We start from the raw sequence: 55,873 nt of genomic DNA, 5'->3' as shown, positions 1-55,873 counted from the left end.
CCGTACCGGGGTCGCAATGGACCGTCGGCGAGGCGGCGGCCCATCTGGCGCTGGCCAACGAGCTGATGGCCGACCTCGCCCTCGGCACCGAACGCCCTTACGGGGACGGCACACCGCAGAGCCTCGCGGCGGCCAACGCGGAGTCCCTGGCCAGGTTCGGGGAACGCCGGGCCGAACCGCTCGCCGCCATGATCACCGAACAGGCCGCACGCGCCGTCGACGCGCTGGCCGCGACGGCGGACGGGCCTGCGCCGGTCACGCCGCTCGGCCGGATGGACCGGTCCGTGCTCGCCTCCTACCTGCTCACGCACATGCTGGGCCACGGCTACGATCTCGCCCGCGCGCTGCGGCGCCCGCACATGATCGACGCCGAACGGGTGGCGCTGTGCATGCCGTTCATGCTGTCGGTGATGCCGGCCGTGGCGAACGCCCCGGCCGTCGCCGGACTCACCGCCCGCTACACGATCCGGCTGCGCGGTGACGGCGGCGCCTTCGGGGTGACCGTTGCCGGTGATGCCGTCCGGGTGGCCCCGGAACCGCAGGACCGTCCGGACTGCACGATCCTCATCGATCCGGTCGCCTTCCTCCTCATCGCCCTCGGCCGCCGCAGCCCGTGGTCGGCCATGGCCCGCGGCCAGATACTCGCCACCGGCCGCAAGCCCTGGCTGGCCCCCCGCTTCCCCTCCTTGTTCACCGCCCCCTGACCGCCGCCTCCCCCGGCCGGTCCGGCGCACGCCCAGGCACACCCCGTTCGGCCCAACCCCGCTCGCCCAGAAGAGGCGAGCGGGCGTGACCGATGTGACCGTGGTGGAAGGTATGGGCGCGCGTACGGATCCGAGGAGGCTGCATGGCCGAGCCACTGGTCGACGGCAGGGCACCCCGCACTGCCCCGGCGGACGGATCGCAGCGGCCCTGTGACCGGTCCGGGCACGTCTTCGGACAGCTGAGCGCCGTCGCCGACGCCGTGCTCTACGAGGGCTACCTCCTGTACCCCTATCGGCGGTCCTCGCCGAAGAATCGTGCCCGCTGGCAGTTCGGGGTCCTCTTCCCGAAGGACTGGGTGGAGGCCGACGGTCCGGTCAGCCCGGGTGTGTCGGGTTCGGCGGACTCCTGGTACCAGCAGACGGAGTGTCTGGTGAGGGTGCACCGGCCGGACGCGGTGCTGCGGGTGCGGGTGCGGTACCTGCAGATGCAGCACAAGCAGGTCGAGGACGCCGAGGGCCGGCCGGTGGAGTCGCTGACGTGCGACGACGGGACCGTGCAGCTGACCTTCGAGGAGGCGGTGCCGCGCGCGGCCGACCTCACGGTCAGCGCGGTCGAGGGTGAGCACCGCTTTCCGGTGGGCTCCCCCGCCGGTACGGACCGGGAGGCGCTGTCCGCAGGTGCCGGGCGGATCGTCAGGCACCGGGAGGAGATCCGGGCGAGCACCACGCTGGTGGTCGAGCGGCTCGGCGAGGACCTCCTGCGGCTCCGGGTGCGCACCGCGCACGAGGGGCGCCCGGCCGATCCGCACGCCCCCCGCGACCGGGCGTTGCGTCACGCCCTCATCGCCACCCACACCCTGCTCGGCGCCGAGGGCGCGGAGTTCGTCTCCCTCATCGACCCCGGCGCGGCCCGTCAGGAGGCCGCCCGGAGCTGCCGCAACGACTTCACGTTCCCGGTGCTCGGCGGCGCACCCCCCGCCGACGCCCCCTCGGACGGCTCGGTCTCCGCCCTGCTGCTGTCCTCGCCGATCATCCTGCCCGACCATCCGCAGGTGGCACCGGAGAGCCCCGGGGATCTGCACGACGCCGGGGAGATCGACGAGATCCTCACCCTGCGCACCATGCTGCTGACGGACGAGGAGAAGCGGGAGGCCCGCGCCACCGACCCGCGGGCCGCCGAGATCCTCGACCGGGTCGACACCATGCCGCCCGAGGTCCTCGGGCGGCTGCACGGCGCCATCCGTTCGCTGAAGCCGGCCGCCGGCCGTCCCGCCTGGTGGCAGGAGGGCGCCGACGAGGGGCTCTGTCCGGCCACCGACACCGTTCTGGTCGCCGGCGTGCGGGTCGGCGGCGGCAGTGCGGTGCGGCTGCGGCCGCGCGGCCGGGGCGCCGACGCCCAGGACATGTTCCTGGCCGGACGGACCGCGACCGTGGCCGCCGTCTTCCACGACGTGGACGGCAGTACCCACCTGGCCGTCACCGTCGACGACGATCCGGCGGCCGAACTGCACGGCTGGTACGGCCGTTTCCACTACTTCCGGCCCGACGAACTCGAGCCGCTCGGGGGCACCGACGTCCCGGATCCAGCGGTGGCGCAAGGGCCGCCCACGGGACCCACTCCACCGGAGGCCTAGCGCATGAGCACCAAGAACGGCACCACCGCCGTCGGCGGCGAACCGGGCGAAGCCGGCGAACACCAGGGCTTCGACGAGATCACCATCCTGTGGATCTCCGAGGGCATGAGCTGTGACGGCGACACCGTCTCCGTGACCGCGGCCGACCAGCCGTCCATCGAGGACCTGGTCCTCGGCCTGATCCCGGGCATTCCCAAGGTCAACCTGGTCAACAAGGTGCTGTCGCCGAGCCTGGGCGGCGAGGACTTCCTCGCGCCGTACCGGAAGGCCGCGCGGGGCGAGCTGGAGCCGTTCATCCTCGTCATCGAGGGCTCGGTCCCGAACCAGAACATCATCGAGGGCGAGGGCTACTGGACGTCCTTCGGCAACGACCCGGAGACCGGCCAGCCGCAGACCCTCAACGACTGGATCGACCAACTGGCGCCCAAGGCCTGGGCGGTGGTGGCCGTCGGCACCTGTGCCACCTTCGGCGGAATCCACGCGATGGCCGGCAACCCGACCGGTTCGATGGGCCTCGCGGACTACCTGGGCTGGGACTACAAGTCGCAGGGCGGCCTGCCCGTGGTGAACATCCCGGGCTGCCCGGTGCAGCCGGAGAACTTCATGGAGACCCTGGTCTGGGTTCTCTACCACGCCGCCGGCACCGCTCCCCCGCCTCCGCTGGACCACATGCTGCGCCCGCAGTGGCTGTTCGGGCGCACGGTCCACGAGGGCTGCGACCGGGGGTCGTACTACGAGCAGGCGTCCTTCGCGATGGACTACAACTCCCCCAAGTGCCTGGTCAAGACCGGCTGCTGGGGTCCGGTCGTGAACTGCAACGTGCCCAAGCGGGGCTGGATGGCCGGCATCGGCGGCTGCCCCAACGTCGGCGGCATCTGCATCGGCTGCACCATGCCCGGCTTCCCGGACGCGTTCATGCCGTTCATGGACGAACCGCCCGGCGGCACCCTCTCCTCGCTGGCCATCAAGCCGTACGGGGCGGTCATCCGCCGGCTGCGCGGCTTCACCAACGACCTGGTCAACCACGAGCCCAAGTGGCGCCACAACAAGCGCAAGCTCACCAGCGGGTACGCCCCGCGCTGGCGGCCCTGACGCCCCAGAGTCCTCCCGCCCCACGTCCCCCCACAGCAAAGGTCAGCGACGCCGATGACAACCGAGGCCCGGAAGACAGGGCGCAAGCCCGAGCAGATCGTGGACATGTCCTGGGATCCGATCACCCGGATCATCGGAAACCTGGGCATCTACACGAAGATCGACTTTGCCAACCGGGAGGTGGTGGAGTGTCACAGCACCTCCTCCCTCTTCCGCGGCTACTCCGTCTTCATGAAGGGGAAGGACCCGCGCGACGCGGGCTTCATCACCTCGCGGATCTGCGGGATCTGCGGCGACAACCACACCACGTGCTCCGACTACGCCCAGCAGATGGCGTACGGGGTGAAGCCGCCGCCGCTGGCCGAGCACATCGTCAACCTCGGCGAGGCGGCCGAGTACATGTTCGACCACACGATCTTCCAGGACAACCTGGTCTTCGTGGACTTCTGCGAGCAGATGGTCAAGGCCACCAACCCCAGCGTGCTGGCGCGGGCGCAGAAGACCGCCGCCCCGCGCGGGGACATCCACGGGTACCGGACCATCGCGGACATCATGAAGGCCTTCAACCCCTTCGAGGGCGAGGTCTACAAGGAGGCCCTGAAGGTCTCCCGGACCACCCGCGAGATGTTCTGTCTGATGGAGGGCCGGCACGTCCATCCCTCCACGCTGTATCCGGGCGGTGTCGGCACCATGCCGTCGCCGACCGCGTTCACCGACTACCTCAGCCGGCTGATGCACGTCATCGACTTCGTGAAGAAGGCCGTCGCCATGAACGACGACGTCTTCGACTTCTTCTACGAGGCGCTGCCCGGCTACGAGGAGGTCGGCAAGCGCCGTATCCTGCTCGGCTGCTGGGGCGCCTGGCAGGACCCGAAGGTGGTCGACTACAAGTACGAGAACATGGACCGCTGGGGCAAGGCGATGTACGTCACCCCGGGCATCGTGGTCGACGGCGAGCTGGTCACCAACAACCTCGTCGACATCAACCTGGGCCTGAGGATCATGCTCGGCAGCTCCTTCTACGAGGACTGGGTGAACGAGGACCCCTTCGTCACCCACGACCCGCTGGGCAACCCGGTCGACATGCGCCACCCGTGGAACCAGACCACCCTCCCGGTGCCGCAGAAGCGGGACTTCGACGCCAACTACAGCTGGGTGATGAGCCCGCGCTGGTTCGACCAGCGCACCGGCGACCACCTGGCGCTGGACACCGGTGGCGGCCCGCTCGCCCGGCTCTGGTCGACCGCGCTCAGCGGCATCGTCGACACGCCGTACATCAAGGCCACCGGCACCAGTGTGCGGATCTCGCTGCCCAAGGGCGAGTCCCTGCCGGAGACCACCCTGGAGTGGAAGATCCCGAAGTGGTCCAACACCCTCGAACGTGACCGCGCCAGGCCGTACTTCGTCGCCTACGCCGCGGCCATGGCCCTGCAGTTCCTGGACGAGGCGATGGGGCTGGTGCGGTCCGGCGACACCAAGGTGTTCGAGGACTTCGAGGTGCCGGACGAGGCGATCGGCTGCGGCTTCCACGAGGCGGTGCGCGGGGTCCTCTCCCACCACCTGGTGATCAAGGACAAGAAGATCGCCAACTACCACCCGTACCCGCCGACCCCGTGGAACGCCAGCCCCCGGGACAAGTTCGGCACCCCCGGTCCCTACGAGGACGCCGTCCAGGGCCAGCCGATCTTCGAGGAGAACGGGCCGGACGACTTCAAGGGCGTCGACATCATGCGTACGGTCCGCAGCTTCGACCCGTGTCTGCCGTGCGGTGTCCACATGTACACGGGCAAGGGCAAGACGCTGAGCGTCACGCACTCGCCCACCTACGGGGCGAACCATGGCTGACCCGGGGCGGCTCGACGGCCGGGCGGTCGAGGCCCGGCTGGCCCGCCTCGACACGCTGCTGGAGGGGCTGGAGTCCGCCCCCGGCCCGACCGGCGGTCCGGCCGTCGAGGCGGTACGCCTGCTGACCGAGGTCTACGGCGAGGCGCTCGCCCGCGTCCTGGACCGCGCGGACGCGGCCCTGGCCGGGCAGCTCTTCGACGACGAGCTCCTCGACCATCTCCTGGTCCTGCACGACATCCACCCCGACTCGCCCGAGCGCCGGGCGGCCCGCGCGGTCGAGCGGCTGCGCCCCGCCGTGCGCGAACGCGGCGGCGACGTCGAGTGGGCCGGAGTGGAGGGCCAGGTGGGCCGGGTGCGGCTGACCACGGGCGGCGGTTGCGGCTCCGGGTGCGGCGGAGGTACCACGGAGGTGGCCGACGCGGTCCGCGAGGCGGTGCTCGCCGCGGCCCCCGAGCTGGTGGACGTGCAGCCCCTGCCCGAGGCCCCGGCCCCCGCCTTCGTCCCCCTGGACTCCCTGCGCCGGCCGCAGGAGGCCCGGTGAGCACCGACGGAGCCCTGGCCCGCCTCATCCGCTCCGCCGCCGACCACCGGCCGGCGGCGGAGGCGGAGGTGTGCGACCTGTGCGCCGCCCCGGTTCCCGAGCACCATCCGCACCTGTACGACACCGGCCAGGGCGAGGTCCGCTGCGCCTGCCGCCCCTGTGCGCTGCTGTTCCCGGGAGACCCGGGACGGCCGGGACACCGCTCCGGCGACGTGCAGTTCCGGCTGATCCCGACCCGCCGGGTCCGCCTTCCGAAGGTGGACACCGCGACCCTCGGGGTCCCGGTCGGTCTGGTCTTCTTCGTACCGCGCGCCGACGGCTCGGTCACCGCCGAGGGACCGAGCCCGGCGGGTGCCATGCGCTGGGAGGTGGACGCGGCGGCCTGGCAGCGGGCGGTCGCCGGCTGCCCGCCCCTGGCCGGTCTGGTCCCCGACGTCGAGGCGCTGCTGGTCAACACCGTCCACGGCCTGGACCACCACTGGATCGCACCGGTCGACGACTGCTTCCGCATGCTCGCGGTGGTCCGCCGGGAGTGGCGCGGCCTGTCCGGCGGCGGACGGATGTGGCCGGCCGTGGAGCGTTTCTTCGAGGAGCTCACCGAGCGGCCTTGAGGAACGGCAGCACAGGAAGGAGAAACCCCATGGGAAGCATCCGAGTCGGCCGAGCCCAGGCGAGGCCCGACACACCGTCCCACGTGCCCGGTATGCACCAGGGCAACCGGGGGCCGCACACCACCCAGACCGGGCACCACCCGGACGGCACCGCCGACGCGCGGCGCTCCACCGGCATCCACTGGAAGCGGCACGACACCCTGCTGGACGTCATGCCGAACATCCCTCCCGGATGACACAGAACAGGGAGTTCCCCACATGAAGGTCCAGCGAAAGAGAACCGGAACGGCGGCCCACCGCGTGCTGACGGCCGAGATCGCCGTCGTGGGCGCCCTCGCCCTGGCGGTGTTCGTCATGGAGCTGCCCTCGATCATGCGCGAGATGAAGATCTGGCGGATCGCGGGTGGTCTGCGCGCCGGCCACCGGTATCCGTGAGCCGGTCGTGCATGAACTGTCGATCGCGACCGCGATCGTGGAACAGGCCGGTGCATGGGCCCGGGCCGACGGGGCGGACACCGTCTCGGCGGTGTCCGTCCGGGTCGGCGAGTTGTCCGGGGTCGTCCCCGACGCTCTGACCTTCGCCTTCGAGGTGGCCCGTGACGGCACCGCGCTGGCGGGGGCCGACCTCGTGGTCGAGCAGGTGCCCGCCCGGGCCTGGTGCGACCCGTGCGCGCAGGAGTTCGCGGTGGGAATGCCGCCGTTCTTCTGGTGCCCGCGCTGCGACCGGCCCTGTCCCGAGCTGCGCAGCGGCCGGGAACTGGAGATCACCGCGGTGCAATGACCCCGCCCGGTGCCCCGGAACGAACCGGGGCACCGGGCGGGTCATCGGGCCGTCCTCAGCAGATGCGGGGCAGCTGTTCGCCGAGCGGCAGGTCGACGACCCGGGTGCCGCCCAGTCCGGTGGCCACCACGACCATCCCGGGATGGTCGGCCACGCACTCACCGATCCGGGTCGCGCCCGCCCCCTGCGGATGGGCGCGCATCGCCTCCAGGACGGCCTCGGCCTCCCCCGGCGGCACGAAGGCGACGAGCCGGCCCTCGTTGGCGACGTAGAGCGGGTCGAGCCCGAGGAACCCGCAGGCGTTGGCGACCGCCTCCGGTACCGGGATGGCCCGCTCGGCCAGCCGCACCCCCGTGCCCGAGGCGCGGGCGATCTCGTTGAGCGAGGCGGCCAGGCCACCGCGGGTGGGGTCGCGCAGCACGTGGATGTCCGGGGTGACGTCCAGCATGGTGGCGACCAGGTCGGCCAGCGGCGCGGTGTCGCTGGCGATCTCGACGCCGAACTCCAGCCCCTCGCGCACGCTCAGCACGGCCACCCCGTGCAGCCCGATCGGACCGCTGACGATGACGGCGTCACCGGGACGGGCCCGCTGCGGCCGGATGTCGACGCGTTCGGGGACGAGCCCGACGCCCGCGGTGGTGACGTACACGCCGTCCCCGTGCCCGGCCTCGACCACCTTGGTGTCACCGGTGGCGATGGTGACCCCGGCCGTCTCGGCCGCCGCGCCGATCGCCCGCGCGACGCGCTCGACGACGGCCAGCTCCACGCCCTCCTCCAGGACGAACGCGGCGGACAGGTAGGCGGGCCGGGCGCCGCTCATCGCCAGGTCGTTGACCGTGCCGTTGACGGCGAGGTCGCCGAGACAGCCGCCGGGGAAGAACAGCGGCCGTACGACGTAGGAATCGGTGGAGAGCGCCAGCCGGGCACCGCCGAGCTGCAGGACGGCCGAGTCGGTCATGCCGGCGAGCACGGCGTTGCCGTAGGCGGGGACGAAGACCTGCTCGATCAGTTCGGCGGAGAGGGCGCCGCCGCCGCCGTGGCCCATCACCACGACCGGCTGGTCGCGGATCGGTGCCGGACAGCTCCAGTTCGCCGGGTCGGCGACGGTCTGCTCAGCCAACGGGGTTCATCTCCTCGCGCGCGGCCGGTTCGGACATCCGGCGGTACAGGTAGTAGGCGGCGCAGGCACCCTCGCTGGAGACCATGGTGGCGCCGAGCGGGGTGCGCGGGGTGCAGCTGGTGCCGAAGGCCGCGCACTCGGTGGGTTTGATGAGCCCTTGCAGGACCTCGCCGGCCCGGCACTCGGCCGGTTCCTCGGTGCGGATGCCGGTGACGTCGAAGCGGTGCTCGGCGTCGAAGTCCCGGTAGGCCGGGCTGAGCCGCCAGCCGCTGGCCGGAATGGGGCCGATGCCGCGCCAGGAACGGTCCGTGACCTCGAAGACCTCCTCGATCATGCGGACGGCCGCCGGGTTGCCGTCCTCGCGTACAGCGCGGGGGTAGGCGTTCTCCACCCGGTGCTCGCCGCGCTCCAGTTGGAGGACCGTGCGGCGGATGCCCTCCAGGATGTCGAGCGGTTCGAAGCCGGTGACGACGACGGGGACCCGGTGGCGCGCGGCCAGTTCCGGGTACTCGGCCATGCCCATCACGCTGCACACGTGTCCGGCGGCCAGGAAGCCCTGCACCCGGCAGCTGGGGGCGGTCATGATGGCCTCGATGGCCGGGGGGACCCGGACGTGGGAGACCAGCAGGCTGAAGTTGCCCAGGCCCAGCCGCCTGGCCTGGTGGACGGCCATGGCGTTGGCGGGCGCGGTGGTCTCGAAGCCGATGGCGAAGAACACCACCTGGCGGTCGGGGTGCCGCTGGGCGAGCTTGACCGCGTCGAGCGGCGAGTACACCACGCGGACGTCGCCGCCCTCGCCCTTGACCCGGAACAGGTCGCGGTCGGTGCCGGGAACCCGGAGCATGTCGCCGAAGGAGCAGAAGATCACCCCGGGGCGGGCGGCGATCTCCAGTGCCTTGTCGATGCACTCCAGTGGGGTCACGCAGACCGGGCAGCCCGGGCCGTGGATCAACTCCACCTCCTCCGGCAGGAGTTGGTCGATGCCGTGTCGGATGATCGAGTGGGTCTGGCCCCCGCACACCTCCATCAGGGCCCAGGGCCGGGTGACGATGGACCGGATGCCTTCCAGCAGACGGCGGGCCAGCTGGGGGTCATTGAATTCGTCGAGATACTTCACCGGACCTCGTCCCCCTCGGCCTGCCGGGCCGCCTGCTGCCAGGCGTCGCCGAACTCCTCTTCCATCAGCCCCAGTTCCTCGAAGAGCTTGAGGGAGGCCAGGGCCGACTCCTCGTCGAGCCGCTGGAGGGCGAAGCCGACGTGGACGATGACGTACTCACCGACGCGGACGTCGGACACGTACTCCAGACAGGCCTGCTTCTGCACACCGCCGAAGTCGATCAGGCCGGTGAGCGGATCGGACGTGCCGTCGATGCTCACGACTCTGCCGGGCACTGCCAAACACATGGGTCACTCCGTCTCGTCGCAGACTGCCGTACGCCGGCCGTCCTCGGGTCGTTGTCCGTGGGCCGCGACCATCAGCTGCCCGAGGGCCAGCCCGCCGTCGTTCGGCGGGACTTCGCGGTGCAGCAGGACCGTGAACCCGTCGCCGCGCAGCAGGTCGGAACCGGCCTGCTCCAACAGGGCGTTGGCGAAGACGCCACCGGTGAGGGCGACGGTGCTCAGGCCGGTGGCCCGGCGTGCGGCGCGGCACAGGTCCAGGACCACCCGGGCGACACCGCGGTGGAAGCGGGCCGCCATCACCGGTACCGGGGTACCGCGCCGCAGGTCGGTGACGAGCGCGCTGAGGGCCGGGGCCGGGTCGAAGCGATCGCCGAAGGCGTAGGCGGCCGCCTCCTCGTGCCAGGCCAGGCAGGCCTGCGCCTCCAGTTCCAGGGCGGCCTGGGCCTCGTAACCGGCGCGGTGGCACACACCGGTGAGGGAGGACACCGTGTCGAAGAGCCGGCCCATGCTGGAGGTGGCCACGCAGCCGGCCTGGCTGGGCAACTGCCGGGCCAGCAGGTGGAGTTCCTCGTTCGAGCAGGCGGCGACACTGGGCAGGTCCGGGTCCCAGGGCAGGCCGGCCGCCCACAGCCGGGCCAGCGCCGTCCGGCACGGGTTGGCGACCCCCGCGTCACCGCCGGGGAGCGGGGCGGGGGCGAGGTGGGCGAGGCGCCGGTAGCCGGTGTAGTCGGCGACGAGCACCTCGCCGCCCCACACGGTGCCGTCGTCGCCGTAGCCGGTGCCGTCGAAGGCGACACCGATGACCGGCGTGGTGCCGTCGAGGCCGGACTCCGCCATGGCGGCGGCGACATGGGCGTGGTGGTGCTGGACGAACACCGGTTTCTTCAGCGGGAGCCGGGCGGCGCGGCGGCGGGCCCAGGCGGACGCGTGGTAGCCGGGGTGGCGGTCGGCGGCGACGAGTTCGGGGCTGACTCCGGTGAGCCGGTGCAGATGCCGTTCCGCGCGGACGGCGGCCTCCAGCGTGGCCAGGTCGCCCATGTCGCCGATGTGCGGCCCGAACCAGGCCAGTTCGCCCTCGCCGACGCACAGCGCGTTCTTGAGGTCGCCGCCGACCGCGAGCGCGGGCCGTACCGGGACCGGCAGGCTCAGCGGGCCGGGCACGTATCCGCGGGAGCGGCGCAGGACCTGTGCGGTGCCGTCGGCGCGCACCCGCAACAGGGAGTCGTCGCAGGGCGAGGCGATGGGCCGGTCGTGGGCGAGCCAGGCGTCGGCCAGTCCGAACAGCCGGGTCAGCGCCTCGTCGTCGTCCGTGACGATCGGTTCGCCCGAGCGGTTGCCGCTGGTCATGACCAGGACGCGAGGGCCGGGCGGGTCGCCGGGAAGTCCGAACAGGAGGGTGTGGACGGGGGTGTAGGGCAGCATGACGCCGAGGTGGGGGCTGCCGGGGCAGACCCCGGGTGCCAGCCGTACGCCGTCGCGGGGCCGGAGCAGGACGACGGGGCGGCGGGGGCCGGTGAGCACGGCCCGTTCGGCGGCGCCGACCACGGCGATCCGCTCCGCCTCCGCCAGGTCCGCGCACATCACGGCGAACGGCTTGTCCCCGCGCGCCTTGCGGGTGCGCAGGGTCTCGACGGCCCGGGCGTCGGTGGCGTCGCAGGCCAGGTGGTAGCCGCCGATGCCCTTGACGGCGACGATCCGACCGGCGGCGAGCAGCTCTCGCGCGCGCGAGAGGGCGTCACCGTCGCGAGCGGCCCGCACTCCGCCGCCCGCGGCGGGCACCAGCCGCAGCCGGGGCCCGCAGTCCGGGCAGGCCACGGGCTGGGCGTGGAAGCGGCGGTCGGCCGGGGCGTCGTACTCCCGGGCGCAGGCGGCGCACAGCGGGAAGCCGGACATGGTGGTGACCGCACGGTCGTAGGGCAGGGCGGTGGCGATGGTGAAGCGGGGGCCGCAGTGGGTGCAGGTGATGAAGGGGTGGCGGTGTCTGCGGTCGGCCGGATCGGCCAGCTCCCGCAGGCAGTCGGCGCAGGTCGCGGTGTCCGGCGGGAGCAGGGTGCGGCCCGGGGCGGACTGCTCGGTGGCGCGGATGGTGAACCCGGGGTCCGCCCCTGTGACGGGTACGTCCTCGACGCCGACGGCGCTCACGGTGGCCAGCGGCGGCGGCTCGGCGGCGAGCAGCTCACCGAACCGTTCGACGTCGGCGGCCGGTCCCTCGACCTCGATGATCACACCGTTCGCCGTGTTGCCGACGAACCCGGTGAGCGCGAGAGCGGTGGCGAGGCGGTGGACGTGGGGACGGAAGCCGACGCCCTGCACGGTTCCGCGAACGGTGATGCGCCGGCGCACGGCCGTCGCCGTGGTGGGAGAGGTCACGGGGCGCTGGGCGCGTGGACGTGACCGTGCGGGTGCGGGGCGAGCGGCGGCCGGTGCGCGGGCGCGCCGTCCCGTACGGCGAGCACCCGGTCCAGGACCGTGTCGACGCCCTCGCCGGTACGGGCGCAGGAACGGACGATCTCCACCCCGGGATTGACCCGCCGCACCTGGTCGGCGAAGGCCCTCTCGTCGAAGCCGGCCGGCGCGGCGAGGTCGGTCTTGGTGAGCACGACGAGGTGCGCCGAGCCGAAGGCGGTGGGGTACTTGGCGGGCTTGTCCTCGCCCTCGGTCACCGCCATCAGCACGATCCGCAGCTGTTCACCGAGGTCGTAGGAGGCCGGGCAGACGAGGTTGCCGACGTTCTCCACGAACAAGAGCGCGGTGTCCGGCGGCAGCCAGCCCTCCAGATGGCCGCGCACCTGCCGGGCCTCCAGATGGCAGAGCCCGTCGGTGAGCAGCTGTTTCACCGGTGCCCCGGACCGGGCCAGCCGCCTGGCGTCGTTCTCGGTGGCGAGGTCGGCGGTGAAGGCGGCGACGGGTACGTCCCGCTCCAGTGCCCGGGCCAGCACCCGGCCCAGCAGTTCGGTCTTGCCGCTGCCGGGGCTGGAGAGCAGGTTCACCACGCTCACCCCGCGTGCGGCCAGGTCGTCGCGCAGGCTTGCGGCCAAGCCGTCGTTGCGGGCCAGGACGGCCCGGGTGACGTCCTCGGACTGACACATGGGTGCTCCTCGATCGCTGCGTTCCGGTGGAACCCTCGGATCGGGCGGGGCTCGTCCCGGTCCGCTAGCGATCCTCCGCGCCGGTGGCCGCCGGGTGCGGGAGCCCGGCCGCGGAGGGGCCCGTGGATTCCTCCGGGCGGGCCAACGAGGGCGTGACCTGGGGATCCGCCAGCAGTGCCGGGACCAGGACGTGCAGGGCTTCGACGGCCTGTCCGACCGCGCCGCGCACCGGCTCGCTCAGGCCGGGGGCGATGTCCTCGTCGCCGCGTGGCAGCTGTCCGGGTTCGCAGGCGAGCACCAGGACCCGCGGCAGGGGTTCGTCGCCGAGGTGGGCGGCCAGGGCGAGCACCTTCGCCGGGTCCATGCCGTGTGCCTCGGGCGGGGCCGCCGGGGCACGGCCCGGGAGTTCGGGCTCGATCAGGGAGAGCGTGCCGGGGGGCCTGCCGCCCGCGGCGGCGTCGACGAGGACGGCGACCGTCCAGCCGTCGAGCAGGGCGTAGGCGAGGTCCATGCCCCGGATGCCGAAGTCCCGGACCGCCGCCCCGGCGGGCAGCGGGCGCCGGGTCAGAGCGCGGATCACCTCGGGCCCGAAGGAGTCGTCGCCGAGGAAGATGTTGCCGACACCCGCCACCAGCAGCCGCGTCACCGGGCACCGCCCGGGACCTTGCGGACGAAGTCCGAGCGCAGCGCGTGGTAGGCGGCGGCCGGGTCGAAGAACAGGGCGTGCATCCGGTCGAGTTCGTCCTTGCGGTACTCGGCGAGCGGTCTGCGTGCCTCGTCGGCCTCGCGCGCCGCGGCCTTGGCGGCGACGCGCCGGCCGAGTTCCGGGGTGCCGGCGAGCGCGGTCGCCAGCTCCTCGACCTCGGCGGCGAAGCCCTGTGCGGGGACCGGCAGCACCCGGTCGACGAGCCCGGTCCTGAGGGCGGTCGCGGCGCTCACCGGCCGCGCCTCCTCGGTCAGCCGGCGCGCGGTCCGCGCCCCGGCGCGGCGGGGCAGCGAGTACGTCCAGAACTCCGAGCCGTACAGTCCCATCCGCCGGTAGTGCGGGTTGAGGACGGTGCCGGCCCGGCACCAGACCTCGTCGGCGGCGAGGGCGAGCATGGCGCCGCCGGCCGCCGCGTTCCCGCCGAGCGCCGCCACGACCAGCCGGTCGGTGGTCCGCAGCACGGCCTCCACCAGGTCGTCCATGGCGTCGAGGTTGGCCCGGGACTCCTCGGCGGGGTCCGGGGCGGCCTCGATGACATTCAGATGGATGCCGTTGGAGAAGAAGTCCCGCCGGCCGCCCAGCACCAGTACCCGGGTGGGACGGGCGAGCGCGTACGTGTAGGCGGCGAGCAGGCGCCGGCAGTGGTCGGTGCTCATCGCGCCGCCGGGGAAGGAGAAGGAGACGAACCCGACGTCGCCGCGCTGCCGGTAGCCGATGTCGGTCCAGGTGCGGGGGCCGGGGGGCGGTTCGAGCGGGGCGGGGCTGTCGGGGAGGCCGTGGGCCGCGAGGACGTCGGCCGCGGGGCGGCGGAAGGGTGCCGGGTCGCCGGAGTTCTTGCGGGGGCGCAGCTCGGGGATCCACACGGCGCCGTCCCGGGTGGCCCGGCAGACCGCACCCGCGCGGGTCGCGAGCAGCTCACCGGGGCTGCCGCTCAGCAGGTCCTCGGGGTGGCCGCCGTGCAGGAACAGCTCCCGGCCGAGGAGTTCGTCGAGCACTCCGGGCTGGGAGTCGGCGCCGCGCAGCTTGCAAAGGACCGTCTCGGTGTCGTCGGCCGCCCAGTCGATCCGCCGCCGCGACTGGCGGAAGACGTCCCGCCAGACGATCCGGCCGCGGATCGCGGGATCGCTCTGCGGCACCGGCTTGTACGAGCCCTCCGCATACCGGCGTACGGCCTCGTGGACGGCGGTGAGGGCGGCGTCGGCGACCTCGCCCCGGTAGAGGTCGCTCTTGCCGACCGGCTCCACCGGGAAGGATTCGCTCGCCCAGACCGCGCCGGCGTCCACGGCCGCCTCGGCCTGGAGCACGGTCACTCCCCAGCGGGGCTCCCGCCCGGCGACGGCCCAGTCGAGCGAGGAGGGGCCGCGGTCGCCGGGCGGTCCCGGGTGCACGACCAGACAGGTGTGGTCGCGCCAGACGTCACCGGGGAGCGCGGTCTTCAGCATCGGCGCGATGATCAGTTCCGGACGGCGGCCCCGCACCGCGGAGCGGACGGCGTCCGGGCCGCGGTCGGCGAGGACGATGTCCACCCGGTGGCCGAGGTCGGACAGTTCGGCGTACACCCGTTGGGACAGGCTGTTGAAGGCGCTGGCGACGAGCAGAATGTCCATGGTGCGGCATATTTGCCGCTTCAGCGCTCTGCGGGAAGCACCCCGGCGGCGTTTCGCCGGCCGTCCTGGACGGGGCGCTCCTCCCCCCGTCCCTCCTGTCGCCCTTCCCGGTGTCCCGTCTGCGCCCGGAACGCCCACTCCATCCCGGGCTCCAGTACGAACCGGAAGACCCGGCGCACCGGCGGTGTGCACAGCAGGGTCACCACCGCGGCGGCGACGAGGGTGGCCGTCACGGCGCCCAGTGGGCCGTGCATCCAGGACGGGCCGTACCAGTGGGCGGGCTTGGCGCTCTGTGCGACGAAGCCGTGCAGCAGGTAGCCGTAGAGCGTGCCGGCGCCGAGGGCGGTGAACCAGGTGCGGCGGCCCGGCACCCAGGCGAGGAAGCAGGCGGCCAGCACCAGGGAGCAGCCGAAGACGGCGAGGGTCATGACGGGCCCGTACCAGGCGGGCAGGCCGAGCTGCTGGGCGCTGTCCCTGTGGAAGAACCAGCGGTAGCCCAGGTGCGGCGCCGACCAGTACGCGACGGCGAGGGCGCACAGGGCGACGGGGACGGCCCACAGGCGCACGCTCCACCGGCGCAGCAGGCGGAAGTGCTCCGGCCGCAGGCACAGGCCGAGCACGAAGTACGGCAGGAACTGCAGGGCCCGCTGCAGGTCGAAGTCGCTGCCGATGGACGGCGTGAGGCTCGCCAGCGCGGCGACGGCGAGCGCGAGGGGCAGCGGCCACCGCACGAGCCGCCAGATCGGCGTCGTCAGCCGCCAGATGAACAGGGCCGCCAGGAACCAGGTCAGGTACAGCGGATCCAGCAGGCTGATCTCACGGTCGGGGGCGTGGTCGCTCCACCGGGTGAAGAGGGTGTAGGCGACCTCGAACACCACGTAGGGCACCGCGACCCCGGTGACCAGCCGCTTGATGCGGGCGGGGCCGGCGTCGAAGCGGCGGGAGAAGTAGCCGGAGATGATGACGAACGCCGGCATGTGGAAGGCGTAGACGAACGTGTAGAACGCGGTGACGGTACGGCTGTCCGAGCGCAGCGGCTCCCAGGCGTGCCCCACGGCCACGAGGACGATCGCCAGGTACTTGGCGTTGTCGAAGTAGGCGTCGCGCCGGGCGGGGGGCGGTCCGTTCCGGGCGGCCGGGCCGTGCCGCGGGGCCGGGCGGGGTGGCGGGACCCGGGTCCGGGCCGCGTCCGCCGCGCCGGCGGGCGGCGCGTCGACTGTGGCTGCTGTCTCGCGGGAGCCGGACAGACCAGAACACCTCTCACACAACATGCGCTCACGGGAGCGAGGGGGGGCCGTGCACGGGGCTCCGCACGGGGGCGGTGCACGGCGGCGGTACCCGGGCGGTACTCCGGTCACGCTGCTCTCCGGAATCCCGCGAAGTAAACCTGCCATGACGCCCCGGCGTCCATGCGGGAAACCTCACACGTCCGCCGGACCGCCGGCCCGAAGATGGTTCCGCCCGTGCCGACCGATGCCTTCTGGGAGCGTGCCGCGTGACGTCGCCGGACCGAATCTCCGCGCAAGCCGGGAAGTCGCTCGACACCCGCCCGGAAGTCCTCCGGGCGGCGGCCGACGATTTCGGTCACCTGGTGTGCCTGCCGCCCCTGGGCGTGCTGCGGCCCCGGTCCGCGGCCGAGATCGCGGACGCGCTGCGGTACGCGGGGCCGCGCGGGATCCCGGTGGCCGCGCGGGCCGGCGGTCACTCCCTGCACGGCCAGGGGCAGGCACCGGGCGGGATCGTCCTGGACCTGTCCGCGCTGGGCGCGGTCGGCCCGGTCACCGGCGACCGGGTGTCGGTGGAGGCCGGGGCGCTGTGGCGGGACGTGCTGGCGGCGACCCTGCCGTACGGGCTGGCGCCTCCCGTCCTCACCGACTACCTCGGCGCCGGCGTGGGCGGTGTGCTCAGCGTGGGCGGCCTGGGCGGCGCGAGTCACCGCCACGGTCTGGTCGCGGACTCGGTCCTGGAGCTGGAGGTGGTGACCGGAGCCGGTGAGCACCTGGTCTGCTCGCCGGACCGGCAGGGCGCCCTCTTCGACGCGGTCCTCGGCGGCCTGGCACAGGTCGCCGTGATCGTCCGGGCCACGCTCCGGCTCTCCCCCGCCCCCGCGACGGTGCGCCGCTACTGCCTGCACTACCCCGGTCTCGACGCCTACCTGGCCGACCAGCACCTGCTCGCGACCGACCGGCGTTTCGACTACCTCGAAGGCCAGGCCCGCCCGGTCGAGGACACCACGGGCGGCTGGCACTACCTGGTCGAGGCCGTCGCCGCCCACCAGGGCCCGACCCCGCCCGAGGACCGGAGCCTGCTCGCCGGCCTCGCCTTCGACTCGGCCGAGATCACCGACCTCGGATACGCCGAGTTCGCCCACCGGGTCGCCGCCGACGAGGAGTTGCTGCGCGCGACCGGCGAGTGGCTGTACCCGCACCCCTGGCTGAACCTGCTGCTCCCCGAGGACACCGCCGCGTCCGTCGTGTCCGGCGTCCTCGCCGACCCCGGCTTCCGTGATCTGCGGGAGAACGGCGTGGTCCTGCTGTATCCCCTGCTCACCCGCGCCCTGCGGGCCCCGCTGTTCCGCCGCCCGCGTGGCGAGGTCGTCCTCCTGTTCGCCCTGCTGCGCACGGCCGCCACCCCGGGCGCGGCCGGCCCGATGGTGGCCGCCAACCGCACCGCGTACGAGTACGCGCGGGCGAGGGGCGCCGTCGCCTATCCGGTCAACGCGCTGGCGATGACCCCGGCCGACTGGCGGGAGCACTACGGCGGCCAGTGGGACGCCCTGGTCCGGGCCAAGGCCGTCCACGACCCGCACGGCATCCTCGGCCGGGGCCACGGGATGGTGCCCTGAGCATCTCGGTCCGCCGGGGTGTCGATTCCGCGCGGCGCCGTTCGTCGGTGGGGTGTAAGAAGCTCTTGAGGACCGGGAGGAACGATGAAGTACATGCTGCTGGTCTGCGGCGACGACACCGCCGACGCCACCGGGATGGCGCCGGTCGAGCCCTGGGTGGAGGAGCACGGTGTCCGGCGCGGGGCCCGGCTCTACGGCCACCGGCTGCAACTGCCCGACACGGCGGTCACCGTACGCGTCCGCGACGGTGAGGTGCTGCGGACCGACGGTCCGTTCGCGGAGACGAAGGAGTACGTCGCCGGATTCGACGTCGTCGACTGCGACAGCCTGGAGGAGGCCGTACGGATCGCGGCCGGGCACCCCGTGGCCACCATCGGGGCCTTGGAGGTGCGGCCGTTCTGGGACGAGGGGTTCGCCGAGGACGCCGAGACGGCGATCCGCGCTCTCGACACCGAGCTGACCGAGGCCTTCCGCGAGCGGGACGTCGAGCGGCTCACGGCCTGCTACGCGCCCGATCTGGAGGCCTTCGCGCCCGGTGACGTGCAGGGGCGGTCGGGGATCGCCGCGTTCCGCAAGGCGGCCGAGGGGTGGTTCGCGGCGCTCGACGGGCCGGTCCACCGCGAGGTGCTGGACCTGCGGGTGCGGCCCGGGGAGGGCAGCGCGTTCAGCCACGCCCTCGTCCGGATCCGCGGCACCCGCCCGACCGGGGAGCGCCTGGACCGGACGGTGCGCGTCACCACCGGCTACCGGGACACCGGTTTCAGCTGGCTGATCGCCCACGAGCACGTATCGGTGCCGCCGGCGGAGACGGCCGGGAAGGAGTGGTCATGAGGTACGTCCTGTTCATCTGCACGCCCGTAGGCGGCGAGGAGCTCAGCCCCGCCGAGATCGCCGAGGACCCGCGCTTCACCTCGTACATCCACGAGGTCCGCAGCCGTGACGTCGTCAAGGGCGGCGCCCGGCTGCGGCCCGCCGCCGACGCGACCACCGTGCGCGTGCGGGGTGACGACGTGCTGCTGAGCGACGGCCCGTTCGCCGAGACCAAGGAGTACGTGGCGGGCCTCGACATCATCGAGGTCGCCGACCTCGACGAGGCCATCGCGCTCGCCTCCCGGCACCCGGCGGCACTCGCCGGCGGCTCGGTCGAGGTGCGGCCGGTCTGGGAGTGAGTGTCACGGACGACGTCGAGAAGGCCGTCGCCGCCGCCTTCAGCGAGGAGTGGTCCCAGGTCGTCGCCACCCTGATCCGGGTGACCGGCGACTGGGACCTCGCCGAGGAATGCGCGCAGGACGCCTTCGCCCAGGCGCTCGTGCGGTGGCGGCACGACGGAGTGCCGCGCCGCCCGGGCGCCTGGCTGACCACGACCGCCCGCAACCGCGCCCTGGACGTGCTGCGCAGGGAGGCGGTGGGGGCGGCGAAGCTGCGGGAGGCGGCCGTGCTGGCGCGGGACGAGGGACCCTGCGATCCGGATCACGAGGGCGACGACAGCGGTGTGGCCGACGACCGGCTGCGGCTGATCTTCACCTGCTGCCATCCGGCGCTGCCCATCGAGGCCCGGGTCGCCCTGACCCTGCGCACCCTCGCCGGGCTGACCACGCCGGAGATCGCCCGCGCGTTCCTCGTCCCCGAGGCGACGATGGCGCAGCGGCTGGTGCGCGCCAAGCGGAAGATCCGCAACGCCGGCATCCCGTACCGGGTGCCGCCGGCGCATCTGCTGCCCGACCGCACGACGGGCGTCCTCGCCGTGCTCTACCTGCTGTTCAACGAGGGGTACGCGGCGACGGCCGGCGACGGCCTGACGCGGGCCGGGCTGTGCGCCGAGGCCGTCCGGCTGGCCCGGCTGCTGGCCCGGCTGATGCCCGACGAGCCGGAGGTCGTCGGGCTGCTCGCGCTCCTGCTGCTGCACGACGCCCGCCGGGACACCCGGGTGGACGCGGCAGGCGACCTGCTGACCCTGGAGGACCAGGACCGCACGGCGTGGGACCGCGCCGAGATCGACGAGGGCACCGCGCTCCTGGAGGGCGCGCTGCGTCGCGGCCGCCCCGGCCCGTACCAGATCCAGGCGGCGATCGCGGCCTGCCACGCCACCGCGGCGACCGCCGCCGACACCGACTGGGCGGACGTCGCCGGTCTGTACGGCGAACTCGAGCGGTACGTCCCCTCGGCCGTGGTCCGGCTCAACCGCGCGGTCGCCGTGGGCATGGCCGAGGGCGGTGAGGCGGGCCTCGCCCTGGTGGCGGAGCTGGAGGCGACGGACGACCTGGCCGGTTACCACCTGCTGCCGGCGACCCGCGCCGACCTGCTGCGCCGCATGGGGCGCGGCGGCGAGGCGGCCGCGTCCTACGAACGGGCCCTGGAACTGGTGGAGAACACGGCCGAGCGGAGGTTCCTGGAGAAAAGGCTCATGGAGTGCCGGGCCGGGTAGGCACCACCGGGCGCCACGACCGCGCCGGCCGCGCCGCTTCGCGTCCTGCGGCAGTTCCCTGAACTCCTGCCATCGCACCCGAGGCCGGGGCGGACCGCGCCGGCGCGGACGGCGGTCGGTGGCCCGTCCCCGCGGATGCTGAGCGCCTTCTGAGCGAACGCCAGGGACGTGCTCGACAGCAGGGTTCCGTCCGGGCGGCGCCGCACGGCCGCCGGCCACGCCAGGGGGTGCCGTCCCGGCCCAGGGTGACGAACTCGCAGGTGCGGTGGGCGTCCAGGACCGCGAGCGCGGCGGAGTCGAGTACGGTCACCGGGCTACTCCCCGTCCAGCGGCGCGCGCATGGCGCGGCGGCGGGCCGCGTACTGGCGGCGGCCGACGGTCCGCCACAGCACCCGGCCGATCCACGGCGGGTAACGGAGGCGACGGCGCGGCCGGTCCGGCCCTCCGTCGCCTCCGCAGCCGGGCGTCAGCCGCCGAGCGCGGCCATCACGACCGCCTTGGCCTCCTCCTGTACCCGGGCCAGGTGGTCGGGGCCCTGGAAGGACTCGGCGTAGATCTTGTACACGTCCTCCGTGCCGGACGGGCGGGCCGCGAACCAGGCGTTCTCCGTGGTCACCTTGATGCCGCCGATGGCCGCGCCGTTGCCCGGCGCCTCGGTGAGGACCCCGGTGACCGGTTCACCGGCCAGCGTCTCGGCCGTGACCTGGGCCGGGGAGAGCTTGGCGAGCAGGGCCTTCTCCTCGCGGGTCGCCGGAGCGTCGATACGGGCGTAGGCGGGCTCGCCGAACCGGGCCGTCAGGTCCGCGTAGTGCTCGGACGGGGTCTTGTCCGTCACGGCCGTGATCTCGGAGGCGAGCAGGGCGAGCAGGATGCCGTCCTTGTCGGTGGTCCACACCGAGCCGTCCCGGCGCAGGAAGGAGGCGCCGGCCGACTCCTCGCCGCCGAACCCGATCTCACCGCTGATCAGCCCGTCCACGAACCACTTGAACCCGACGGGCACTTCGGCCAGCCGCCGGCCGAGGTCGGCGGCGACCCGGTCGATCATCGAGGAGGAGACGAGGGTCTTGCCGATGCCCGCGCCCGGAGCCCACTGCTCGCGGTGGCGGTAGAGGTAGGAGATGGCGACGGCCAGGTAGTGGTTGGGATTCATCAGACCGGCGTCGCGGGTGACGATGCCGTGCCGGTCGGCGTCCGCGTCGTTACCGGTGGCGACCCGGAACTCGTCCCGCTTCTCGATCAGCGAGGCCATCGCGTACGGCGAGGAGCAGTCCATGCGGATCTTGCCGTCCCAGTCCAGCGTCATGAACCGCCAGGTCGGGTCGGTGTACGGGTTGACCACGGTGAGGTCGAGACTGTGCCGTTCGGCGATGCGGCCCCAGTAGTCGACGGAGGCACCGCCGAGCGGGTCGGCGCCGATGCGCAGCCCGGACGCCCGGACGGCGTCGAGGTCGAGGACGCTGGGCAGGTCGTCGACGTACACGCCCATGAAGTCGTACCGGCCGGTGGTGGGCGCGGCGAGGGCGCGCTCGTAGGGCAGGCGCTGTACGTCCTTCATCCCGTCGGCGATGATCCGGTTGGCGCGGTCCTGGATCCAGGAGGTGGCGTCGGAGGCGGCGGGGCCGCCGCTGGGCGGGTTGTACTTGAAGCCGCCGTCGGCGGGCGGGTTGTGCGAGGGGGTGACCACGACGCCGTCCGCGAGGCCGGTCGCGCGGCCGCGGTTGTGGGTGAGGATGGCGTGCGAGACGGCGGGGGTCGGCGTGTAGCCGTCGGCGCTGTCGACCAGGACGGTGACGCCGTTGGCGGCGAACACCTCCAGGGCGGTGACCTTCGCGGGCTCGGACAGGGCGTGCGTGTCGGCGCCCAGGAAGAGGGGACCGTCGGTGCCCTGGCCGCTCCGGTACTCGCAGATGGCCTGGCTGGTGGCCGCGATGTGGTCCTCGTTGAACGCGGTCGCCAGTGACGACCCGCGGTGCCCCGAGGTGCCGAACGCCACCCGCTGGGCCGGGTCGGCCGGGTCCGGGTGCCGTGCGTAGTAGGCCGTGACCAGCCGGGCCACGTCGACGAGGTCCTCCGGAGCCGCCGGCCGGCCCGCTCGCTCATGCGGCATGAGTCCACTTCCTCCGCAGTCGTTGATCGATCGCTGGAGGCCCATCTTTCCTTGTCAGGGGCGGCGGACGCGAGTGCGGGACCGGCGTCGGCCCCGAAGACACAGCGGGTTCACGGCTGGTTCACGGCCCGCAGGATACGGCGTTCGTGCCGCGGCGGCCGGGCGGTCGGCCGAACGGCTCCCCGACGGGCGCGGCGGACGTTCCGGAAGGCCTCCGGGGCGACATACTGAACATCGGTCAACTCCCGCGCCCCCGGGGCACTCACGAGAGGCAGCACCCGTGGAGAACTCCCTCGCGCCCGCCGCTCAGGATCGCTACGACACCTATCTGAACCATGTGCGGAGCTGCCCCGACTGCCGGCCCGCGCGTTGCCGGACGGGGCAGGCGCTGGTGCGCGCCTACCTGGCGACCACCCGGGCGGAGCGGTCCGGCCCCCGCGGGCTCTGACTCCGGGCCGCGGTGTCCCCCGCCGGCGGGCGTGAGGCGGCCGGGACGCGGTGGCGGCAAAGCAGGCCGGCCCTCACGCAGCGCAGGCACTCGGCCTGAGGCGCGGCTGCCGTGCCCGAAGCGGACCGGCACTCCGGCGCGGCCCGGCCGGTCAGCTCCCGGCAGTCCGGATCGTGACGGTCCGCCAGCCGACCAGGGTCTCCAGCTCGCTCAGGAGCTGCTCTGGCCGCGGAGGCTGATGCGGCGTGGCCGGGGGTGTCCGGCCACTCGGGTCCTCCGCTCCTCGTCCTGCCCGTCCCTGCCTGATCGGTCGCGGTGCCCGCAGAAGGCGAGAGGGCCCCCGGATGGTTCCGAAGGGCCCTCGCGTGACGTGAATCGTTCAGTGAGCGGCGGGAACCGTCCGCCCGGCCGGGGCCTTCGCCGGCCTTGGGTTGAGCTGCCGATCCGCCAACTCACCGAAGAGCAGGCCGAATCCGCCCCACAGCACCAGCTGGACGGCCAGTGCCGAGATCCGGAACCGCCACAGCAGGGTGGCCGGGAAGTCCCTCGGCACCTCGTTGATGGCCGGCAGGAACTGGTAGGCGAGTCCGACGACCACGGCGAACGCGGCCACCGCGGCCATGGTCGCCCACCAGGTGCCGAGGCCCGGCTGCAGCCGCTTGCCGAGGATGGTGGCGGCGACCGCCAGCAGCACGCTGAGCACCATCATCAGGAAGTACAGCGTGGTCCGCTTGCCGATGGTGTCCGGGTCGCCCACCGACGGCGGGTTGGCCGGGTATTTCAGGAAGGGCACCACGTACACGGTGAGCAGCGCGCAGCCGGACAGCAGCAGTGCCGTCGCCCGTGGCGAGAAGCGGCCGACGCGCCCCAGGGCGAAGCAGTAGGCGAGGGCGGCGATACCGCCGAAGGCGACCCCGTACACCAGCACACCGGTGGCCAGGCCCGCGGTGGACTGCAGGGAGCGGGAGACGACCTCCATCTCGTGCTCGTGCGCGTGGGCGTCCTCGAAGCTGATCGCCTTGTCGACGTTCGGCTCACCGAGGAGATAGGCGACGACCAGGGCGAGCAGACCGGCCGCGAGGCCGGCGAGCATGCCCCGCACCAGGAGGTTTCTTACCGTTGCGGAGTTCATGAGCGTGCGGCGTCCCTCGCGTCAGTGGCAGGGGAAGCCGAGGAGGTGGCGGGCGTCGTGCACCCACTCGTGGACGTCGGTACCGCTGAACACGGAGGTGGCGCCCTGCTCGGCGCCGACGAAGTAGAGCAGGACGAGCATGAGGACGCCGAAGAAGACCGCCCAGGGAGCTATCGCGCTCAGCGGCAGCTTGGCGGGAACGACGGGGGTGGTGGCTGTCGGCTGCGCGACGGTCTGCGCCATGGCAGAACCTCCTCTGGGAGTTCGCGTCCCATCTCGGTGGAGCACTGGACGACGGCTACGGGTCTGACTCACGAGATCCCGGGGGCTCTCGCATACAGTGGCGCGACCGTGCCGGACTTGCACCGGCTTCCGTTCTGCCGTCGTCGATATCGGACCGACCGTACCGCGTGTCAGGGGCACGGCCAAGACCGCCCCACCAGCCGTGATCTTCATCTCGCGTCCGGCGGTCCGTTCCGGGCCCGCCGGGTCAGCGGCGGCGGAACCCGGCGGGGCCGGCGAGTCCCAGTTCGCGCTCGCCGAGCGGAGCGAAGAAGCGGGCCACCTCGGCGTCGGTGACCTCGGCGAGCGTGGCCGGGGACCAGCGCGGGTCGCGGTCCTTGTCGATGACCTGGGCGCGGATGCCCTCCACCAGGTCGGCAGCGGACAGGGCGGCGCAGGAGACGCGGTACTCCTGGTCGAGGACGCGCTCCAGCGAACCGAGCCGACGGGCCCCGCGCAGCGCGGCCAGGGTGACCTTCAGGGCTGTCGGCGACCTCGACAGCAGGGTCCGCGCCGCCTCCTTCGCGGCCGGGTCGCCGTGGGCGAGCAGGCGGCGGACGATCTCCTCGACCGTGTCGGCGGCGTAGCAGGCGTCGATCCACGCGCGCCGGCGGGCCAGTTCGCCCTCCGGCGCCGTTCGCACGTGCCCGGCGAGCGCGTCGCGCACCGGCCGCTCGGCGAGGTCGTCGATCAGCCGCTCGATCCTGTCCGAGGGCACGCAGTGGTCGGCCAGCCCGCACAACAGGGCGTCGGCGGCGCCGATCTGCCTCCCCGTCAGGGCGAGGTGGGTGCCCAGTTCACCGGGGGCGAGGGCGAGCAGGTACGTGCCGCCGACGTCGGGGACGAAGCCGATGCCCGTCTCCGGCATGGCGATCCGGGAACGCTCGGTGGCGATCCGGACGCTGCCGTGCGCGGAGACGCCGACGCCGCCACCCATGACGATGCCGTCCATCACGGCGACGTACGGCTTCGGGTAGCGGGCGATCCGGGCGTTGAGGCGGTACTCGTCGCGCCAGAACGCGGCGGAGGCGCTGCCGTCGCCGTCGCGGGCGTCGTCGTGGATGGCCCGGATGTCACCGCCCGCGCACAGGCCGCGTTCTCCGGCGCCGGTGATGACGACCGTCTCCACGGCCGGGTCGTGCTCCCACTCGGTGAGCGCCTCGGCGATGTCGAGCACCATGGCGTGGGTGAGGGCGTTGAGCGCCTTCGGCCGGTCGAGGGTGATGTGGGCCGCCCGGCCGGCGACGTGGAGCAGGACGTCGCTCATCCGGAGGCCTCCGTGCGGCCGCGGGCCAGGTCGACGCGCATGATCTCGTTGTTCCTTCCGGGATCCGGTGGACCCGCAGGCCACGGTTGGTCCTCCCGATACCGTACGCGTGCGGCCGCCGCGCACCGGCACGGCACCCGCGGACCCCGCCCGAGGGGGCCGCCCTCGGGCACCTCCGCGGGACTCCCGTCTCCCGCCCCGCGCACGCTGGTTACGATCATCGGCGGCACGGACACCGGCACGAAGGGAGGCTCCACGATGACGAGCGAGGGGACCGTCGTGCTCGACGACCCGGTGGGCGCGTCCCTGAGCGGCCGCCACGCGCATCTGGGCCGCCGCCTCGGCCGGGCCGCGACCTATCAGCCGGACGTCGCGACCTTCTCGTCGGTGTCCGCCGATCCCGGGCCCGAGGACTGGACCGATCTGGCCGAACTGCTCGGCCCGGGCGCGTTCGCCGACATGTTCAACTGCCCGGCGCCGCCACCGCCGGACTGGGAGCCGGTCTTCGTCCTCGAAGGCCGGCAGCTGGTCTGGCCCGGCACCGGCCGGCCCGCACCGGCCCTCGTCCCGGGCGGTGGCGACCTGGTCGAACTGAACGCGGCCGACGTCCCCGAGATGCTCGCGCTCGTCGCCAGGACCGAACCGGGGCCGTTCCGGCCGCGCACCCGTGAACTCGGCAGCTACCTCGGCATCCGCGACGGGGGCGTGCTGGTGGCCATGGCCGGCGAACGGCTCAGGCCGCCGGGCTGGACCGAGATCAGCGCCGTCTGCACCGCCCCCGAGGCCCGCGGCCAGGGCCATGCCGCCCGCCTGGTGAGCACCCTCGTGGCACGCGTCCTGTCCCGGGGCGAGCGTCCCTTCCTGCACGCGGCCGAGTCGAACACCCGCGCGCTCGCACTCTACGAACGGCTCGGCTTCGAGAGCCGCAGGCCCGTGACCTTCCGCGGCTTCCGCACCCCGTGACGCCTCCCCGGCCCTCGGCCACTTAGGTGCACTGTGCACTTTCTCACCCGCCGCGCGGGCGCGGATACCGCTAGCGTCCGAGGTGCACACCCCGCGAGGAGAGGCGTCCGTTGTCCATCCCGACCGTGTCCCAGGGCAGTTACTTCGAGGCCGTCGGCGGCCACCGTTACAAGCCGACCCCGCACGCGGGCGGGGCCTGGGCCCCGGACGAACAGCACTTCAGTCCGTTGTCGGGGCTCGTCGTGCACGCCCTCGACCAGTACCGGGCCGCGGGAGCGGACGACGGTCTGCTGCTGTCCCGGATCAGCTACGACATCCTCGGCCGCCTGGCCCTGGACGAGTGCGAGATCGAGGTGGAGACCGTCCGTCCGGGGCGGACCATCGAGCTCCTCGAAGCGGTCGTACGGATCTCCGGCCGCTCGGTCCTGCGGGCCCGCGCCTGGTACCTGGCGGAACTCGACACCGCCGCGGTCGCCGGCGGCCCCGACGACCGTCTCGTCCCGCCGGACTCCCTCGCCCCGTGGCCGGCCGCCGAGCTCTGGCCCGGCGGCTACATCGACTCCGTGGAGATCCGCCCGGTCGGACCGCGGCGCCCGGGCCGTACGGCGGCCTGGATCTCCTCGCCGGTGGAGCTGGTCGCCGGCGTTCCGGTCAGCCCGCTCGCCTCGTACCTCACCCTGGTCGACACCGCCAACGGCATCGCGGTGCGGCAGCCGCCCGGCGAGTGGATGTTCCCGAACGTCGATCTGACCGTCCACCTCCACCGTCAGCCCCGGGGCATCTGGACGGGGTTGGACACCAGGGTCACCTTCGGCCCCACCGGGCAGGGTCTCACCAGGACCGTCCTGCACGACGTGGACGGCCCGGTCGGACACGCCTCACAGATCCTGACGGTCCGGCCGCTGACGGGGCACTAGGTCACCTGGCCGCGGCGCGCAGCTGGGCGCCCTTGATGGACAGCCGGCCGCCGCGCTGCACGACCTGGGTGACGGTCGCGGAGACGAGGGTGATCGTGCGGGTCCGGGTGGCGGGGTGCGCGAGCCAGCGGGGTACGGCGCCCGGCGTGACGGTGACGGTACGGTGCGCCGGGAGCCGGCCGCCGCCGAGGCCCGTGACCCGGCCGGACAGCTTGCGTACGTAGAGCGTGACCACGCCGTCCGCTCCCAGGCCCCTGACCGTGGCGGTCGTCTCCGGTCTGGCCCGCAGGCGCAGCGCCGCGCGGCCCCGCCCGGCCGTCAGGTCGAGATCGACGGCGTCCAGCGACCGTACGGTGAGCCGGAGCGTCCGGACGCTCCCCGTGGCGGTGTGCACCGTGGCCGTCCCGTGGAACCTGGCGCCACGCAGCACGAGACGGTCGGCACGCAGCACCAGGGTGCCCCTGCCGGTGCGGGGCGGCGCACCGGGCCGCGATGCGTCGGCGGGCGCCGTGGAGCCGCTCACCGCCGGGTACAGGGACAGGCAGGTCACGGCCATCGCGCAGGCGAGCGGCCGGAGCGCCCGGGCCAGGACGGAACGGGTCGTGCCCGCGCGGCGCGGGCGGCCGGGCCCGCCGGTGGGCACGGGCCGGCCGGTGCGGTCGTCAGCGGCCGCCACGTCGGCCCTCCGGTGCCGCGACGGCGGTGGTCGCGCCGTCGTCCGGCGGTGTCGGCTGTCCCTCGGCCGCGGGCGGCAACCAGGCGCAGGCCAGGGAGCCGCCGATCAGGCCGGAGGCGACGCCGAGGAAGAGGCCGCCGAAGTTCGCGACGGGAAAGGAGAGGATCGCGAGCAGGAGGGTGGCGATACCGGCGAAGACCCGGAGGTGGGGACGGCAGCACAGGGCGATCCCCAGGACCAGGAGCAGGGTTCCGATCACCAGGGCGCCCGCACCCGATGTGGTCGACAGGGCGAGCGGGATCCCGGCCAGGTCCAGTCTCGCGAAGGGCCAGTAGAGGATGGGCAGTCCGGCGGTGAAGGTGAACAGCCCGGCCCAAAAGGGCCGTTCGCCGCGCCAGGTGCGGAACCTGTGGCGGAACTCCGGTGCGGCGGAGACCAGTTCACCCGGCCTGCCGAAGGGGCCGATCATCACGCGCCCCGTCCTGATCAGTGATGTCACCGTCCGCCGGGTCAGGGGCATGAGTGCTCGCCCGCTTCGATGCGGATCCGCAGACCCGGGATGTTGAAGGTGCCGGCGGACACCGCGACCGCGTTCACCCGTACGTCCGTCAGGGTGACCGACGTGGACTGGAGCCCGACGCCGTCCGGGTTGAAGAACCGGGAGTCCCGGTCTCCGGACCGGACCGGGCCCTTGGAGATGGCGCCCTGGGCGACACCGATGTCGAGTCCGGTGAAGTTCGCCTGCGCGACGGCTTCCGCCGTGGCGTCGAGGAACAGGTCCGACGCCAGTACCAGCCGCTTGTCGCCTCCGCTGATCAGCAGGGTCTGGGGGCCCAGCACCGGAACGTCGACCGTGATGGCCTCGCACAGGCCGCTGATCGTCGCGTGCCGGAAGCCGGTGACCACGACGGGGATGAGTTCGCGCTTCCTGGTCACGTCGATCATGCTGTAGAGGCTGACCCCACGGGCGTTCAGGGAGTCGGCGGTGACCTGGAACTTCTGGCCCGAGACGAGGAACGAGGCGGCGAGGACGCCCTCTGCCATGCCGATGCCGAGGGCCGCGCAGGCGGCGACGGCGGGCACCAGGACCACCCCGAAGAGCCGCCAGCGGGTTCTCCCGGCGCGGTGCGACATCCCGTCTCCTTACCGTCGTGAGGTCACAGCCCCACCCTTCCGGACGAAGTGAGAGATGTCCCTTTTGTCCGCTGTTGGATCCTAGGCTTCCGGGTCGGGCGACCGGCTGCACGCCAGGCCCGCCGTACGAGTGATGCAAGTTCTGCTGCGCCCTTCGGGCGACGGGGCGGCGGCCGTCCGGGGTGCGACCAGGCCTGCGGGCCTACGATGCGGGTCAAAGCCCCATGGCGCGGAGCAGCCCGGCCCCTGTCGGTCCGTGGACGGCTTCACCGGCCGCGCGCCGAACCGGCCTGGGTGGACGGGCTCGCAGGAGCCCCGCGGACAGCGCGGGCCACCGAGCCGCGGGCCGGCGTTCTCGGCGAACGGCCCGCCACGGACGGGGAGCCGGCGCTCACGTAGCTCGTGGCGGTGGCCGGCGCCACGGGCCTGCGGTGCACGGCACGGACCGGGACGGCCAGCAGCCACCAGTACTCGGCGAGGCCCGGTGACCAGAAGGCCACCGGGATCGCCGTGGCGAAGACCAGGAACAGCAGCAGGTTGCGGCGGACCGTCGCCCTCAGCCGCCCGGGGTCCGCCTCCGGGACGGCCGGCGCGGGCGCGGTGAGCAGCCGCAGGTTCATCGTCCACAGGAGGCCGATGGACAGGGCGATCGCGCCCGAGTAGCAGGCCGTCGCGGTGGCCGTCCGGCCGTACTCGCTGGGCAGCTTGGCCGGGAAGGACAGCGCGGCCACGACCGCGAGCAGGGCGAAGTACAGGTAGAGCAGGGAGCGGTCCACTTCGGCGATCAGGGTGAACAGCGCGCGCTGGGTCAGCCGGAGCACACCGATGACGGCGAAGCTCAGCAGGTACGCGCCGACCGCCGGGAACACCTCCCGCACCGCGTGGGCCACTTCGGATTCGGACAGGCCCTCGGGGACGTTGATGTCGAGCGCGAGCAGGGTGATGGTGACGGCGAACACGGCGTCGCCGAGCATGGCCGGCCGTTCCGGCGCCACGGAGGCCTCGCCGCGGCGGAGGGCGAAGGGACGGGGTTGCTTCACGGAGGCGGCACCACGGCGTTCCTCGGCGTACGGGACGACGGAAGGATCACCACACCGCGGTGTACGCCGAGAGCGCGAAACGGCCCGGGTACGGCACTGCCTTGGCCAACGGCCGTGCCGCACCCGGGCTCACGGGACGGTGCGCGTCAGCCGATGATGCGGTGGGTGGTCCAGAACGACGTCAGGTCGGTGGTCGTGGCGGCCTGCGCGGCGGCCTTGAACTCGGCGGTGGTCGAGACGCCGTACCAGTGCGACGTGGCGTAGTCCTTCAGGAGTTTGGCCATCACCGTGTCACCCAGGGTGCGGCGCAGATCGTGCAGGGCGCACTTGCCGTAGCCGTAGACGACGGTGGAGTAGCGGGACGAGTGGGCGTCCCAGTAGGCCATCGAGTTGGTGATGTTCTCCGCGGACGAGGCCCAGGAGACGCTGTTCCAGCAGTTCGTGCCGGTGCTGCCCAGGGCCAGATCGGTGGCGTAGTCGGTGAACGCCTCGTCCAGCCACGGGCTGTTGTACTCGTCGTCGCCGACGATGCCGTAGAACCACTGGTGGCCGATCTCATGGGTGAGTGCCGTGGTGCTGACCAGGTCGAGGACGAAGCCCGGGTACTCCATGCCGCCGAACCAGAAGTTGTTGTCGATGACGGCGTCCAACTCGCCGTACGGGTAGGCGCCGAAGCGGCCCGCGTGGGCGTCGACAGCGGTCTTCGCGGTGGTGAGCATGGACTGCGCGCTGGACGAACTGATGCCCGAGACCGAGTAGATGTTGATCGGGGTGCCCGCCGTCGAGGTGCCCGAGATCTTGGTGAACGGCCCCGCCGCCCACGCGAAGTCGCGGACCTTGGACGCGGTGGCCGTGGTGACCGTGCGTCCGCTGGTGCCGGGGGTGTCGACCGAGGTGCCGGTGGCCGGGACCAGCAGGGTGGTCGGGTGGTCGAGGGTCACCTTGAAGTCGGCGGCCAGGGAGTAGAAGGACTCGCCGTTGTTGGTGTACGGGTCCAGGTGCCAGCCGGAGCCGTCCTTGACGGCGAGGACCGGCAGCGCGTTGCCGATCATGTTGAAGGCGCCGTCGTGGCCGAACCGGTCGGCGCCGCTCGGGACGGTGATCCCCAGGTCGAAGCCGATCGTGGCCGTCTGGCCCTGCGCCAGCGGGGTCGGCAGCGCGATCTGGAGGGCCGTGCAGGCCACCGAGAGGGCGCCCGCGGTGCCGCCGGTGACATTGGTGACCGTGATCGGCGGCGCGGAGCAGGTGCCGTGGTAGTTGTCCCACAGCCGCAGGTACACCTCGGTGAGCGGGGTGGCCGAGGCGTTGGTGAAGGTCGCGCTCTCGTGTCCGGTCCAGACGGTGCCGGCGGTGTTGCTGCTGAGACCGACGGTGTACGACGGGGCGGCCGGCGTGCGCGTCGAGTCGGCCGGCGGGGTGGTGCCGCCGGAGGCGTCCAGGGCGATGTCGTCCAGGACGAAGCTCGTCTGGAGGCTGGAGTCCTCGGTGCCGGTGAAGGCGAGGTTCACGGTCTGGCCGGCGAACGCCGACACGTCGAAGGACTTCTGGACGTAGCCGGTGGCCTTGTTCAGGTTCGAGTACGTCGCCAGGGTCGTGCTGCCGATCTTCGCCGTGAGCTTGTCGTACGCGGTGGACGAGGTCGTCTCGGTGGTGTCGATGTGCATCCAGAAGGTGAGGGTGGCGGAGCAACCCGAGGGTATGGTCACGCTCTGCGAGAGCGTGTCGGTGTGGGTGCCGCCGGTGCCGTCCAGCCAGGCGAAGCTGGTACCGCCGTGGGCGGACTGGCCGGAGCGGCTGGTGATCACGCTGCTGGACGACTGGGTCCAGGGCGAGGTCCCGCTCTCGAAACCGCCGTTGGTGATCAGCTGACTCGCCGTGCAGGCGTCGGCGGTCGTCCCGGCGGCCGACGCCGGGGCACCGGGGAGCAGGGCCGCGGCGAGGGCGGCGACGGCCAGCGCGCTGACGGCGAAGGCCTTGTGGGGGGTCGGTCTCACACGAAACTCCTTTACGGCGGCCGGGGTCCCGGCCTGCTCGGTGACCGTCCGTCCGGCTGGGGTGCGCCGGGTAGCGGCCTCGGGTCACGCGCTACGAATGGTGCGAGTCGGAAGCCTGACAGATTTGACCAGGCCATGTCACTAGGCAATGGGGAGACCGTTATGGAGGAGCCGTCGTCCGGGGTCACGCTCACCCGGGTCGGCGACCGCGGGACGGACTGCCCGCACGGTGTCCCCCGGACCGCTGCCGGTGGACGGGGGGCGTGTGCGTCGCTGTCGGCGCAGGACTGTCCGGCCGCGAATCCGGAGCGCTGGCCTCGGGTCAGAGGTGGTCGGCGCAGCAGGGGGTGGGGTTGGGGACCTCGAAGGGGGCCAGCAGGCCGCCCGCCGCCGGGACCAGGGTCAGGGTGAGGACGCCGTCACGCCATTCCGGACGGACATGGTCCTGCGTCAGGATCCTTGTGCTGGACGGGAGTTCGGCGTCCGGCGCGCCGAGCACCACCAGGTGTTCGACGGCGGTGCCGTCGAGGATCGCGCCCGCGGTGACCGTGCCGGTGAGGTGGCGTACGCCCGGGTAGACGACCGCGCGACCGGAGGTGCGGGGTGCGGCGGCCGCCCGGCGCGCGCTGTCCACCGCGTCGCCCGGCCCGTGGGCGCGGCCGGCCAGGGCGAGTCCGGTGCCGTCCGGCAGCGCGGCCGGCAGCTCCTGCCACAGCGCGTCCGGGTCCGGGACGGCCAGCGAGATCGCCGTACCCCGGCGCTCGTCGCTGCGGTGCAGGTGAGTACAGGCGAACACGCCCTCCCGGAGCGCCAGTCGGCCCAGCAGCTCGTGGATCAGGTGGTCCGCCTCGCGCAGGGTCGCCGTACCGGCGTCCACCCCGATGACGGGGTGGACGCCGGCGGCGTGGTGCGGGGAGGTCATGCGGGCAGGACCCACATCGGGTTGGAGTAGAACCACAGGTCCTTCCACGGGTCGGCGTCGCCGAGGACGTCGATGGCCGGGCCCGCCGGGTCCACGGCGACACCGTGGATGCCGACCGCCGAGCGGTTGCCGTCGGTGCCGCGGAGCCGGACGTAGACCGGCTTGTCGAGGCGGCCGAGGGAGTACGTCAGCCTGACCGCCCCGGTGGCCTTGTCGACCTCGAAGGACTTCACGACCTTGGTGGCGGGCGCGGCGAAGGTGTCCCTGTCGCTCACCTTGCCGGTGACGTCGCCCTGGATGACGTCGACGCGGGCCAGGGAGGGCACGAACTGGGACCAGTTGGGGCCGTTGGCGAGGCTGATCTCGATGACCAGGTCGACCTGGCTGCCCCTGCGGACCTGGAGCACGCCGCCGAGGGTCACCGCGCGCGAGCCGGAACGCAGCTGCGCGTTCAGGCCGCTGATCAGGCCGCCGTGGTCCACCCAGACCCGGCCGGCGCGGATCCCGTCCATGACGGCCTTGTAGGAGAAGGAGGCGGCACCGACGTGGGTGCGGGAGTACTGACCGGGCCAGAAGTCGGTGTCGGTGAGGCTTACGGCGCCGCCGTAGACCGGGTCGTCGTACCGGCCGTTGGTGTTGAAGTCGCTGTTCGGGCCGCGCACCGAGCTGTCCGCGTACACGTTGTGGGAGTCGGAGTTGGCGGTGATCCACCACGGCTTGCCCTCGGCGAGCAGGCTGTCCCACAGGCCGCCGACGGTGGCGGTCATCCAGTCGAAGCCGCCCCAGGTGCGGTAGCTCTCCAGCGGGTAGCCGCCGAAGGAGTCCGCGCTCGGGCTGTTGTCGTAGATGCCGCGCGCGGAGCCGGGGCCGTTCGGCTTGGGCAGGCCGCCCGCCTGGTGGCCGGGTGCGCCCTCCATGCCGACGGCGATCGTCGGCTGGGCGTCGCGCCAGGCACGGATCTCGTGCGGGGAGTCGATGCCCTTGCGCGCCGGGTGGTTGGCGAGGAACAGGGCGTCCTTGACCTTGCGGCGCTGCACCTGCTCGGCGAGGAAGTTGAGGCCGGAGATGGCCAGCGCCTCGTTGGCCGGGGTGTTGGCGGAGGCGCCCTTGACCGAACCGTCGAAGGAGTTCTCGAACTCCTTGAGGACGGCGACCTCGTTCTTGCCGGGGTGGACGAAGACGGTGCCGTGCTCGGCGGCCGGGATGTTCCACTCCAGGCCCTGGAAGACCAGCGTGTCGTCGACCTCGTCACGGGCCGCGACGATGTCCGGGTTGACCTTCTCGACACCGATCCTGGCGTGCTGCTCGCTGCCGTGGTCGGTGATGACCATCCAGTCCAGGCCGTGCGCGTTGGCCTGGCGGACGTGGTCGGCGACCCGGTACTTGGCGTCCGAGCTGTACTGGGTGTGGATGTGGTGGTCGCCCGCCAGCCACAGGAAGTCGCCGGAGCGGCCGCTGTGGGAGTGGGAGGAGGAGACCGAGGCCGCCGCCTGGCCCGCGCCGGCGAGGACGCTGCCGGCCGCGAGGCCCGCGCCCAGCAGACCGGTGCGGCGCAGCATCGAGCGGCGGGAGAGCTGTCCGGGCGTCAGTTCCTCGTCGGGGACCGACAGATCGAGGGCGGGCGGCAGCGACGAGGCGTCGGCGTCCGTGTCGTGGTGATGGTGGTGATGATGATGACCGTGACCGTGGCTGTGGCTCATGCGCGAACTCCCGCGGGCCGTCGGGCTGGGGGGTGACTCCAGGACGTGCAGAGTCTGCGAAGGCCGCGTGAACAACGGGAGGCGGGGTCATGGTGAGGTAAGGAACCGCTGATGTGCAGCAGACTGTGGGGAGTCGACACGCAAGGGCGGCGCGCGCGGACGCGAGGACGCCCGGGCCGGCCGGTGTGGCCGGCCCGGGCGTCAGGCACCGGGCGTCGCCCGGATCAGATCAGGTCGAACCGGTCCGCGTCGGCGACCTTCACCCAGGCGGCGACGAAGTCCTTCACGAACTTCTCCTTGGCGTCGTCGCTCGCGTACACCTCGGCGACCGCGCGCAGCTCGGAGTTGGAGCCGAAGACCAGGTCCGCGCGGGTGCCGGTCCACTTGACCGCGCCGGTGGCCAGGTCGCGGCCCTCGAACGTGGTCTGGTCCGCGGAGGTCGACTTCCACTCCGTGCCGTAGTCCAGCAGGTTGACGAAGAAGTCGTTGGTCAGCACGCCCGGGGTCTCGGTGAGGACACCGTGCTTGGACCCGCCGGTGTTGGCGCCGAGCACCCGCAGACCACCGACCAGGACGGTCAGTTCGGGGGCGCTGAGGCCCAGCAGGTTGGCGCGGTCCAGGAGCAGGTACTCGGCCGGCAGACGGTTGCCCTTGCCGAGGTAGTTGCGGAAGCCGTCGGCCGTCGGCTCCAGGGCCGCGAAGGACTCGGCGTCCGTGTGCTCGTCGGTCGCGTCGACCCGGCCGGCGGTGAAGGGCACCTCGATGTCCACGCCGGCGTCCTTGGCCGCCTTCTCCACGGCGGCGGCACCGCCGAGGACGATCAGGTCGGCGAGGGAGACCTTCTTGGCGCCGGAGTTGAACTCCTGCTGGACACCCTCCAGGACGCGCAGCACCTGGGCGAGCTCGTCGGGGTCGTTGGCCTCCCAGCCGCGCTGCGGCTCCAGGCGGATCCGGGCGCCGTTGGCACCGCCGCGCTTGTCGCTGCCGCGGTACGTCGAGGCCGACGCCCAGGCGGTGGAGACGAGCTGCGAGACCGTCAGACCCGAGTCGAGGAGCCTGGCCTTGAGGGCCGTGACGTCGGCGGCGTCGATGACCTCGCCCTCGGCCGCCGGCAGCGGGTCCTGCCACAGCAGGGTCTCCGCCGGGACCTCCGGGCCGAGGTACAGCGACTTCGGGCCCATGTCACGGTGCGTCAGCTTGAACCAGGCTCGGGCGAAGGCGTCCGCGAACTCCTGCGGGTTCTCGTGGAACCGGCGGGAGATGGGCTCGTAGATCGGGTCGAAGCGCAGCGACAGGTCGGTGGTGAGCATCGTGGGCAGCTTCTTCTTCGACGCGTCGTGCGCGTCGGGGATGATCGCCTCGGCATCCTTGGCCACCCACTGCTTGGCGCCGGCCGGGGACTCGCTCAGCTCCCACTCGTAGCCGAAGAGGATGTCGAAGAAGTCGTTGCTCCACTGGGTGGGCCTGGTGGTCCAGGTGACCTCCAGACCGCTGGTGATCGCGTCCGCGCCCTTGCCGGTGCCGTAGGTGCTCTTCCAGCCGAGGCCCTGCTGCTCGATCGGCGCGCCCTCGGGCTCGGCGCCCACGTTCTCCGCGGGGCCGGCGCCGTGGGTCTTGCCGAAGGTGTGGCCACCGGCGATGAGAGCGACGGTCTCCTCGTCGTTCATCGCCATGCGGCGGAAGGTCTCACGGATGTCGCGGGCCGCGGCGATCGGGTCCGGGTTGCCGTTGGGGCCCTCCGGGTTGACGTAGATGAGGCCCATCTGGACGGCGCCGAGCGGGCTCTCCAGGTCACGGTCGCCGGTGTAGCGCTGGTCGTCCAGCCAGACCTTCTCGGGACCCCAGTAGACGTCGTCCTCCGGCTCCCAGACGTCCTCACGGCCGCCGCCGAAGCCGAAGGTCTCGAAGCCCATCGACTCCAGGGCCACGTTGCCGGTGAGGATCATCAGGTCGGCCCAGGAGATGGCCTGGCCGTACTTCTTCTTGACCGGCCACAGCAGTCGGCGGGCCTTGTCCAGGTTGCCGTTGTCCGGCCAGCTGTTGAGCGGGGCGAAGCGCTGCTGGCCGGCGCCGGCGCCGCCGCGGCCGTCGGAGATGCGGTAGGTGCCGGCGCTGTGCCAGGCCATCCGGATCATCAGCGGGCCGTAGTTGCCGAAGTCGGCCGGCCACCAGTCCTGCGAGGTGGTGAGCACCTCCGCGATGTCCCGTTTCACGGCGGCGAGATCAAGGCCCTGGAACGCCGCGGCGTAGTCGAAACCCTCGTCGAGCGGGTTCGCGACGGCGGGGTTCTTGGCAAGGATCTTCAGGTTGAGCCCCTCGGGCCACCACTGGCGGTTGCCGCCACCCTGGGTGGGGTGGGGGGCGCGGTCGTGCGCGACCGGGCACTTGCCCGCGGCGTTCTCCTGGGTCTCGGACATTGGGGGAAATCCTTCCGGAAGGGGCGGATCGACGTACTCAGGAATTACTGACGGTGGAGCAGGCGGGGCACAGGCCCCAGTAGATGACCTCGGCCTCGTCGATGGCGAAGCCGTGGTCGTCCGAAGCGGTCAGGCACGGCGCTTCGCCGACCGCGCAGTCGACATCGGCGACGGCACCGCACGACCGGCACAGGACGTGGTGGTGGTTGTCGCCGACGCGTCCCTCGAACCGGGCCGGACTCCCGGCCGGCTCGATACGGCGTATGAGTCCGGCCGTGGTGAGCGCGTGCAGCGCGTCGTACACGGCTTGAAGCGATATGTGACCTACGCGCTCACGGACGCCCGAGGCGACCCCTTCGACGTCGAGATGGTCGCCACCACGGACGGTCTCCAGCAGCGCGACGCGGGCGGCCGTCACCCGCAGGCCGACACCACGGAGCTCGTCGGCGGTGGTCGGGGGCTGGGATGCGGTCATGGCGCCAACCTACTCGCATAAACACGAGTGATTCAAGAAAACAAACAGTTCAAGTTTGATGCCGGAGCCCCCGAGAGGGCTTTGCCATCTCTTTACAACCCGTTCCGGTGCCGGGTCGTCTCTCCGCTCGATCCGTTACTCAGCCCGCCCTGACCGCCGCGGGCCGACGAAAGAGAGCGTCTCCATGCGCCGAACTGTCCTGACCGCCACGGCACTCGCCTGCACCGCCGTCCTGGGCGGCACCGCGCCCGCGTTCGCCGACGGCAGCACCCCGAGCCCGGTCTCCACCGCGGCACCGTCCACCCGCCCCTCCGCGGAGCCCTCCCCCGTCCCCTCCGAGGCGCGGTCCGCCGAGCACACCCGGGCCTCGACCCCCGCGCCCGCCCAGGACCGGGGCCAGGTCGCGGCCGTGCCCCAGGGCGCGCCCGACACCGGGGTGGCCGAGCCGTCCTCGGACTCCGGGACCGAGAGCGCCCTGATCGGCGGCGGCGCGGCCGCGGTCCTCGCCGCCGGCGCCGTGGTGTTCGCCGCGCGTCGCCGCCGGGCGACCGGGGCATGACCTCGCTCTCCAGGCGCGCCTTCGTCTCCGCCGCCACGGCCTCGCTGCTGACGGGCTGTGCGGGCCGGACGGCCCACGGGACGGCCGGCGCCGTCCACAGCGAGCGGCCGCCGGCACCCTCGTCGTCCGCCGGCCCGGCCGCGCTCGGGCGTTCCGTGCCGGTCCGGCTGCGCGTCCCGGCGATCGGCGTCGACACCCCGCTGCTGCGGCTGGGGCTGGCGGCCGACGGCACGGTGCAGGTGCCGCCGGTCACCGCGCACGACCGGGCCGGCTGGTACCGCCACTCCCCCACTCCGGGGCAGGTCGGCCCGTCGGTGATCCTCGGCCACGTCACGGTCGGCAGCTACGGCGACGGCGTCTTCCGCCGGCTCGCGGAGCTGCGCCGGGGCGAGCGGGCCGTGGCGCGTCTGGAGAACGGCCGGACGGCGGTGTTCACCGTCGACGAGGTGCGTACGGTCGCCAAGGCCGCGTTCCCGACCGAGGACGTGTACGGGGACGTGGACCGCCCGGAGCTGCGGCTGATCACCTGCGGCGGCCCTCGGGGCGGCGACGGCTACCTCGACAACGTGATCGTCTTCGCCACGCTGACCGGCACGACGGCCTGACCCGGCCGAGGAGGATGCGGGACCGGTGGAACGCACCGGTCCGGTCCCGCATCCTCCTCATCGTCCTCGCCGAGCCCTTCGACCCTGGAGAACGTTGAAACGGTCCCGTGACAAGGCGGCGTCCGAGCTGTTCGCCGCCCTGTACCCGCGCCTGGCGGGCTGGTGCCGCCGTCTGGTCGACGACGACGAGACGGCGCACGAGATCGCCTCGGAGGCCTTCACCCGGCTGTGGGCCCGGTGGACGTCGGTGGAGGAGCCCCGCGGGTTCCTCTACGTCACCGCGGCCAACATCGTCCGGGACCACTGGCGCAAGCTGGAGCGCGAGCGCCGGACCGTGCGCCGCGTCGGCTCGGAGGCCGCCACCCGCCCGCACCCCGAGCAGGCCGATCCCTCGGTACGGCTGCTGGTGCAGTCGCTGCCGGAGCGACTGCGGGTTCCGATCCTGCTGCACTACTACGCTGACATGCCGATCCGGGAGGTGTCCGTGCTGACCGGGCGCAAGGAGGGAACCGTCAAGGCCGATCTGCACGCGGCCCGTGAACTGCTCCGCGGCCATCTGAGGAGAAGCCTTGACCACACGCTTTGACGACGAGCCGGAATTCGACGGCCCCGACGATCCGCTCACCGTCGTCCTGCGACCGCCGGCCGCCTATCTGGGCCCGCCGCCGGGCCGGTACGAGGAGATCCGGCGGGCCGCGGGCCGCCGCCGGCTGGTGCGTGCGGCGGCCGGGGCGGGAGTGACGTGTGCCGTCGCCCTCCTGGTGGCCCTGCCGACGCACCTGGCGTCACCCTCGGCACCGGTGTCCCCGCAGGTGCCGCTCGCGCCGCCGGCCGTCAGCCCGGCAAAACCCCCGCACCGCGCCCCGACGTCCCCGGCACCCCGCGGCTCCACACCGGGCCCCAGCACCACGCCCCGCCGCGACCGCACCGCGCAGGCCCCCGGCCGTGAACCGTCGACGACTCCGTCGGCGGTGCGGAGCACACCGTCCGAGGACCGCCGCAGGGCCGCCGTCACCCCCTCCCGCATCTAGCCGCGTCAACTCGACAAGGAGGCGCATCACCCGTTCGTGCCCCCACGTTTCGGCACGCCGTCGGTGGTGCCCGCACACGGGCCGGGGCGTTGGGACGGGGGACGGGGCGCCCCGGAAGGGTCGCGGACCGTGTCGGCCGTCCGGGTAGGGTCGCACCCGCCCGTCCGGCCGCTGCGGCCCGTTTGGCCGAGGCCACCGCTCGGCGTTGGTGTGATGTTTCGTACGAGGCCGGAATGAAAGGTGCGGAACGGGCAACGCTCCGTTCCATGCTCCACGCGCGAACCCTCCGGCAGGTGACCAGATGACGACGGCGACCAAGGCCCCTGAGACCGCTCCGGCCGCCGCGCCACCGTCCCGGACCCAGCCGTCCGCCCCCGCCGGCTCGCTGCCGTCCCTCACCGGGCTCAGATGGATGGCCGCGGTGCTGGTCTTCGGACTGCACGTGCACAACTTCCGGTACTTCGGCGGTACCGGCGCCCGCTTCATGTCGTGGGGGTTCGAGGCCGGCGCGTCCGGGGTGTCGTTCTTCTTCGTGCTCTCCGGGTTCGTGCTGATGTGGTCCGCGCGGCCCGGCGACCGGGCGGGGCGCTTCTGGTGGCGGCGCGTCGCCCGGGTCTACCCGGTGCACCTGGTGACGGTCGCGATCGCCCTGCTGATGGCCCTCACGCTGCCCCGGCAGCCGAGGCCGACCCTGCCCCAGGGACTGGCCGACGTCTTCCTGGTGCACTCCTGGTGGCGGCCGTGGTGGCAGACCCTGGACCCGGTCAGCTGGTCGCTGGCCTGCGAGGCGTTCTTCTACGCCGGCTTCCCGCTGCTGGCCCTGCTGCTGCGCCGGCTGGACGCCCGGGGCGCCAGGACGCTGGCCGCCCTGTCCGTCCTCGCGGTGCTGGTGCTGGCCTGGACGGACGCCCACCACTGGTGGGACCAGCCGATCAGCTCCTTCCCGGCGGCCCGGCTCCCCGAGTTCGTGCTCGGCGCGGCCACCGCGCGGCTGGTGCTGCTCGGCCGCTGGCGCGGCCCAGGCCTGGAGGCCTCGCTGGCGCTGGCGGTCATCGGTTACTTCCTGGTCCCGCAGATCACCGACGAGTACGCGGCGACCGCCTGCACCATCGTCGGATTCGCGCTGCTCATCCCGGCGGCCGCCCTCGCGGACCTGCGCGGGCTGCCCTCGCTGTGGCGGCGCCGGTGGCTGGTGCGCCTCGGGGAGCTGTCGTTCGCGTTCTACATGGTCCATCTGCTGGTGCTGCGGACGGGTACCCACCTGCTCGGTACCCGCCCGCGTTTCGGCCTGCTCACCGGCGCGGCCGCCGCCACCGTCGCGTTCGCCGTGTCGCTGGGCCTGTCCTGGCTCCTCTACGAGGGCGTGGAACGGCCCGCGCGACGGCTGCTGCTGCGTCCGTCCCGGCGGACGACGGCCTGACCGGCTACGGGAACTGCGTCACCTTGGAGGGCACGGTACTGGTCCCCGACGTCGGCGATCCGGTGGTGTTGACGACGTGGGCGTACTGGCCCATGCCGCCCAGCGAGATCACCAGCAGGTCGTGCATCTTGATCCCCGAACCGGTCGGCACCTGGAAGCCGTTGGACTGCACGATCGACGGATCGGCCGTGTAGTTGCAGTAGCTGCCCAGCCCCCACGCCTCGTGGTTGGTCACGGTGTCGGCGACCTTGTAGGCCGCGTAGCCGACGACGCCGTCGTGGGTGATGGCGGCGGCGTTGGGGGCGTCGTAGGCCTTCTCGTTCTGGAAGAAGATCGTGCGGCCTCTCTCGCCCTGCCAGTAGACGTCGTACTTGTTGAAGTGCTCGACGAACAGGCCGGTGGCGAGGACGTCGTTGCCGTTGACCCGGAGGCCGTAGTCGGCGCGGTTGGTGGTCCAGCCGACGCCGCTGCCGTGGTCGGCGCGCCACAGCCAGGTGTGGTCGATGATGACGTTGTTGCTGTTGACGACCACGGAGTTGGTGGCGAGGCCGGGTCCGGCGCCGCCGACGCGGACGAACACGTCCTGCATGCTGGTCGGGTTGGCGGAGTGGTCGGCGGTGGATCCGGCGTCGCCGATCCGCAGCAGGGTGTCGGAGTTGACCGAGCCCGCGTCGATCAGGAACCCGGCGAGCTTCACGCCGTCGACGTCGGCGACGTGCATGGCGTCGACGCCGTTGTCCGGGACCAGGGTGGCCAGGCCCAGGCCGAGCACGACGGTGTTGGCGCGGGTGACGTTGATGGTCTGGTCGAGGTGGTAGACGCCCGGGGTGAAGAGCAGGTTGAGGCCCTGGGCGAGAGCCTGGTTGATGGTGGCCGCGGTGGCGCCGGCCTTGACGACGTAGAACTGGTCCAGCGGGACGGAGGTGCCCGCGTTGGCCGGCCAGGAGACGCCCCGGACGTTGGTGCGCTTGGCCGGGACGAAGACCTTGTAGGTGCTGCCGTCCAGGTACAGGAACGGCTTCTCGCGCGAGACGGGGGTGGTGTCCAGCGTGGTGTACGGGCCGGAGTCGAAGTTGGTCGCGGGGGCGCCCTGGACGCCGGTGAAGGTCATGTTCCAGACGCCGTTGGTCCATCCGCCGACCGAGCTGTCGCGGGTGTACCACTGCTGCTGGGAGTACGGGCCGACGGTGCCGTCGATCTTCGAGTCGGCGATGTACCCGCCGGAGGCCCAGCCGTAGCCGTTCGGGGCCAGGTTGAGACCTCCCTTGACGTGGACGCGACGGAAGGGGGCCGCCTGAGCCACGGCCCACCGGTCCGTCCCGTTCGACGGCGTGATGGCGAGGTTCTCCGCCGAACGCCAGAAGTTCTGGGTGGCGTTGCCGTTGAACCAGCCGGCGTCGACCGTGACGTCACCGTTGATCTGCGTGTCGTCGGGGTTGAGACCGAGACCGGAGATCGAGGTGTAGAAGCCGATCTGGGCGTTGATGCCGTTGTAGGTGCCCGGCTTCAGCAGGAACTGGTAGCGGCCGCCGCCGAACTGGGCCGACTCCTGCTGGGCGAAGACGGAGTCGAACTTCTGCTGGAGGTTCGGCGTGGACGGGTCGACGACGATCACGTTCGGGCCGAGGTCACCGCCGCCCTGGACCGGGGGCGTGCCGGTGGTGCTGCCGAAGACCTGGAACTCCCAGAGCGAGTAGCCGTACTGGGTCGCGCGGTGCACGCCCTGCATCCGGACGTAGCGGCCCTGTCCGGACACGGCGAGGGTGTCGGTGCCGCCGTCCCCGCCGGTGACCGACTTGAGGTCGGTCCAGTTGCTGCCGTTGGCGGAGATCTGGACCTTGTAGTCCTTGCCGTAGGCGGTCTCCCAGTTGAGGACCACCTGGGTGACCGTGGCGGTGGAGCCCAGGTCGACCTGGAGCCACTGGTCGTCGGTGAAGGCCGACGACCAGCGGGTACCGGTGTTGCCGTCCACCGCGTCGCCCGCCACGGTTCCGCCGTTCTCCTCGGAGGAGGCGGTGGCCGTCTTCCCCTGGGACAGGGGGGTGTCGGCGGCCTGGGCCGCCGGTGCGTGCACGGTGGGTAGGGCGAGCAGCGCTGCCATGGCGGCGAGCGCGACGCCCAGCGATCTCAGTCTCATCAGCGGCTCCCTGAAGTGGGCACGGGACGCACTCGACCGGCACGCCCCACTGCTTAGTTCAGGTTTTGATTTAAGTGGTGAGGCAACTGGGCGACAACCCTTCGGCACCGGATTTTTCGCCGGACTCCCCCTCCGCGGCGGCGCGGAGGGGACCGGCGGGCGGGCCGGGGACCGAGGTCACCGGGCGGCGAGTCGCTCGTACATGGCGGCCGGGTCGCCGGACAGAGCACCCTTGACCCAGCGGGTGAGATCGTCGGCGAGCACCTCGTAGGCGTCCGACTCGACGCCGTCGAGGGCCGCCACGGCGATGTCCTGCGGGCTGGTCTTGGGCGCGTCGACGTGGGCCGCCATGTCGGTGTCGACATAGCCCATGTGCAGCCCGGTGACGCCGATGCCCTGCGGCTGGAGCGCCTGGCGCAGGCTGTTGGTCTGCGACCACAACGCCGCCTTGGAGGCGCTGTAGGCGCCGCCTTCGGCCAGCCAGGACAGCACCGAGTGGACGTTCAGGATGTGGCCGCCGCCGTTGCGCCCGATCACCGGGACGAAGGCGCGGGTGAGCAGCAGCGGGCCGTAGAAATTGATCTCGAACTCGCGGCGGATGTCGTCGAGCGAGGAGGTCAGGAAGCGGGTGCCGGTGGCGACCCCCGCGTTGTTGATCAGGACGGTGACGTCCTGGGCCTGCTCGGCGACGGCGGCCACGGAGTCCGGGTCGGTGACCTCCAGCGCCAGCGCCACGGCGTCCGGGTGGGTCACCGAGCGCGGGTCGCGGGCGGTGGCGTAGACCTTGCCGGCGCCGCGCGCGTACAACTCCTCCACCAGCGCTTTTCCGACGCCCCGGCTGCCGCCGGTGACGAGGACGACGGAGTCCTTGATCGCGGTCATGACACTCACACTCCAGACTTGGCACGACAGAAACCGATCGGTTTCCGACTGGTGCGACCATAGTAAACCGATCGGTTTCCGGCTTCAATCGCGCACGGCCGCATCCGGCCGCCGTCCGCCGCGGACTCCCTTACGGGCAGGGCGGGTTACTCGATCCAGTTCATTGCGTCCGACCTCTGGCTCCGGACTCCTACCGGGCGGTATACAGACCCCCGACACACGCGTACGGGCCGCCCGTCGGGACCGGTTCCGCGCGCGTCCCGGTTCCAGGGGGGAATCTCCATGGCGTACGGCACCCCGTCCGACGGTTCGGCGAGACGGCACCGGCGGAAGGCCACCGTGGCGGCTGCGCTGGGCGGCTGCGCCCTGGTGGCCGCGTCCACGACACCGGCCGCGGCACACGGCGGCGGGCACCACGGCGGCCACGACCGCGGCACCAGCTACGCGGCGCTCGGCGACTCCTACACCTCGGGCCCCGTGATCCCCACACAGGTCGACGCCGACTGCGCCCGTTCCGACCACAACTACCCCTCGCTGGTGGCGGCCGCCCGGCACGTCAGCGCGTTCAAGGACGTGAGCTGCGGCGGTGCGACGACCGCGGAGATGTGGAAGGCGCAGGGCACCAACGGCCCGCAGCTCAACGCCGTCCGGCGGGACACGGACCTGGTGACGGTCCAGATCGGCGGCAACGACATCGGTTTCAGCTCGATCATCGGCACCTGCGCGACGCTCAGCGCCACGGACCTGACGGGCAATCCCTGCCAGCGGTACTACAACGCCTCCGGCACCGACCAGCTGACGCTCAGGATCGCGCAGACCGCCCCCAAGGTCGACAAGGTGCTGCGGGCCGTGCACGCCCGGGCCCCGCACGCCCGGATCCTCGTCGTCGGCTACCCCGACCTGCTGCCCGACGACGGCAGCGGCTGCTACCCGACGGTGCCCTTCGCCGCCAAGGACTTCCCCTACCTCCGGGACGTCGGGAAGCGGCTGAACCTCATGCTGCGCGCGGTCGCCGCGTGGAACGGCGCCCGGTACGCGGACACCTACGGCCCGACCGTCGGCCACGACATGTGCAAGGCCCCCGCCGACCGCTGGATCGAGCCCCTCCAGCCCACCTCACCGGCGGCTCCCGCCCACCCCAACGCCAAGGGCGAGGCGGCCATGGCCCGGGCCGTGCTGGACCGGCTGGAGCGGCGGTACCAACCCGACACCCCGGCCCGTCGCCACCCATGGGAGGGGCCGGGGGACGGTTCGCGATAGGTTGACCTGCATGAGCGACAAGGTTTACTTCGACATCTCGATCAACAACGAGCCGGCCGGCCGGATCGTGTTCAACCTGTTCGACGACGTGGTTCCGGACACGGCCCGCAACTTCCGTGAGCTCGCCACCGGGCAGCACGGCTTCGGCTACGCCGGTTCCGGCTTCCACCGGGTCATCCCCCAGTTCATGCTCCAGGGCGGTGACTTCACCCGCGGTGACGGCACCGGCGGCAAGAGCATCTACGGCGAGAAGTTCAAGGACGAGAACTTCAAGCTCAAGCACGACCGCAAGTACCTGCTGAGCATGGCCAACGCGGGCCCGCACACCAACGGCTCGCAGTTCTTCGTCACCACCGTGCTGACGCCGTGGCTCGACGGCAAGCACGTGGTCTTCGGCGAGGTCGTCGAGGGCTCGGACATCGTCGACAAGATCGAGGGCTACGGCACCGCCAGCGGTTCGCCGAAGGCCGAGATCAAGATCACGGCCAGCGGCACCGTCTGACCACGGCACCCACCACGGCAACGGTGACCGGGCGAGTACCCGGTCACCGTTGGTCTCTCGCGCGCCGGAGTTCCTCGGTCTCCGGCGGCGGGGCGCGGCCTGCAGGGTGATCGTGCGCGGTGAGGTGTTCCAGGGCCTCGGCCAGCTCCTGGCAAGCCTCCTCGACGGAGAGCCGGGTGTTGCGCTGCTCGGTGATCACGGCCGACAGCAGCAGCGCGGTCAGCACCAGCGAACCGTTGAACAACTGAAGCTTCAGCATCACCTGGACGTGGGACAGCCCGGCGAACGCGCCGGTGCCGTCCGTCGCGGCGACCGAGGCCGTCACCGACGCGAACAGGGCGCACAGCATGCTGCCCGCCAGCCGGAATCGCAGCGCGGCCCAGACCAGCAGCGGATAGACCAGGAAGAGCGCGCTCAGGGAACTGCGCGCGGCCAACGGGACCAGGACCGCCGCCGCGACGGCGAGAGCCAGGACCTCCTTCCAGCGGGTGAGCGGCGGGGGCCAACGGGCGCCGAGCAGCACCAGCAGGACCGGGGTGACGATCAGGACGCCCATCGCGTCGCCGACCCACCACGACAGCCAGATGGGCCAGAAGTGCGTCGCGGCGAGCTTGCCGGCGAGGATCAGCGTGAGAACGCCCACGGTGGAGCTGATCAGCATGGCGGCCATCGCCCCGAGGAACACCAGGGCGAGGCCGTCCCGCAGTCGGCCCAGGTCGGTGCGGAAGCCGACCCGGCGCAGCATCAGATACGCGCACACCGGCCCGGCGGTGTTCCCGAGGAGGATGCCCACGACGTCGGGCCCGGGCGTGCCGAGTGACAGGACGAGGAAGAAGGCGCCGAGCATGATGCCCGGCCAGCAGCCCAGGCCGAAGACCAGCAGACAGGCCAGCGCGACTCCGGTCGGCGGATAGACGGGGGTGAAGACGGCGCCCTCGACGTCGAGCCGGCACAGCAGGCCCAGCCGCCCTGCCGCGAAGTAGCAGGCGGCGACGGCCAGCGTCCGGAGGGCGAAGGCGGCCGGCCGGCGCTGTTGCTGGATACCCACCACAGCAGCCATCAGACACCGATCCGCCCTGGTCGGCGAGGCGAATGCGGCCCACGACTGACACGCCCCGCCGGTGTCCGGGGCGTCAGGGCACGCGGTCGATGCCGTCGTGGCCCAGGACCAGGACCGCCGCGTCGTCCTCGTGGCCCACCTGTTCCGCGCCCTTGATCACGGCGGCGGCCAGGGAGTGCGCCTCCAGGCCCGCTACGGCGGCGATGCCGGCGAGCCGTACCACCTGGTCGAGCCCCTCCTGCACACTCATCGACGGCCCCTCCACCACCCCGTCCGTGAGCAGCACGAACATGCCCCCGGTGGTGAGCCGGAACCGGGACACCGGGTACTCGATTCCGGGCTCGATGCCCAGCGGCGGCCCGCCCTCGTCCTCGCCGATCCCGGACTTCCCGTCCGCGGTGGCCCAGACGAAGGGGATGTGACCGGCCCGGGCGCTCTCCAGCACCCCGGTCTCCGGGTCGAGCCGCATGAAGGTGCAGGTGGCGAAGAGGTCGTTGCCCAGGGAGATCAGCAGGTCGTTGGTCCTGGTGAGCAGCTCGCCCGGCTCGCCGGTGACCGAGGCGAGCGCCCGCAGCCCGGCCCTGACCTGGCCCATGAAGGCGGCCGCCTCGATGTTGTGGCCCTGGACGTCACCTATCGACAGGCCGATACGGCCGTCGGGCAGGGTGAAGGCGTCGTACCAGTCGCCGCCGACGTTCAGCCCGTAGGTGGCGGGCGCGTAGCGGACGGCAAGGTGGAAGCGGGGTGTGTCGGGCAGGTCGCGGGGCAGCATCCCGCGCTGCAGGGCGATGGCCAGCTCGACCTGGGAGCGCTGGTACTCGGCCCGCTCGCGCGCCTGAGCGGTGAGCGACCTGAGTCTGATCAGCAGCTCGTCGTCCATTGAGCGCTTGCGGGGCATGGATCACTCCGGCCGGGGAGACGGCCTCACCAGGGCAAACCGTCGGATTTCGCCTTTACAGGATCATAGTCCGAATGGCGGCCGAGTGATCGGTCACACCGGCGGCCGCCGGACACGGCGGGCCGCCGCGGTCCTGACCACGGGGCGGCCCGGCGGGTGGGGCGGGCCCTTCACTCCTCGCGGATCCCGTCGGGGCGGCGCGCGGCCCGCAGGGTGCCGACCTTCTTGAGCAGCCGGTCCGCCGGCTCACGCAGCCTGGCATGGGCGAGGACCGTGTTGCGCAGCCCACGGACCGGGCGGCGCCACATCCGGTGCGCGGCGGCCACCGGGTGGGCCCGGGTGACGAACCCCTCGCCCACCCGCAGTTCCCGGGTCTTGAGCCAGTCCTTGTACTCCTTGTCGCCGCGCCCGAGGTCGACGAGGGTCACACCGCCGCGCGCCGCGCTCTCGGCGGTGCGCAGATGCATCGTCAACCCGGGTGAGTAGCAGTGCAGATCGGGGTCGTAGGCGGTGAACCAGGCGGCCAGTACGGTGCTCGAACGCGGTCCGAAGTGCGCGGCCACCGGGCGGTCGCCCGCGTAGAGCACCGAGAGCACGCCGGTGAAGTGGTCGTCGCGGACGTGGAAGAGGTGGTCCACCAGGTCGACGGTCCAGGGGCGGGCGAAGCGGTCCATGCGTCCGGTCCGCCGGTACTGGGCCGACTTCCAGCGCATCAGCGTGCGCAGCGCCGCCGGGTCGCGCTCGTCCCACTCGAAGCGCAGGTCGCCGATGTCGCGGCCGAGGCGCCGTTCCTTCTCCAGCGTGGTCTTCGCCAGGCCCGGATAGGCGGCGCGCAGCCACTCGGGGTAGCCGCCGTCGCCGGGTTTCACGTCGATCACCGGCGAGGCGAAGGTGCCGGTGACATGACCGGCGAACGGCCGCTGCTCGGCGACCAGATGATCGAACTCGAAGATGGACGTGCCGCACGCACTCAGCAACTCCTGGGCGTCCCAGGTGACTCCGGGACGGTGCACCAGCGCCTGGCAGCCGGAGAGGCCGAGGCCGACGGCCCGGCCCACGCCCAGGGGGTTGCGCTCGTAGGGCAGGAAGCCGACGGGTTCGCCGGCGTCGCGCAGGACCGCCACCCGAACGCCCCCGCGGTGTCTGCCGACCCCGATGGCGAACTCCGGGGCCAGGAAGGGATTGGCGTACTCCGGTGACTCGTCCATCGCCTGGTGCCAGGCCCGGCGGAGCGACTGGGTCAGCTCGCCGGGTCTGTGGATCGTGATGTCCACCTCAGATCAACCGCCCTTCGGCTGACGAGGTGTGTGGCGCAGGGTTGCGGGTCCCGCTCCCGGACGGGCCTCTGCACTGACCTCTGGATCGCATGGGCGACCGCTCCCCCCATAACGCGGATTCCGCGTCCTGCCGTTGCCGCGAACAGCTCCTGCTCCTCGCCGTACGGCGTCCGTCCGTGACCGGCGACGGCGTCGCCGGTCCGGAGGTGTCACTCAGACGTCGCGAAACAGTACGCACACTGTCAAGGGTGCCACTGTCACGGCGGGACGGGGGGTGACTCGGACTTTCCCGCCCTTTCCGTCAGGTCGCCGTCGCGGCGGCCGCCGCCCGGCCCGCCTGGCGGCCCGAGAAGAGGCAGCCGCCGAGGAAGGTGCCCTCCAGCGAGCGGTAGCCGTGCACCCCGCCGCCGCCGAAGCCCGCTACCTCACCGGCTGCGTACAGCCCGGGCACCGGGGAGCCGTCGCTGTTCAGGACGCGCCCGGAGAGGTCGGTCTGGAGGCCGCCCAGGGTCTTGCGGGTGAGGATGTTGAGCCGGACGGCGATCAGCGGGCCGGCGGCGGGGTCGAGGATCCGGTGAATCGGCGCCGTACGGCTGAGGGAGTCTCCGATGTAGCTCAGGGCGTTGCGGATGCCCTGGACCTGGACGTCCTTGGTGTAAGGGTTGTCGATCTCGCGGTCGCGGGCCTCGATCTGCCCTCTGAGGTCGGCGAGGTCGATGAGGTTGTCGCCGGTCAGCTTGTTCATGCCGGTGACGAGGGCGGTGAGGTTGTCGGCGACCACGAAGTCGGCGCCGTTGTTCTTGAACTTCTCGATGGGCTCGGGGGTCTGCCAGATCCGGGACAGCAACTGCCAGACGTTCTTGTTGGTGAGGTCGGGGTTCTGCTCCGAGCCGGAGAGCGCGAACTCCTTGGCGATGATCTTCTGGGTGGTGACGAACCAGGAGTAGTCGTAGCCGGAGGCGGTGATCGACCCCAGCGTGTGCAGGGTGTCGTAACCGGGCACGTCCGGGGAGTTGAACCGGCGGCCCTTCGCGTCGAACCACATCGAGGACGGGCCGGGCAGGATACGGATGCCGTGATTCGGCCAGATCGGGGCGTAGTTGCGCAGGCCCTCGGTGTAGTGCCACATCCGGTCGGGGTTGACGATCCGCCCGCCCGCCTGCTGGGTGATGGCCAGCATCCGGCCGTCCACGTGCGCGGGGACCCCGGTCACCATGAACTTGGGCGCGGTGCCGAGCCGGGCGGGCCAGTTCTGCCGGACCAGGTCGTGGTTGGCGCCGATGCCGCCCGAGGTGACCACCACGACCGGTGCCCGCAGTTCGAAGTCGCCGACGACGGTACGGCTGCTCGGAGTGCCCCGGGCCGCGCTGCTGGGCTCCAGGACCGCGCCCCGCACGCCGGTCACCGCACCCGCGGTGGTGACCAGCCCGTCCACCCGGTGACGGAACTTGAAGGCGACCTTGCCGGCGGCGACCGCCGCGCGCACCTTCTTCTCGAACGGCTCGACGACGGCCGGGCCGGTGCCCCAGGTGACATGGAAGCGAGGCACCGAGTTGCCGTGGCCGTCGGCGAGACCGCCGCCGCGCTCGGCCCAGCCCACGATCGGGAACCACTGCACGCCAAGACCGGAGAGCCAGGAGCGCTTCTCGCCGGAGGCGAAGTCCACATACGACTGGGCCCACTTGTAGGCCCAGTGGTCCTGGCCCTTCGGGTCGGCGACGCCCCGGTCGAAGCCGGCCGCGCCGAGCCAGTCCTGCCAGGCGAGGTCATGGGAGTCCTTGACCCCCATCAGGCGCTGTTCGTCGGAGTCGACGAAGAACAGTCCGCCGAAGGACCAGAACGCCTGGCCGCCCAGGCTCGCCTCCGGTTCCTGGTCGAGCAGCAGCACCTTGCGGCCGGCGGCGGCGAGTTCGGCGGTCGCGACCAGACCGGCCAGGCCGTGGCCGACGACGATCGCGTCCGCGTCCTGGGATTCGGCGGCGAACGCCCCCGTCTGGCCGAGGGCCACACCGGCGAGCGTGCCGCCGGCCACCGTCAGCACCTGACGGCGGGTGAAACGGGAGGGCCGGTCGGTCCCGTTGACCGGACCGGCGCCTGCTCTGGGATTGTCCATGGGTGGGGGTGCCTTCCGTACGGATGCGGGCGGTGCGGGAGACAGGTCTGAGACTGCCGGGACGGCAGGGTGTTACCGACGGTAGCCCAAGGTGGCGGGCGGCGGCCAGGGTTCTGCACACGGGGATTGTCAGATATCTCAAGGCGCCGATAGACACTCGACGAGCAAGCGATTTCCTATAGGATTTGCGAAACGCGAAGGTGATCCCATGCGAGCCAGCCCGCGTCATCCCTGATCAAGTCGGATCCTGCCACAAGCCTTGACGCACACGTCCCACTGACCCACGATCTCCGCAATGCTTTCCTATCTGATTTCGCAGGGGTGGGCGATGCGCTTCCCGACCAGATCCGTGCTGCCCGGGCTCCTCACGGCGGCCCTGCTCGTCGCGGGGACCGCGGCCTGCACCTACCGCAACGCCCCCGGCCCCGCTGCCGGTTCGGCCACGGCGGCCCAACGGAAAGGCGGCGGGGCCGAGTTGGCGGACGGCTCGCGGACCGAGGTGGCCCTGGTGCCCGGTGGCGCGCATCCCTACTTCCAGCCCTGGAAGGCGGCCGGCGCCGCCGCGCGGAAGACGTACGGCCTCGGGTCGGTGACCTTCGACGAGACGGCCGAGTGGGACCAGCAGAAGCAGAACAACCTGCTGTCCACGCTCGCGGCGCGCGGCTACAACGCCTTCGGGGTGTTCGGAGTCTCCCCCACCGACATCAACACCACCTTCGCGGACCTCACCTCGCAGGGCTTCCCGGTGGCGTCACTGGGCTCCTGTCCGGCCGGCCCGACGGACGAGGCCGACTTCTGCCTCTCCACGGACGTCGAACTCGCCGCCTACAAGGCCGCGAAGGCCGCCGTCGAGGCCATGGGCGGCACGGGCACACTGGTCCACCTGACCGGCAACAACGTCGACGCCAACACCCAGTTGCGGATCAAGGGCGTGGCCCGGGCCGTCAAGGAGTCCGGCGGCAGGGTGCGGCTCCTGCAGACCGTCACCGACATCGACACCGACCTGCAGACCGCGCAGAAGGCGGTGTCCGACCTGATGGCGGCGAAGGGCGACCGGATCACGGGCATCGTCGCCACCGCCTACAACCCGGCCGTGGCCGCCGCCGACGCCGTCAGGTCGTCCGGTTCGAAGGCCAAGGTCGTCGCCATCGACGACGACGCCAAGATCCTCGGCGGTATCAGGCAGGGCACCGTCACCGCGACCGTCGTACAGAACCCCACCGGTCAGGCCGAGATCGGCACCTGGGCGCTCGCGCTGCTGCAGACGAAGCAGTGCACCATGCGCGACCCCGGGGTGGAGGTCGACTCCGGCTCGTTCGTCGTCACCGCGGCGAACGTCGCCGACTACGACCGGGCACGGCAGGAGAAGACCAGGCGGCTGAAGAGGGAGATCGCCGACAAGTACCTCGCGTGCGGCTGACCGGCCGGCGGGGAACCGACAGAGAACGGACATCGATGAGCCTCATCACGACAGCGACCGCCAGGCTGGCCGACATCGCCGTCGAGACGGACCGTACCGACGCGGTGCAGTCCTTCGTCAAACAGGAGACGATCCTGGTGGACCTGGAGACGGCGGACGGTCTCACGGGGACCGGATACGCCTACACGATCGGCACCGGCGGCAGCTCCGTACTCGCCCTGCTGCGCGACCATCTGCTCCCCGCCCTGCCCGGACAGGACGCCCGCAACGTCGAGGCCCTGTGGCAGCGGCTGTTCGCCCTGACCCGGGCGACCACCACCGGCGCCCTCACCTCCCTCGCCCTGGCCGCCGTGGACACCGCCCTGTGGGACGTGCGCTGCAAGCGGGCCGGGGAACCGCTCTGGCGGCTGGCCGGCGGTCACCGCCAGGAGGTACCGGTCTACGACACCGAGGGCGGCTGGCTCCATCTGAGCACCGAGGAACTGGTGAAGGGAGCCCTGCGGGCCCGGGAGGCGGGCTGGGCCGGCGTCAAGATCAAGGTGGGCAGGCCGCATCCCGCCGAGGACGCGGAGCGGCTGCGCGCCGTCCGCGAGGCGGTCGGTCCCTCGCTGCACGTCATGACCGACGCCAACCAGTCCCAGACGGCGTCCTCGGCGCTCCGGCTGGCGGCCGCGCTTCAGCCGTACGACCCGTACTGGCTGGAGGAGCCGCTGCCCGCGGACGACGTCAGCGGACACGCCAGGCTCGCGCGGGCGACCCGGATCCCCGTGGCGGTCGGCGAGTCCCTGTACTCGCTCATGCAGTTCCGCGGCTACCTGGAGGCCGGTGCCGCCTCGGTCGTGCAGGTCGACGCCGCCCGGGTCGGCGGTATCACCCCGTGGCTGAAGGTCGCGCACCTGGCGGAGAGCCACAACGTGACGGTCTGCCCGCACTTCCTGATGGAACTGCACGTCAGCCTCGCCGCCGCGGTGCCCAACGGCGGCTTCGTCGAGTACATCCCGCAGTTGCGGGCAGTGACCCGGACCGAGCTGGCCATCCGAGACGGCCTGGCCGTGGCTCCGGACGTGCCGGGCATCGGCGTCGACTGGGACCTGGACGCGCTCGACGACCGGAGGGTGGCATGACGACGTCGATCAGCCCGCCGGACACCGTCCGGCCGGATCGGACGGCCGGTCACCGGATGCCGTTCTGGGTCAACCAGCGGCTCGGACTGGTGGTGCTGGTCGTCGCGCTGGGCATCGTGTTCGGCGCGCTGCGGCCCGCCTTCCTCGACCAGCGTCTGGTGCTCTTCCCGCTGCTGCGGGACGTGGCCACCCTGACCGTGGTGGCCCTCGCCCAGATGGTCGCCCTGTCCGTGGGGCACATGAACCTCGCGGTGGGACGGATGGCGGCGTTCGGGGCCATGTTCGCGGGTCTCGGCTACGACAGGCTCCATCTGCCCATGCAGGCGGGCCTGTTGCTGTGCCTGGTCGCGGGCGCGGCGATCGGCGCGGTCACCGGCTGGCTGATCGCCCGCACCGGCGTGAGCTCCTTCGTCGTCACGCTGGCCATGGACTTCGCCCTGCTGGGCCTGGTCTCCCTGATGTACTCGGCGCTCACCGAGGACGCCGCCTTCACCGTCCGCCCGGCCGGAATCGACGCGCTGCGGTCCTACTCCCTCGCCGACATCTGCGCGGGGACTGTCTGCGGCTCACCGGCGATCCCGCAGCTGGCCCAGTTCACCGTGCTCGCCATGCTCGGTCTCGGTCTCCTGTACGGCACCACGCGCATCGGGAGGGAGCTGCTGCTCACCGGGGCGAACCCGGCCGCGGCCGAGCTGTCCGGCATCCCCACCGGTCGCCGGGTCCTGCTCGCCCACAGCCTCTCCGGGCTGCTCGCGGCACTCGCCGGCTTCATGGCCGCCGCCGGGACGGGCACCTTCCGGGCCTCCATCGGCGACGACTTCATGCTGCCGTCCTTCCTGGGCGCGGTGCTCGGCGGCACCCTGCTGACCGGCGGGGTGGTGTCCGTCCTCGGTTCCCTGCTCGGTACCGCTTTGGTCGGTGTCATCCGCAAGGGGCTCGACCTGCTCGGCGTCGGTCTGGAAAGCCTGAACATCTACCTCGGCTGCATCCTGTTGCTCGCCCTGTCGGCCGACCGGATCCGCACCGCGGTGTCCTCTCGCAAGGTGGTGCGCTCCGCATGACCACGATCCGTGATCTGCGCCGCCGTGCGGCCGCGCCGGTGCACCGGTTCTCCCGCACCACGACGGCCGTGCTGCTGCTGGTGGTCGTGGCCGGCTCGGCGGCCCTGGAGGTGGCGTCGTCGGGTTCCTTCTTCGAGGGCCCCTCCGTACGGGTCTTCCTGCAGTACCTGGCCACGCCCATCCTGATCGGCCTGGCGCAGATGGTGGCGCTGTGCGTGGGCCAGCTCAATCTCGCCGTCGGCGCCCTGGGCGGCTTCACCGCCTGCCTGACGGGCGTCCTCATGGCCGACCACGGGGTGCCCGCGGTGGTCGCCGTGCCCGTGGGCCTGCTGACGGCGACCGCTGCCGGCATGGCCACCGGTGTGGTCATCGTGGCCACGCGGATCAACGGTTTCATCGTCACGCTCGCCACCATGACGATCCTGCTGGGCGCGCAGTACCGGCTCGTCGGCACCCGTACCGTCGACGGATACGCTCCCGCCCTGCGCGACCTCGGCACCGCGGCGCCGCTGGACGTCCCGCTCGTCTTCGTCACGGCGATCGTCGCGGCGGTCCTGCTGGGCGGTTTCGCGTACCGCACGGTCGCGGGGCGGCGGCTGCTCGCCGCCGGCGGCAATCCCCTGGCCGCCCGGTTGTCCGGCATCTCCAC

At 72.4% G+C, this 55,873-nt stretch carries 54 protein-coding genes and 1 riboswitch (2 of these 55 running past the window's edge); of the genes, 27 read left to right on the top strand and 27 right to left on the bottom strand.

Annotated elements, in window-relative coordinates; all coding sequences use genetic code 11:
- The 9 genes from ACZ4O3_RS23215 to hypA all read left to right on the top strand — a co-directional run.
- Positions 1-704, top strand: partial view of a maleylpyruvate isomerase family mycothiol-dependent enzyme gene (locus tag ACZ4O3_RS23215; RefSeq protein ID WP_467723994.1) — the 3' portion only. 121 nt of this gene lie to the left of the window's left edge; 704 of the gene's 825 nt are visible here — the last part of the coding sequence; its start codon lies off the left edge, out of view; its stop codon occupies positions 702-704.
- A gap of 143 nt (positions 705-847) precedes the next feature.
- The gene (locus ACZ4O3_RS23210; RefSeq protein WP_467723992.1) at positions 848-2,338 is read left to right on the top strand and encodes a hypothetical protein; all 1,491 of its coding nucleotides are present in this window, start codon (positions 848-850) and stop codon (positions 2,336-2,338) included.
- A gap of 3 nt (positions 2,339-2,341) precedes the next feature.
- A complete protein-coding gene (locus ACZ4O3_RS23205) occupies positions 2,342-3,430 on the top strand; it encodes an NADH-quinone oxidoreductase subunit B family protein (protein WP_362729202.1) in 1,089 nt (362 codons plus the stop codon).
- Between the two features lie 54 nt (positions 3,431-3,484).
- Positions 3,485-5,275, top strand: a complete 1,791-nt coding sequence (locus tag ACZ4O3_RS23200; protein WP_362729204.1) for a nickel-dependent hydrogenase large subunit — start codon at positions 3,485-3,487, stop codon at positions 5,273-5,275.
- Entirely contained in the window at positions 5,268-5,816 is a 549-nt protein-coding gene (locus tag ACZ4O3_RS23195) for a NifU family protein (protein WP_384999471.1), read from the top strand. The genes ACZ4O3_RS23200 and ACZ4O3_RS23195 overlap by 8 nt, the downstream gene beginning before the upstream one ends.
- Entirely contained in the window at positions 5,813-6,427 is a 615-nt protein-coding gene (locus tag ACZ4O3_RS23190; RefSeq protein WP_467723989.1) for a DUF5947 family protein, read from the top strand. Before ACZ4O3_RS23195 ends, ACZ4O3_RS23190 begins: the two co-directional genes overlap by 4 nt.
- A gap of 29 nt (positions 6,428-6,456) precedes the next feature.
- On the top strand, positions 6,457-6,663 hold the full coding sequence (locus ACZ4O3_RS23185; RefSeq protein ID WP_362728112.1) for a hypothetical protein: 207 nt from the start codon (positions 6,457-6,459) through the stop codon (positions 6,661-6,663).
- A 22-nt stretch (positions 6,664-6,685) separates the two neighbouring features.
- The gene (locus ACZ4O3_RS23180; protein WP_362728110.1) at positions 6,686-6,862 is read left to right on the top strand and encodes a hypothetical protein; all 177 of its coding nucleotides are present in this window, start codon (positions 6,686-6,688) and stop codon (positions 6,860-6,862) included.
- Positions 6,863-6,869: 7 nt separating this feature from the next.
- The gene (gene hypA / locus ACZ4O3_RS23175) at positions 6,870-7,208 is read left to right on the top strand and encodes a hydrogenase maturation nickel metallochaperone HypA (protein WP_384999459.1); all 339 of its coding nucleotides are present in this window, start codon (positions 6,870-6,872) and stop codon (positions 7,206-7,208) included.
- Positions 7,209-7,263: 55 nt separating this feature from the next.
- Here hypA and hypE read toward each other — a convergent pair whose 3' ends face one another.
- The 8 genes from hypE to ACZ4O3_RS23135 form a co-directional block, all read right to left on the bottom strand.
- Complete coding sequence (gene hypE, locus ACZ4O3_RS23170) at positions 7,264-8,253, bottom strand: hydrogenase expression/formation protein HypE (RefSeq protein WP_384999599.1); 990 nt, start codon at positions 8,251-8,253, stop codon at positions 7,264-7,266.
- 67 nt (positions 8,254-8,320) lie between these two features.
- Complete coding sequence (gene hypD, locus ACZ4O3_RS23165; protein ID WP_362727810.1) at positions 8,321-9,445, bottom strand: hydrogenase formation protein HypD; 1,125 nt, start codon at positions 9,443-9,445, stop codon at positions 8,321-8,323.
- Positions 9,442-9,732, bottom strand: coding sequence for a HypC/HybG/HupF family hydrogenase formation chaperone (locus tag ACZ4O3_RS23160; RefSeq protein ID WP_362727812.1), 291 nt, complete (start codon positions 9,730-9,732; stop codon positions 9,442-9,444). Before ACZ4O3_RS23160 ends, hypD begins: the two co-directional genes overlap by 4 nt.
- A gap of 3 nt (positions 9,733-9,735) precedes the next feature.
- Positions 9,736-12,099: a carbamoyltransferase HypF gene (gene hypF, locus ACZ4O3_RS23155; RefSeq protein ID WP_467723986.1), complete on the bottom strand. Its 2,364-nt coding sequence runs from the start codon at positions 12,097-12,099 to the stop codon at positions 9,736-9,738.
- Positions 12,096-12,818, bottom strand: a complete 723-nt coding sequence (hypB, locus tag ACZ4O3_RS23150) for a hydrogenase nickel incorporation protein HypB (protein WP_384999451.1) — start codon at positions 12,816-12,818, stop codon at positions 12,096-12,098. Before hypB ends, hypF begins: the two co-directional genes overlap by 4 nt.
- 64 nt (positions 12,819-12,882) lie before the next feature.
- Complete coding sequence (locus ACZ4O3_RS23145) at positions 12,883-13,464, bottom strand: hydrogenase maturation protease (RefSeq protein WP_467723984.1); 582 nt, start codon at positions 13,462-13,464, stop codon at positions 12,883-12,885.
- Positions 13,461-15,131 carry a hydrogenase maturation protein gene (locus ACZ4O3_RS23140; RefSeq protein WP_467723982.1) on the bottom strand — a complete coding sequence of 557 codons (1,671 nt, stop codon included), beginning with the start codon at positions 15,129-15,131 and terminating at the stop codon, positions 13,461-13,463. Before ACZ4O3_RS23140 ends, ACZ4O3_RS23145 begins: the two co-directional genes overlap by 4 nt.
- Positions 15,132-15,151: 20 nt before the next feature.
- On the bottom strand, positions 15,152-16,402 hold the full coding sequence (locus tag ACZ4O3_RS23135) for an acyltransferase family protein (RefSeq protein WP_467723980.1): 1,251 nt from the start codon (positions 16,400-16,402) through the stop codon (positions 15,152-15,154).
- Positions 16,403-16,626: 224 nt separating this feature from the next.
- Between ACZ4O3_RS23135 and ACZ4O3_RS23130 the strand changes: the two genes are divergently transcribed.
- The 4 genes from ACZ4O3_RS23130 (at position 16,627) to ACZ4O3_RS23115 (ending at position 20,401) form a co-directional block, all read left to right on the top strand.
- The gene (locus ACZ4O3_RS23130) at positions 16,627-17,976 is read left to right on the top strand and encodes an FAD-binding protein (protein WP_467723978.1); all 1,350 of its coding nucleotides are present in this window, start codon (positions 16,627-16,629) and stop codon (positions 17,974-17,976) included.
- A gap of 84 nt (positions 17,977-18,060) precedes the next feature.
- Positions 18,061-18,807 (top strand): nuclear transport factor 2 family protein, encoded by a 747-nt coding sequence (locus ACZ4O3_RS23125; RefSeq protein WP_362726905.1) that lies wholly within the window; start codon positions 18,061-18,063, stop codon positions 18,805-18,807.
- Complete coding sequence (locus tag ACZ4O3_RS23120) at positions 18,804-19,145, top strand: YciI family protein (protein ID WP_362726908.1); 342 nt, start codon at positions 18,804-18,806, stop codon at positions 19,143-19,145. Before ACZ4O3_RS23125 ends, ACZ4O3_RS23120 begins: the two co-directional genes overlap by 4 nt.
- A complete protein-coding gene (locus ACZ4O3_RS23115) occupies positions 19,142-20,401 on the top strand; it encodes an RNA polymerase sigma factor (protein ID WP_467723976.1) in 1,260 nt (419 codons plus the stop codon). Before ACZ4O3_RS23120 ends, ACZ4O3_RS23115 begins: the two co-directional genes overlap by 4 nt.
- A gap of 466 nt (positions 20,402-20,867) precedes the next feature.
- Here the strand turns inward: ACZ4O3_RS23115 and pgm are convergent, their stop codons facing one another.
- Entirely contained in the window at positions 20,868-22,508 is a 1,641-nt protein-coding gene (gene pgm, locus ACZ4O3_RS23110; protein WP_384999427.1) for a phosphoglucomutase (alpha-D-glucose-1,6-bisphosphate-dependent), read from the bottom strand.
- A 280-nt stretch (positions 22,509-22,788) separates the two neighbouring features.
- Between pgm and ACZ4O3_RS23105 the strand changes: the two genes are divergently transcribed.
- On the top strand, positions 22,789-22,956 hold the full coding sequence (locus ACZ4O3_RS23105) for a hypothetical protein (protein ID WP_467723974.1): 168 nt from the start codon (positions 22,789-22,791) through the stop codon (positions 22,954-22,956).
- 379 nt (positions 22,957-23,335) lie between these two features.
- On the opposite strand, the gene ACZ4O3_RS23100 is transcribed toward ACZ4O3_RS23105, so the two are convergent.
- From ACZ4O3_RS23100 to ACZ4O3_RS23090, 3 genes are all read right to left on the bottom strand, one after another.
- Positions 23,336-24,088 (bottom strand): CbtA family protein, encoded by a 753-nt coding sequence (locus tag ACZ4O3_RS23100; RefSeq protein WP_467723972.1) that lies wholly within the window; start codon positions 24,086-24,088, stop codon positions 23,336-23,338.
- 21 nt (positions 24,089-24,109) lie between these two features.
- Positions 24,110-24,331 (bottom strand): CbtB domain-containing protein, encoded by a 222-nt coding sequence (locus ACZ4O3_RS23095; RefSeq protein ID WP_360238136.1) that lies wholly within the window; start codon positions 24,329-24,331, stop codon positions 24,110-24,112.
- A 36-nt stretch (positions 24,332-24,367) separates the two neighbouring features.
- A riboswitch (cobalamin riboswitch) is annotated at positions 24,368-24,506 on the bottom strand.
- A gap of 72 nt (positions 24,507-24,578) precedes the next feature.
- Positions 24,579-25,637, bottom strand: coding sequence for an enoyl-CoA hydratase/isomerase family protein (locus ACZ4O3_RS23090; protein ID WP_362729313.1), 1,059 nt, complete (start codon positions 25,635-25,637; stop codon positions 24,579-24,581).
- 258 nt (positions 25,638-25,895) lie between these two features.
- Here ACZ4O3_RS23090 and ACZ4O3_RS23085 point away from each other — a divergent pair, with 258 nt between their 5' ends.
- Together ACZ4O3_RS23085 and ACZ4O3_RS23080 are read left to right on the top strand one after the other, a co-directional pair.
- Complete coding sequence (locus ACZ4O3_RS23085; protein ID WP_467723970.1) at positions 25,896-26,600, top strand: GNAT family N-acetyltransferase; 705 nt, start codon at positions 25,896-25,898, stop codon at positions 26,598-26,600.
- Positions 26,601-26,725: 125 nt separating this feature from the next.
- On the top strand, positions 26,726-27,517 hold the full coding sequence (locus ACZ4O3_RS23080) for a thioesterase family protein (protein WP_467724065.1): 792 nt from the start codon (positions 26,726-26,728) through the stop codon (positions 27,515-27,517).
- Between the two features lies 1 nt (position 27,518).
- Here ACZ4O3_RS23080 and ACZ4O3_RS23075 read toward each other — a convergent pair whose 3' ends face one another.
- From ACZ4O3_RS23075 to ACZ4O3_RS23035, 9 genes are all read right to left on the bottom strand, one after another.
- Positions 27,519-28,193 carry a hypothetical protein gene (locus tag ACZ4O3_RS23075; RefSeq protein ID WP_467723969.1) on the bottom strand — a complete coding sequence of 225 codons (675 nt, stop codon included), beginning with the start codon at positions 28,191-28,193 and terminating at the stop codon, positions 27,519-27,521.
- Entirely contained in the window at positions 28,180-28,662 is a 483-nt protein-coding gene (locus tag ACZ4O3_RS23070; protein WP_467723967.1) for a DUF6114 domain-containing protein, read from the bottom strand. The genes ACZ4O3_RS23075 and ACZ4O3_RS23070 overlap by 14 nt, the downstream gene beginning before the upstream one ends.
- 41 nt (positions 28,663-28,703) lie before the next feature.
- Positions 28,704-29,327 (bottom strand): DUF6230 family protein, encoded by a 624-nt coding sequence (locus ACZ4O3_RS23065; protein ID WP_362728458.1) that lies wholly within the window; start codon positions 29,325-29,327, stop codon positions 28,704-28,706.
- Between the two features lie 266 nt (positions 29,328-29,593).
- Entirely contained in the window at positions 29,594-30,367 is a 774-nt protein-coding gene (locus ACZ4O3_RS23060) for a TMEM175 family protein (protein ID WP_467723965.1), read from the bottom strand.
- 146 nt (positions 30,368-30,513) lie between these two features.
- Positions 30,514-32,361: a M1 family aminopeptidase gene (locus ACZ4O3_RS23055; RefSeq protein WP_467723964.1), complete on the bottom strand. Its 1,848-nt coding sequence runs from the start codon at positions 32,359-32,361 to the stop codon at positions 30,514-30,516.
- A gap of 322 nt (positions 32,362-32,683) precedes the next feature.
- Entirely contained in the window at positions 32,684-33,283 is a 600-nt protein-coding gene (locus ACZ4O3_RS23050; protein ID WP_467723963.1) for a hypothetical protein, read from the bottom strand.
- Positions 33,280-34,983 carry a PHP domain-containing protein gene (locus ACZ4O3_RS23045; RefSeq protein WP_467723962.1) on the bottom strand — a complete coding sequence of 568 codons (1,704 nt, stop codon included), beginning with the start codon at positions 34,981-34,983 and terminating at the stop codon, positions 33,280-33,282. The genes ACZ4O3_RS23050 and ACZ4O3_RS23045 overlap by 4 nt, the downstream gene beginning before the upstream one ends.
- Before the next feature lie 224 nt (positions 34,984-35,207).
- On the bottom strand, positions 35,208-37,400 hold the full coding sequence (katG, locus tag ACZ4O3_RS23040; RefSeq protein WP_362727544.1) for a catalase/peroxidase HPI: 2,193 nt from the start codon (positions 37,398-37,400) through the stop codon (positions 35,208-35,210).
- 37 nt (positions 37,401-37,437) lie between these two features.
- Positions 37,438-37,875 (bottom strand): Fur family transcriptional regulator, encoded by a 438-nt coding sequence (locus tag ACZ4O3_RS23035; RefSeq protein WP_362727546.1) that lies wholly within the window; start codon positions 37,873-37,875, stop codon positions 37,438-37,440.
- A 184-nt stretch (positions 37,876-38,059) separates the two neighbouring features.
- Between ACZ4O3_RS23035 and ACZ4O3_RS23030 the strand changes: the two genes are divergently transcribed.
- From ACZ4O3_RS23030 to ACZ4O3_RS23010, 5 genes are all read left to right on the top strand, one after another.
- On the top strand, positions 38,060-38,434 hold the full coding sequence (locus ACZ4O3_RS23030; RefSeq protein ID WP_467723960.1) for a sortase-dependent protein: 375 nt from the start codon (positions 38,060-38,062) through the stop codon (positions 38,432-38,434).
- Positions 38,431-39,039, top strand: a complete 609-nt coding sequence (locus ACZ4O3_RS23025; RefSeq protein WP_467723958.1) for a class F sortase — start codon at positions 38,431-38,433, stop codon at positions 39,037-39,039. The genes ACZ4O3_RS23030 and ACZ4O3_RS23025 overlap by 4 nt, the downstream gene beginning before the upstream one ends.
- Positions 39,040-39,133: 94 nt before the next feature.
- Positions 39,134-39,625: an RNA polymerase sigma factor gene (locus ACZ4O3_RS23020; protein ID WP_384989146.1), complete on the top strand. Its 492-nt coding sequence runs from the start codon at positions 39,134-39,136 to the stop codon at positions 39,623-39,625.
- Positions 39,609-40,070 carry a hypothetical protein gene (locus ACZ4O3_RS23015; protein ID WP_467723956.1) on the top strand — a complete coding sequence of 154 codons (462 nt, stop codon included), beginning with the start codon at positions 39,609-39,611 and terminating at the stop codon, positions 40,068-40,070. Before ACZ4O3_RS23020 ends, ACZ4O3_RS23015 begins: the two co-directional genes overlap by 17 nt.
- Before the next feature lie 301 nt (positions 40,071-40,371).
- Positions 40,372-41,490, top strand: a complete 1,119-nt coding sequence (locus ACZ4O3_RS23010; RefSeq protein ID WP_362729129.1) for an acyltransferase family protein — start codon at positions 40,372-40,374, stop codon at positions 41,488-41,490.
- Positions 41,491-41,494: 4 nt separating this feature from the next.
- Here ACZ4O3_RS23010 and ACZ4O3_RS23005 read toward each other — a convergent pair whose 3' ends face one another.
- Both ACZ4O3_RS23005 and ACZ4O3_RS23000 read right to left on the bottom strand, forming a co-directional pair.
- A complete protein-coding gene (locus tag ACZ4O3_RS23005; RefSeq protein WP_467723954.1) occupies positions 41,495-43,627 on the bottom strand; it encodes a discoidin domain-containing protein in 2,133 nt (710 codons plus the stop codon).
- A gap of 177 nt (positions 43,628-43,804) precedes the next feature.
- Positions 43,805-44,509, bottom strand: coding sequence for an SDR family oxidoreductase (locus tag ACZ4O3_RS23000; RefSeq protein ID WP_467723953.1), 705 nt, complete (start codon positions 44,507-44,509; stop codon positions 43,805-43,807).
- Positions 44,510-44,791: 282 nt separating this feature from the next.
- Here ACZ4O3_RS23000 and ACZ4O3_RS22995 point away from each other — a divergent pair, with 282 nt between their 5' ends.
- Positions 44,792-45,769, top strand: a complete 978-nt coding sequence (locus tag ACZ4O3_RS22995; RefSeq protein WP_467723951.1) for an SGNH/GDSL hydrolase family protein — start codon at positions 44,792-44,794, stop codon at positions 45,767-45,769.
- A 10-nt stretch (positions 45,770-45,779) separates the two neighbouring features.
- Positions 45,780-46,271: a peptidylprolyl isomerase gene (locus ACZ4O3_RS22990; RefSeq protein WP_362732008.1), complete on the top strand. Its 492-nt coding sequence runs from the start codon at positions 45,780-45,782 to the stop codon at positions 46,269-46,271.
- Positions 46,272-46,314: 43 nt separating this feature from the next.
- Here ACZ4O3_RS22990 and ACZ4O3_RS22985 read toward each other — a convergent pair whose 3' ends face one another.
- The 4 genes from ACZ4O3_RS22985 to ACZ4O3_RS22970 all read right to left on the bottom strand — a co-directional run bounded on the left by ACZ4O3_RS22985 (position 46,315) and on the right by ACZ4O3_RS22970 (position 51,619).
- On the bottom strand, positions 46,315-47,331 hold the full coding sequence (locus ACZ4O3_RS22985; RefSeq protein ID WP_467723949.1) for an MASE1 domain-containing protein: 1,017 nt from the start codon (positions 47,329-47,331) through the stop codon (positions 46,315-46,317).
- A 73-nt stretch (positions 47,332-47,404) separates the two neighbouring features.
- On the bottom strand, positions 47,405-48,229 hold the full coding sequence (locus ACZ4O3_RS22980; protein WP_362718980.1) for a PP2C family protein-serine/threonine phosphatase: 825 nt from the start codon (positions 48,227-48,229) through the stop codon (positions 47,405-47,407).
- A gap of 170 nt (positions 48,230-48,399) precedes the next feature.
- Complete coding sequence (locus ACZ4O3_RS22975; protein WP_467723947.1) at positions 48,400-49,503, bottom strand: GNAT family N-acetyltransferase; 1,104 nt, start codon at positions 49,501-49,503, stop codon at positions 48,400-48,402.
- A 304-nt stretch (positions 49,504-49,807) separates the two neighbouring features.
- On the bottom strand, positions 49,808-51,619 hold the full coding sequence (locus ACZ4O3_RS22970; protein WP_467723945.1) for an FAD-binding dehydrogenase: 1,812 nt from the start codon (positions 51,617-51,619) through the stop codon (positions 49,808-49,810).
- 328 nt (positions 51,620-51,947) lie between these two features.
- On the opposite strand from ACZ4O3_RS22970, the gene ACZ4O3_RS22965 reads away from it, so the two are divergent.
- The 4 genes in view from ACZ4O3_RS22965 to ACZ4O3_RS22950 are tightly spaced (at most 35 nt apart) and all read left to right on the top strand, a layout consistent with a single transcriptional unit that may run on beyond the window.
- Positions 51,948-53,039 carry a sugar ABC transporter substrate-binding protein gene (locus ACZ4O3_RS22965; protein WP_467724063.1) on the top strand — a complete coding sequence of 364 codons (1,092 nt, stop codon included), beginning with the start codon at positions 51,948-51,950 and terminating at the stop codon, positions 53,037-53,039.
- 35 nt (positions 53,040-53,074) lie between these two features.
- Positions 53,075-54,163, top strand: coding sequence for a mandelate racemase/muconate lactonizing enzyme family protein (locus tag ACZ4O3_RS22960; protein WP_362718991.1), 1,089 nt, complete (start codon positions 53,075-53,077; stop codon positions 54,161-54,163).
- The gene (locus ACZ4O3_RS22955; protein ID WP_467723943.1) at positions 54,160-55,224 is read left to right on the top strand and encodes an ABC transporter permease; all 1,065 of its coding nucleotides are present in this window, start codon (positions 54,160-54,162) and stop codon (positions 55,222-55,224) included. The genes ACZ4O3_RS22960 and ACZ4O3_RS22955 overlap by 4 nt, the downstream gene beginning before the upstream one ends.
- Positions 55,221-55,873, top strand: partial view of an ABC transporter permease gene (locus tag ACZ4O3_RS22950; protein WP_467723941.1) — the 5' portion only. Its footprint extends 370 nt past the window's final position; 653 of the gene's 1,023 nt are visible here — the first part of the coding sequence; its start codon is at positions 55,221-55,223; the stop codon falls past the right edge of the window. Before ACZ4O3_RS22955 ends, ACZ4O3_RS22950 begins: the two co-directional genes overlap by 4 nt.

It is taken from the genome of Streptomyces sp. NPDC026515 (assembly GCF_055567595.1).
The sequence above is the reverse complement of the archived record's forward strand: the minus strand, read 5'-3'. Positions and strand labels throughout refer to the sequence as shown.

Bases quoted from the DNA above. Each gene is read 5' to 3' on its own strand.
- ACZ4O3_RS23210 (WP_467723992.1), top strand. From the start codon at position 848: ATGGCCGAGCCACTGGTCGACGGCAGGGCACCCCGCACTGCCCCGGCG.
- ACZ4O3_RS23205 (WP_362729202.1), top strand. From the start codon at position 2,342: ATGAGCACCAAGAACGGCACCACCGCCGTCGGCGGCGAACCGGGCGAA.
- ACZ4O3_RS23200 (WP_362729204.1), top strand. From the start codon at position 3,485: ATGACAACCGAGGCCCGGAAGACAGGGCGCAAGCCCGAGCAGATCGTG.
- ACZ4O3_RS23195 (WP_384999471.1), top strand. From the start codon at position 5,268: ATGGCTGACCCGGGGCGGCTCGACGGCCGGGCGGTCGAGGCCCGGCTG.
- ACZ4O3_RS23185 (WP_362728112.1), top strand. From the start codon at position 6,457: ATGGGAAGCATCCGAGTCGGCCGAGCCCAGGCGAGGCCCGACACACCG.
- ACZ4O3_RS23180 (WP_362728110.1), top strand. From the start codon at position 6,686: ATGAAGGTCCAGCGAAAGAGAACCGGAACGGCGGCCCACCGCGTGCTG.
- hypE (WP_384999599.1), bottom strand. From the start codon at position 8,253: ATGGGCCACGGCGGCGGCGGCGCCCTCTCCGCCGAACTGATCGAGCAG.
- ACZ4O3_RS23160 (WP_362727812.1), bottom strand. From the start codon at position 9,732: ATGTGTTTGGCAGTGCCCGGCAGAGTCGTGAGCATCGACGGCACGTCC.
- hypB (WP_384999451.1), bottom strand. From the start codon at position 12,818: ATGTGTCAGTCCGAGGACGTCACCCGGGCCGTCCTGGCCCGCAACGAC.
- ACZ4O3_RS23140 (WP_467723982.1), bottom strand. From the start codon at position 15,131: ATGGACATTCTGCTCGTCGCCAGCGCCTTCAACAGCCTGTCCCAACGG.
- ACZ4O3_RS23135 (WP_467723980.1), bottom strand. From the start codon at position 16,402: ATGTTGTGTGAGAGGTGTTCTGGTCTGTCCGGCTCCCGCGAGACAGCA.
- ACZ4O3_RS23125 (WP_362726905.1), top strand. From the start codon at position 18,061: ATGAAGTACATGCTGCTGGTCTGCGGCGACGACACCGCCGACGCCACC.
- ACZ4O3_RS23120 (WP_362726908.1), top strand. From the start codon at position 18,804: ATGAGGTACGTCCTGTTCATCTGCACGCCCGTAGGCGGCGAGGAGCTC.
- pgm (WP_384999427.1), bottom strand. From the start codon at position 22,508: ATGCCGCATGAGCGAGCGGGCCGGCCGGCGGCTCCGGAGGACCTCGTC.
- ACZ4O3_RS23100 (WP_467723972.1), bottom strand. From the start codon at position 24,088: ATGAACTCCGCAACGGTAAGAAACCTCCTGGTGCGGGGCATGCTCGCC.
- ACZ4O3_RS23095 (WP_360238136.1), bottom strand. From the start codon at position 24,331: ATGGCGCAGACCGTCGCGCAGCCGACAGCCACCACCCCCGTCGTTCCC.
- ACZ4O3_RS23090 (WP_362729313.1), bottom strand. From the start codon at position 25,637: ATGAGCGACGTCCTGCTCCACGTCGCCGGCCGGGCGGCCCACATCACC.
- ACZ4O3_RS23085 (WP_467723970.1), top strand. From the start codon at position 25,896: ATGACGAGCGAGGGGACCGTCGTGCTCGACGACCCGGTGGGCGCGTCC.
- ACZ4O3_RS23070 (WP_467723967.1), bottom strand. From the start codon at position 28,662: ATGATCGGCCCCTTCGGCAGGCCGGGTGAACTGGTCTCCGCCGCACCG.
- ACZ4O3_RS23065 (WP_362728458.1), bottom strand. From the start codon at position 29,327: ATGTCGCACCGCGCCGGGAGAACCCGCTGGCGGCTCTTCGGGGTGGTC.
- ACZ4O3_RS23050 (WP_467723963.1), bottom strand. From the start codon at position 33,283: ATGACCTCCCCGCACCACGCCGCCGGCGTCCACCCCGTCATCGGGGTG.
- ACZ4O3_RS23045 (WP_467723962.1), bottom strand. From the start codon at position 34,983: ATGAGCCACAGCCACGGTCACGGTCATCATCATCACCACCATCACCAC.
- katG (WP_362727544.1), bottom strand. From the start codon at position 37,400: ATGTCCGAGACCCAGGAGAACGCCGCGGGCAAGTGCCCGGTCGCGCAC.
- ACZ4O3_RS23035 (WP_362727546.1), bottom strand. From the start codon at position 37,875: ATGACCGCATCCCAGCCCCCGACCACCGCCGACGAGCTCCGTGGTGTC.
- ACZ4O3_RS23030 (WP_467723960.1), top strand. From the start codon at position 38,060: ATGCGCCGAACTGTCCTGACCGCCACGGCACTCGCCTGCACCGCCGTC.
- ACZ4O3_RS23025 (WP_467723958.1), top strand. From the start codon at position 38,431: ATGACCTCGCTCTCCAGGCGCGCCTTCGTCTCCGCCGCCACGGCCTCG.
- ACZ4O3_RS23010 (WP_362729129.1), top strand. From the start codon at position 40,372: ATGACGACGGCGACCAAGGCCCCTGAGACCGCTCCGGCCGCCGCGCCA.
- ACZ4O3_RS23005 (WP_467723954.1), bottom strand. From the start codon at position 43,627: ATGAGACTGAGATCGCTGGGCGTCGCGCTCGCCGCCATGGCAGCGCTG.
- ACZ4O3_RS23000 (WP_467723953.1), bottom strand. From the start codon at position 44,509: ATGACCGCGATCAAGGACTCCGTCGTCCTCGTCACCGGCGGCAGCCGG.
- ACZ4O3_RS22995 (WP_467723951.1), top strand. From the start codon at position 44,792: ATGGCGTACGGCACCCCGTCCGACGGTTCGGCGAGACGGCACCGGCGG.
- ACZ4O3_RS22990 (WP_362732008.1), top strand. From the start codon at position 45,780: ATGAGCGACAAGGTTTACTTCGACATCTCGATCAACAACGAGCCGGCC.
- ACZ4O3_RS22985 (WP_467723949.1), bottom strand. From the start codon at position 47,331: ATGGCTGCTGTGGTGGGTATCCAGCAACAGCGCCGGCCGGCCGCCTTC.
- ACZ4O3_RS22980 (WP_362718980.1), bottom strand. From the start codon at position 48,229: ATGCCCCGCAAGCGCTCAATGGACGACGAGCTGCTGATCAGACTCAGG.
- ACZ4O3_RS22970 (WP_467723945.1), bottom strand. From the start codon at position 51,619: ATGGACAATCCCAGAGCAGGCGCCGGTCCGGTCAACGGGACCGACCGG.
- ACZ4O3_RS22965 (WP_467724063.1), top strand. From the start codon at position 51,948: ATGCGCTTCCCGACCAGATCCGTGCTGCCCGGGCTCCTCACGGCGGCC.
- ACZ4O3_RS22960 (WP_362718991.1), top strand. From the start codon at position 53,075: ATGAGCCTCATCACGACAGCGACCGCCAGGCTGGCCGACATCGCCGTC.
- ACZ4O3_RS22955 (WP_467723943.1), top strand. From the start codon at position 54,160: ATGACGACGTCGATCAGCCCGCCGGACACCGTCCGGCCGGATCGGACG.